This is a genomic window from Kocuria sp. ICS0012, from assembly GCF_001665945.1.
Taxonomy (GTDB): domain Bacteria; phylum Actinomycetota; class Actinomycetes; order Actinomycetales; family Micrococcaceae; genus Kocuria; species Kocuria marina.
Genome location: NZ_LZMM01000040.1, coordinates 1 through 53636, shown reverse-complemented (window position 1 = coordinate 53636; position 53636 = coordinate 1). Strand labels below are relative to the sequence as shown.

65 protein-coding genes and 3 pseudogenes (1 of these 68 running past the window's edge) are annotated in these 53636 nt (G+C 67.5%); 19 read left to right on the top strand and 49 right to left on the bottom strand.

Going from position 1 to position 53636, the window contains the following annotated elements:
* A protein-coding gene (locus tag A5728_RS06450) for an IS6-like element IS6100 family transposase (RefSeq protein WP_001389365.1) crosses the window boundary here: on the bottom strand, window positions 1-34 show its 5' portion. 731 nt of this gene lie to the left of the window's left edge; only the first 34 of its 765 coding nucleotides appear in the window; it begins with the start codon at window positions 32-34; its stop codon lies off the left edge, out of view.
* A 168-nt stretch (window positions 35-202) separates the two neighbouring features.
* Complete coding sequence (locus A5728_RS06445) at window positions 203-703, bottom strand: GNAT family N-acetyltransferase (protein WP_000376623.1); 501 nt, start codon at window positions 701-703, stop codon at window positions 203-205.
* 381 nt (window positions 704-1084) lie between these two features.
* On the opposite strand from A5728_RS06445, the gene A5728_RS06440 reads away from it, so the two are divergent.
* Window positions 1085-2266: a Cmx/CmrA family chloramphenicol efflux MFS transporter gene (locus tag A5728_RS06440; protein ID WP_064846254.1), complete on the top strand. Its 1182-nt coding sequence runs from the start codon at window positions 1085-1087 to the stop codon at window positions 2264-2266.
* The gene (locus tag A5728_RS06435; protein ID WP_064846253.1) at window positions 2263-3264 is read left to right on the top strand and encodes an IS481 family transposase; all 1002 of its coding nucleotides are present in this window, start codon (window positions 2263-2265) and stop codon (window positions 3262-3264) included. The genes A5728_RS06440 and A5728_RS06435 overlap by 4 nt, the downstream gene beginning before the upstream one ends.
* Here the strand turns inward: A5728_RS06435 and sul1 are convergent.
* Window positions 3261-4112 (bottom strand): sulfonamide-resistant dihydropteroate synthase Sul1, encoded by an 852-nt coding sequence (gene sul1, locus A5728_RS06430; RefSeq protein ID WP_000946487.1) that lies wholly within the window; start codon window positions 4110-4112, stop codon window positions 3261-3263. The two genes, A5728_RS06435 and sul1, sit on opposite strands and share 4 nt — an antisense overlap.
* 101 nt (window positions 4113-4213) lie before the next feature.
* Between sul1 and intI1 the strand changes: the two are divergent.
* Window positions 4214-4969, top strand: a pseudogene (gene intI1, locus A5728_RS06425) (class 1 integron integrase IntI1); the annotation flags it as partial.
* A 54-nt stretch (window positions 4970-5023) separates the two neighbouring features.
* Here intI1 and A5728_RS06420 read toward each other — a convergent pair.
* The 18 genes from A5728_RS06420 to A5728_RS06335 form a co-directional block, all read right to left on the bottom strand.
* Entirely contained in the window at window positions 5024-5788 is a 765-nt protein-coding gene (locus A5728_RS06420; RefSeq protein ID WP_001389365.1) for an IS6-like element IS6100 family transposase, read from the bottom strand.
* Between the two features lie 32 nt (window positions 5789-5820).
* Entirely contained in the window at window positions 5821-6069 is a 249-nt protein-coding gene (locus tag A5728_RS06415; protein ID WP_064846251.1) for a hypothetical protein, read from the bottom strand.
* Window positions 6066-7004 (bottom strand): hypothetical protein, encoded by a 939-nt coding sequence (locus A5728_RS06410; RefSeq protein ID WP_064846249.1) that lies wholly within the window; start codon window positions 7002-7004, stop codon window positions 6066-6068. Before A5728_RS06410 ends, A5728_RS06415 begins: the two co-directional genes overlap by 4 nt.
* The gene (locus A5728_RS06405) at window positions 7001-7444 is read right to left on the bottom strand and encodes a DUF192 domain-containing protein (RefSeq protein WP_064846247.1); all 444 of its coding nucleotides are present in this window, start codon (window positions 7442-7444) and stop codon (window positions 7001-7003) included. Before A5728_RS06405 ends, A5728_RS06410 begins: the two co-directional genes overlap by 4 nt.
* A gap of 4 nt (window positions 7445-7448) precedes the next feature.
* Window positions 7449-7877 (bottom strand): hypothetical protein, encoded by a 429-nt coding sequence (locus A5728_RS06400; protein ID WP_064846245.1) that lies wholly within the window; start codon window positions 7875-7877, stop codon window positions 7449-7451.
* Window positions 7874-8671: a ParA family protein gene (locus A5728_RS06395; protein ID WP_064846243.1), complete on the bottom strand. Its 798-nt coding sequence runs from the start codon at window positions 8669-8671 to the stop codon at window positions 7874-7876. Before A5728_RS06395 ends, A5728_RS06400 begins: the two co-directional genes overlap by 4 nt.
* A gap of 80 nt (window positions 8672-8751) precedes the next feature.
* On the bottom strand, window positions 8752-9135 hold the full coding sequence (locus A5728_RS06390) for a single-stranded DNA-binding protein (RefSeq protein WP_064846242.1): 384 nt from the start codon (window positions 9133-9135) through the stop codon (window positions 8752-8754).
* Window positions 9136-9198: 63 nt separating this feature from the next.
* Window positions 9199-9471: a hypothetical protein gene (locus A5728_RS06385; protein WP_064846240.1), complete on the bottom strand. Its 273-nt coding sequence runs from the start codon at window positions 9469-9471 to the stop codon at window positions 9199-9201.
* Window positions 9472-9527: 56 nt separating this feature from the next.
* Window positions 9528-9782, bottom strand: coding sequence for a glutaredoxin family protein (locus A5728_RS06380; RefSeq protein ID WP_156523399.1), 255 nt, complete (start codon window positions 9780-9782; stop codon window positions 9528-9530).
* Window positions 9783-10234: 452 nt separating this feature from the next.
* On the bottom strand, window positions 10235-11122 hold the full coding sequence (locus A5728_RS06375; RefSeq protein ID WP_064846238.1) for an ArdC-like ssDNA-binding domain-containing protein: 888 nt from the start codon (window positions 11120-11122) through the stop codon (window positions 10235-10237).
* 43 nt (window positions 11123-11165) lie between these two features.
* Window positions 11166-11480, bottom strand: coding sequence for a hypothetical protein (locus tag A5728_RS06370; RefSeq protein WP_064846236.1), 315 nt, complete (start codon window positions 11478-11480; stop codon window positions 11166-11168).
* Window positions 11481-11916: 436 nt separating this feature from the next.
* On the bottom strand, window positions 11917-13848 hold the full coding sequence (locus tag A5728_RS06365) for a hypothetical protein (RefSeq protein ID WP_231885544.1): 1932 nt from the start codon (window positions 13846-13848) through the stop codon (window positions 11917-11919).
* A 195-nt stretch (window positions 13849-14043) separates the two neighbouring features.
* Window positions 14044-14298: a hypothetical protein gene (locus A5728_RS06360; RefSeq protein WP_064846234.1), complete on the bottom strand. Its 255-nt coding sequence runs from the start codon at window positions 14296-14298 to the stop codon at window positions 14044-14046.
* 54 nt (window positions 14299-14352) lie between these two features.
* Window positions 14353-15180: an FHA domain-containing protein gene (locus A5728_RS06355; protein ID WP_064846233.1), complete on the bottom strand. Its 828-nt coding sequence runs from the start codon at window positions 15178-15180 to the stop codon at window positions 14353-14355.
* Window positions 15177-16604: an AAA family ATPase gene (locus tag A5728_RS06350; protein WP_064846232.1), complete on the bottom strand. Its 1428-nt coding sequence runs from the start codon at window positions 16602-16604 to the stop codon at window positions 15177-15179. Before A5728_RS06350 ends, A5728_RS06355 begins: the two co-directional genes overlap by 4 nt.
* Before the next feature lie 12 nt (window positions 16605-16616).
* Window positions 16617-16985, bottom strand: coding sequence for a M23 family metallopeptidase (locus A5728_RS15105; protein WP_255359883.1), 369 nt, complete (start codon window positions 16983-16985; stop codon window positions 16617-16619).
* 1073 nt (window positions 16986-18058) lie between these two features.
* Entirely contained in the window at window positions 18059-18481 is a 423-nt protein-coding gene (locus tag A5728_RS06340; protein WP_064846230.1) for a hypothetical protein, read from the bottom strand.
* 121 nt (window positions 18482-18602) lie between these two features.
* Entirely contained in the window at window positions 18603-18878 is a 276-nt protein-coding gene (locus A5728_RS06335; protein WP_231885543.1) for a helix-turn-helix domain-containing protein, read from the bottom strand.
* Between the two features lie 262 nt (window positions 18879-19140).
* Here A5728_RS06335 and A5728_RS06330 point away from each other — a divergent pair, with 262 nt between their 5' ends.
* From A5728_RS06330 to A5728_RS06295, 8 genes are all read left to right on the top strand, one after another.
* The gene (locus A5728_RS06330) at window positions 19141-19656 is read left to right on the top strand and encodes a DUF6668 family protein (protein ID WP_197493115.1); all 516 of its coding nucleotides are present in this window, start codon (window positions 19141-19143) and stop codon (window positions 19654-19656) included.
* On the top strand, window positions 19653-19967 hold the full coding sequence (locus A5728_RS06325) for a hypothetical protein (protein ID WP_064846228.1): 315 nt from the start codon (window positions 19653-19655) through the stop codon (window positions 19965-19967). Before A5728_RS06330 ends, A5728_RS06325 begins: the two co-directional genes overlap by 4 nt.
* A 14-nt stretch (window positions 19968-19981) precedes the next feature.
* Entirely contained in the window at window positions 19982-20731 is a 750-nt protein-coding gene (locus A5728_RS06320) for a hypothetical protein (protein ID WP_064846227.1), read from the top strand.
* Between the two features lie 4 nt (window positions 20732-20735).
* The gene (locus tag A5728_RS06315) at window positions 20736-22451 is read left to right on the top strand and encodes a hypothetical protein (protein WP_082943287.1); all 1716 of its coding nucleotides are present in this window, start codon (window positions 20736-20738) and stop codon (window positions 22449-22451) included.
* Complete coding sequence (locus tag A5728_RS06310; protein ID WP_197493112.1) at window positions 22438-23946, top strand: SCO6880 family protein; 1509 nt, start codon at window positions 22438-22440, stop codon at window positions 23944-23946. The genes A5728_RS06315 and A5728_RS06310 overlap by 14 nt, the downstream gene beginning before the upstream one ends.
* A gap of 77 nt (window positions 23947-24023) precedes the next feature.
* Complete coding sequence (locus A5728_RS06305; RefSeq protein ID WP_197493111.1) at window positions 24024-25499, top strand: ATP/GTP-binding protein; 1476 nt, start codon at window positions 24024-24026, stop codon at window positions 25497-25499.
* The gene (locus tag A5728_RS06300; RefSeq protein WP_064846225.1) at window positions 25496-27295 is read left to right on the top strand and encodes a type IV secretory system conjugative DNA transfer family protein; all 1800 of its coding nucleotides are present in this window, start codon (window positions 25496-25498) and stop codon (window positions 27293-27295) included. The genes A5728_RS06305 and A5728_RS06300 overlap by 4 nt, the downstream gene beginning before the upstream one ends.
* Window positions 27292-27966 carry a DUF4913 domain-containing protein gene (locus tag A5728_RS06295; RefSeq protein ID WP_082943286.1) on the top strand — a complete coding sequence of 225 codons (675 nt, stop codon included), beginning with the start codon at window positions 27292-27294 and terminating at the stop codon, window positions 27964-27966. Before A5728_RS06300 ends, A5728_RS06295 begins: the two co-directional genes overlap by 4 nt.
* 70 nt (window positions 27967-28036) lie before the next feature.
* Here A5728_RS06295 and A5728_RS06290 read toward each other — a convergent pair whose 3' ends face one another.
* The 3 genes from A5728_RS06290 to mobC are packed head-to-tail and all read right to left on the bottom strand — an operon-like array spanning window position 28037 to window position 31014.
* On the bottom strand, window positions 28037-28897 hold the full coding sequence (locus A5728_RS06290) for a hypothetical protein (protein WP_064846224.1): 861 nt from the start codon (window positions 28895-28897) through the stop codon (window positions 28037-28039).
* Window positions 28898-28912: 15 nt separating this feature from the next.
* A complete protein-coding gene (locus A5728_RS06285; protein WP_064846223.1) occupies window positions 28913-30619 on the bottom strand; it encodes a relaxase/mobilization nuclease domain-containing protein in 1707 nt (568 codons plus the stop codon).
* Window positions 30616-31014 (bottom strand): plasmid mobilization relaxosome protein MobC, encoded by a 399-nt coding sequence (mobC, locus tag A5728_RS06280; RefSeq protein ID WP_064846222.1) that lies wholly within the window; start codon window positions 31012-31014, stop codon window positions 30616-30618. The genes A5728_RS06285 and mobC overlap by 4 nt, the downstream gene beginning before the upstream one ends.
* A 255-nt stretch (window positions 31015-31269) precedes the next feature.
* On the opposite strand from mobC, the gene A5728_RS06275 reads away from it, so the two are divergent.
* Window positions 31270-31668, top strand: a complete 399-nt coding sequence (locus A5728_RS06275) for a hypothetical protein (RefSeq protein WP_064846221.1) — start codon at window positions 31270-31272, stop codon at window positions 31666-31668.
* A 329-nt stretch (window positions 31669-31997) separates the two neighbouring features.
* Here the strand turns inward: A5728_RS06275 and A5728_RS06270 are convergent, their stop codons facing one another.
* The 5 genes from A5728_RS06270 to A5728_RS06250 all read right to left on the bottom strand — a co-directional run bounded on the left by A5728_RS06270 (window position 31998) and on the right by A5728_RS06250 (window position 34927).
* Complete coding sequence (locus tag A5728_RS06270) at window positions 31998-32585, bottom strand: recombinase family protein (protein WP_064846220.1); 588 nt, start codon at window positions 32583-32585, stop codon at window positions 31998-32000.
* Window positions 32586-32592: 7 nt separating this feature from the next.
* On the bottom strand, window positions 32593-33399 hold the full coding sequence (locus tag A5728_RS06265; protein ID WP_064846219.1) for a Fic family protein: 807 nt from the start codon (window positions 33397-33399) through the stop codon (window positions 32593-32595).
* Window positions 33399-33635, bottom strand: coding sequence for an antitoxin VbhA family protein (locus tag A5728_RS06260; RefSeq protein ID WP_064846218.1), 237 nt, complete (start codon window positions 33633-33635; stop codon window positions 33399-33401). Before A5728_RS06260 ends, A5728_RS06265 begins: the two co-directional genes overlap by 1 nt.
* Before the next feature lie 333 nt (window positions 33636-33968).
* On the bottom strand, window positions 33969-34571 hold the full coding sequence (locus tag A5728_RS06255) for a cadmium resistance transporter (RefSeq protein WP_053547801.1): 603 nt from the start codon (window positions 34569-34571) through the stop codon (window positions 33969-33971).
* Window positions 34568-34927: a helix-turn-helix transcriptional regulator gene (locus A5728_RS06250; RefSeq protein ID WP_064846217.1), complete on the bottom strand. Its 360-nt coding sequence runs from the start codon at window positions 34925-34927 to the stop codon at window positions 34568-34570. The genes A5728_RS06255 and A5728_RS06250 overlap by 4 nt, the downstream gene beginning before the upstream one ends.
* 313 nt (window positions 34928-35240) lie before the next feature.
* Between A5728_RS06250 and A5728_RS13520 the strand changes: the two genes are divergently transcribed.
* The 3 genes and pseudogenes from A5728_RS13520 to A5728_RS13515 all read left to right on the top strand — a co-directional run.
* Window positions 35241-35549 carry an ArsR family transcriptional regulator gene (locus A5728_RS13520; protein WP_082943285.1) on the top strand — a complete coding sequence of 103 codons (309 nt, stop codon included), beginning with the start codon at window positions 35241-35243 and terminating at the stop codon, window positions 35547-35549.
* Window positions 35546-35767 (top strand): hypothetical protein, encoded by a 222-nt coding sequence (locus A5728_RS06245; RefSeq protein ID WP_064846216.1) that lies wholly within the window; start codon window positions 35546-35548, stop codon window positions 35765-35767. The genes A5728_RS13520 and A5728_RS06245 overlap by 4 nt, the downstream gene beginning before the upstream one ends.
* Before the next feature lie 237 nt (window positions 35768-36004).
* A pseudogene (locus A5728_RS13515) lies at window positions 36005-36409 on the top strand (transposase family protein); the annotation flags it as partial.
* Between the two features lie 153 nt (window positions 36410-36562).
* On the opposite strand, the gene A5728_RS13510 reads toward A5728_RS13515, so the two are convergent.
* Complete coding sequence (locus tag A5728_RS13510) at window positions 36563-36811, bottom strand: DUF1272 domain-containing protein (protein WP_082943284.1); 249 nt, start codon at window positions 36809-36811, stop codon at window positions 36563-36565.
* A 290-nt stretch (window positions 36812-37101) separates the two neighbouring features.
* On the opposite strand from A5728_RS13510, the gene A5728_RS06240 reads away from it, so the two are divergent.
* Genes A5728_RS06240 through A5728_RS06230 form a run of 3 tightly spaced genes read left to right on the top strand, consistent with a single transcriptional unit; the run spans window position 37102 to window position 39924 of the window.
* On the top strand, window positions 37102-37704 hold the full coding sequence (locus tag A5728_RS06240) for a recombinase family protein (RefSeq protein ID WP_053547803.1): 603 nt from the start codon (window positions 37102-37104) through the stop codon (window positions 37702-37704).
* Window position 37705: 1 nt separating this feature from the next.
* Window positions 37706-39106, top strand: a complete 1401-nt coding sequence (locus A5728_RS06235) for a Mu transposase C-terminal domain-containing protein (RefSeq protein ID WP_156523398.1) — start codon at window positions 37706-37708, stop codon at window positions 39104-39106.
* Window positions 39103-39924, top strand: a complete 822-nt coding sequence (locus tag A5728_RS06230) for an AAA family ATPase (protein ID WP_053547804.1) — start codon at window positions 39103-39105, stop codon at window positions 39922-39924. Before A5728_RS06235 ends, A5728_RS06230 begins: the two co-directional genes overlap by 4 nt.
* A 54-nt stretch (window positions 39925-39978) precedes the next feature.
* Here A5728_RS06230 and A5728_RS14760 read toward each other — a convergent pair.
* The 4 genes and pseudogenes from A5728_RS14760 to A5728_RS06215 all read right to left on the bottom strand — a co-directional run.
* Window positions 39979-40095: pseudogene (locus A5728_RS14760) on the bottom strand (recombinase family protein); the annotation flags it as partial.
* 102 nt (window positions 40096-40197) lie between these two features.
* Window positions 40198-41451: a TniQ family protein gene (locus tag A5728_RS06225; RefSeq protein ID WP_064846215.1), complete on the bottom strand. Its 1254-nt coding sequence runs from the start codon at window positions 41449-41451 to the stop codon at window positions 40198-40200.
* Window positions 41448-42365 carry a TniB family NTP-binding protein gene (locus tag A5728_RS06220; protein WP_064846262.1) on the bottom strand — a complete coding sequence of 306 codons (918 nt, stop codon included), beginning with the start codon at window positions 42363-42365 and terminating at the stop codon, window positions 41448-41450. Before A5728_RS06220 ends, A5728_RS06225 begins: the two co-directional genes overlap by 4 nt.
* Complete coding sequence (locus A5728_RS06215; RefSeq protein ID WP_231885542.1) at window positions 42365-44059, bottom strand: Mu transposase C-terminal domain-containing protein; 1695 nt, start codon at window positions 44057-44059, stop codon at window positions 42365-42367. Before A5728_RS06215 ends, A5728_RS06220 begins: the two co-directional genes overlap by 1 nt.
* A gap of 243 nt (window positions 44060-44302) precedes the next feature.
* On the opposite strand from A5728_RS06215, the gene A5728_RS06210 reads away from it, so the two are divergent.
* Window positions 44303-45034, top strand: a complete 732-nt coding sequence (locus A5728_RS06210) for an SUMF1/EgtB/PvdO family nonheme iron enzyme (RefSeq protein WP_229730639.1) — start codon at window positions 44303-44305, stop codon at window positions 45032-45034.
* A gap of 240 nt (window positions 45035-45274) precedes the next feature.
* On the opposite strand, the gene A5728_RS13500 is transcribed toward A5728_RS06210, so the two are convergent.
* From A5728_RS13500 to A5728_RS06145, 15 genes are all read right to left on the bottom strand, one after another.
* A complete protein-coding gene (locus A5728_RS13500) occupies window positions 45275-45802 on the bottom strand; it encodes a dihydrofolate reductase (RefSeq protein ID WP_082943283.1) in 528 nt (175 codons plus the stop codon).
* 239 nt (window positions 45803-46041) lie between these two features.
* Window positions 46042-47178, bottom strand: a complete 1137-nt coding sequence (locus tag A5728_RS06205) for an IS30 family transposase (protein ID WP_064846213.1) — start codon at window positions 47176-47178, stop codon at window positions 46042-46044.
* Between the two features lie 73 nt (window positions 47179-47251).
* Window positions 47252-47434 carry a hypothetical protein gene (locus A5728_RS06200; protein WP_064846212.1) on the bottom strand — a complete coding sequence of 61 codons (183 nt, stop codon included), beginning with the start codon at window positions 47432-47434 and terminating at the stop codon, window positions 47252-47254.
* Between the two features lie 11 nt (window positions 47435-47445).
* On the bottom strand, window positions 47446-47631 hold the full coding sequence (locus tag A5728_RS06195) for a hypothetical protein (RefSeq protein WP_064846211.1): 186 nt from the start codon (window positions 47629-47631) through the stop codon (window positions 47446-47448).
* On the bottom strand, window positions 47631-47996 hold the full coding sequence (locus A5728_RS06190) for a hypothetical protein (RefSeq protein ID WP_064846210.1): 366 nt from the start codon (window positions 47994-47996) through the stop codon (window positions 47631-47633). Before A5728_RS06190 ends, A5728_RS06195 begins: the two co-directional genes overlap by 1 nt.
* Window positions 47997-48009: 13 nt before the next feature.
* Window positions 48010-48420, bottom strand: coding sequence for a hypothetical protein (locus A5728_RS14070; protein WP_156523397.1), 411 nt, complete (start codon window positions 48418-48420; stop codon window positions 48010-48012).
* On the bottom strand, window positions 48413-49204 hold the full coding sequence (locus A5728_RS06185) for a ParA family protein (protein WP_064846209.1): 792 nt from the start codon (window positions 49202-49204) through the stop codon (window positions 48413-48415). The genes A5728_RS14070 and A5728_RS06185 overlap by 8 nt, the downstream gene beginning before the upstream one ends.
* An 88-nt stretch (window positions 49205-49292) precedes the next feature.
* The gene (locus A5728_RS06180) at window positions 49293-49652 is read right to left on the bottom strand and encodes a single-stranded DNA-binding protein (protein WP_064846208.1); all 360 of its coding nucleotides are present in this window, start codon (window positions 49650-49652) and stop codon (window positions 49293-49295) included.
* Between the two features lie 89 nt (window positions 49653-49741).
* Window positions 49742-50227: a thermonuclease family protein gene (locus A5728_RS06175; RefSeq protein WP_197493109.1), complete on the bottom strand. Its 486-nt coding sequence runs from the start codon at window positions 50225-50227 to the stop codon at window positions 49742-49744.
* Window positions 50228-50259: 32 nt separating this feature from the next.
* Window positions 50260-50451: a hypothetical protein gene (locus tag A5728_RS06170; protein ID WP_047523862.1), complete on the bottom strand. Its 192-nt coding sequence runs from the start codon at window positions 50449-50451 to the stop codon at window positions 50260-50262.
* A 29-nt stretch (window positions 50452-50480) separates the two neighbouring features.
* On the bottom strand, window positions 50481-50732 hold the full coding sequence (nrdH, locus tag A5728_RS06165; protein ID WP_064846206.1) for a glutaredoxin-like protein NrdH: 252 nt from the start codon (window positions 50730-50732) through the stop codon (window positions 50481-50483).
* 363 nt (window positions 50733-51095) lie between these two features.
* Window positions 51096-51299: a hypothetical protein gene (locus A5728_RS06160; RefSeq protein WP_064846205.1), complete on the bottom strand. Its 204-nt coding sequence runs from the start codon at window positions 51297-51299 to the stop codon at window positions 51096-51098.
* A 74-nt stretch (window positions 51300-51373) separates the two neighbouring features.
* On the bottom strand, window positions 51374-51634 hold the full coding sequence (locus tag A5728_RS06155; RefSeq protein WP_064846204.1) for a hypothetical protein: 261 nt from the start codon (window positions 51632-51634) through the stop codon (window positions 51374-51376).
* 32 nt (window positions 51635-51666) lie between these two features.
* Complete coding sequence (locus A5728_RS06150; RefSeq protein ID WP_064846203.1) at window positions 51667-51873, bottom strand: hypothetical protein; 207 nt, start codon at window positions 51871-51873, stop codon at window positions 51667-51669.
* 309 nt (window positions 51874-52182) lie between these two features.
* Complete coding sequence (locus tag A5728_RS06145; RefSeq protein WP_064846202.1) at window positions 52183-53088, bottom strand: ArdC-like ssDNA-binding domain-containing protein; 906 nt, start codon at window positions 53086-53088, stop codon at window positions 52183-52185.
* Window positions 53089-53636: the final 548 nt, after the last annotated feature.

Here is a 53636-nt window from a genome sequence, read left to right as displayed (position 1 = left end):
CACCCTGGAAATGGCGCCACTTGAAATCCGTCATCGTTCCGTCCGTCCAATCTCCGCCAAGCATGCTCAAGCTTCACGATTTTTGCAACAGAGCCATATCGACAACCTCTCGCGCAACCAAGACATCGCGGTCGGACTGCAAGTGATCTTGAAGCCACGGGCCCGTCCCACCCCGACATGGACCTCGATGCCCGAACGGACGTTAGATTTCGAGTTCTAGGCGTTCTGCGATGAAGGTTGGATCCCAGCCGGGATTGAAAGTGTCGACGTGGGTGAATCCGAGCCGCTCGTATAGGCCACGCAGGTTCGGGTGGCAGTCGAGCCGCAGCTTGGCGCACCCCTGCGTTCGCGCGGCATGGCGGCAAGCCTCGATCAGCGCGGAGCTGACACCCCGGCCCGCATGTGTCCGTCGCACCGCGAGCTTGTGCAGATATGCGGCCTCCCCCTTGAGGGCGTCGGGCCAGAACTCGGGATCCTCGGCCGACAAGGTGCAACAGCCGACGATGCCGTCGCTGCAACTCGCGACTAGGAGCTCGGATCTCAGGACGAAGGTCTCCGCGAATGTCCGGTCGATCCGCGCGACGTCCCAGGCGGGCGTTCCCTTGGCGGACATCCACGCCGCAGCGTCGTGCATCAGCCGCACAACCTCGTCGATATCACCCGAGCAGGCGACCCGAACGTTCGGAGGCTCCTCGCTGTCCATTCGCTCCCCTGGCGCGGTATGAACCGCCGCCTCATAGTGCAGTTTGATCCTGACGAGCCCAGCATGTCTGCGCCCACCTTCGCGGAACCTGACCAGGGTCCGCTAGCGGGCGGCCGGAAGGTGAATGCTAGGTGTTGCTGGCCATGAGGTTGTTGACGTGTCTTGGGGGTGGCGACGCAGATGTGTACAATGAGCCGTATGTCGAGCCCTGAATCGGACACTCAGGGGCTTTCGGTCACGCCGTCAGCCCCTCACCTCCGCTGAGCCCCTAGCTCTCCGCTGCTCAGTGCTGCGCGCAGCACGACATTCGGGTGTCCTTTGGGTGCTGACCGTGGTGACGAGACGTTCTCTTGTTCGTACTCTCGCTTCGGAGCTATCTCAATGCCTTTCGCTCTCTATCTTCTTGCCCTGGTGGTATTCGCCATGGGTACTTCCGAGTTCATGCTCGCCGGCCTCGTGCCCGATATCGCCACATACTTCGGCGTTTCCACGGGGACTGCTGGTCTCCTGACATCGGCGTTCGCCGTGGGGATGGTGATCGGCGCACCTGCGATGGCCGCGCTCACTCGTCGCCTCCCCGTGAAAGCGACACTCTTGGGTTGCGTGATTGTATTCGCGGCGGCACATGTCGTCGGGGCACTCACGCCGGATTTTACTGTTCTGTTCATCACGCGCGTGATCGCCGCGATTGTCAATGCAGGCTTCTTGGCAGTCGCGCTGGGTGCGGCGACGAAACTCGTGGAACCCGACGCCAAAGGTCGGGCCGTGGCGATTCTGATGGCGGGTACCACCGTCGCAACCGTCGCCGGCGTCCCAGCGGGTGCTCTACTTGGTGCGGCACTCGGTTGGCAGTCGACGTTCTGGGCGATCGCTCTACTCTGCGTCCCCGCTGCGATCGGCATCGCCACGGGCTTCACCAATCAAGCTCACGGCTCGGCAAGGGAAAAGTCGTCCTCGACCTCGCTGCGGGTGGAGCTGGCGCAGCTTGCCTCTCCGCGGCTCGTTCTGACGATGATGCTGGCTGCCCTGGTGAATGCCGGCACCTTCGCGACGCTGACCTTCCTTGCGCCGATCGTTACGGATACCGCCGGCCTGAGCCAGTGGTGGGTGTCGGTGGCGCTTGTGCTCTTCGGCGTCGGTTCCTTCATCGGTGTCACTGTTGCGGGACGGCTCTCGGATTCCCGACCTCGAATCGTCATCGTGGGCGGTGGAAGCGTTCTTGTGCTCGGGTGGGTCGCGTTTGCCCTCTTCGCGACGAACCCCGTTGCCCTGCTCGGGCTCGTTTTCGCTCAGGGTGCGTTGGGGTTCGCTGTCGGGAGCACGCTAATTACGCGAGTGCTCTATGCGGCGGCGGGTGCGCCCACCATGTCGGGCTCGTACGCGACCGCGGCACTCAACGTGGGCGCAGCAGTCGGTCCCGTGCTTGCCGCTGCCGCACTCAGCGTGATGCCCGGCGCGCTCGGACCCGTTTGGGTGGCCGTCATCGCGACCGCAGCGGCATTGCTACTCGCCGTTCCCCTTCTTCGGCTGATCGCACCCGCCGAGAGCGAAGTGGTCGAGTGACCCACGCAAACGCGCCTTTGACGGTCGAAGGTCGTCGCCGACTCGTCGAGCGTTGCCGGACTCGACCCCTCGCGCATGTCGCCGCCGAGATGGGCATCTCTCGAGCCACCGCGTCCAAATGGGTCGGACGCTATCGCCGATTCGGTGAACTTGGCTTGCACGATCGAGCCTCTACTCCAAACCGCCAGCCAACGGCAACGCGGACCGATGTCGTGGTGATGATCGAAACCATGCGACGTCACCACAAATGGTCTGCTTCGCGAATCGCTTTCGAGTTGGAACAGGGTGGTAGGAGTATCAGCCGCCGTACGGTCACGCGCCTACTCGCACACCTCGGGCTGAATCGCCGGATGATGATCGACCCGACCGGCGCAACGAACCGGGAACCACGGAAGATAGTGGCTGAGCGCCCCGGCCACATGGTGCACGTCGACGTCAAGAAGACCGGGCGCATTCCGGACGGCGGCGGCTGGCGCGTGCATGGCAAGGGCAGCATCGAAGCAAAGAAGGTGGCGCGGACGAAGAAGCGAGGCGGGAAAACGGGCTACGTGTCTCTCCACTCCGCGATCGACGGATACTCCCGGCTCGCCTATACGGAAGCGTTGCCTGACGAGAAAGCGGCGACCGCAGTTGAGTTCCTCGAACGCGCGAGAGCATGGTTCGCCGCGCATGGCATCACACAGATTGAGCGCATCGTGACCGACAACGGCTCCTGCTACCGAGCATACGCATTTGCCGCGGCGATGGGCGAGAGCCGGCACCAACGCATCACGCCCTACACGCCGAAGCATAACGGCAAAGTCGAGCGCTACAACCGCATCCTCGCCGAAGAGTTCCTCTACGCACGCACCTGGCGCTCAGAACAGGAACGCGCCGCGGCACTCGAAGTCTGGAACCGGCACTACAACTACCACCGACCGCACGGCGCACACGACGGACAACCACCCGCAGTGGCGACGCCGACACTCGTCAACAACGTGCTGGCCTCATACAGCTAGGCATGATCTAACCCTCGGTCTCTGGCGTCGCGACTGCGAAATTTCGCGAGGGTTTCCGAGAAGGTGATTGCGCTTCGCAGATCTCCAGGCGCGTGGGTGCGGACGTAGTCAGCGCCATTGCCGATCGCGTGAAGTTCCGCCGCAAGGCTCGCTGGACCCAGATCCTTTACAGGAAGGCCAACGGTGGCGCCCAAGAAGGATTTCCGCGACACCGAGACCAATAGCGGAAGCCCCAACGCCGACTTCAGCTTTTGAAGGTTCGACAGCACGTGCAGCGATGTTTCCGGTGCGGGGCTCAAGAAAAATCCCATCCCCGGATCGAGGATGAGCCGGTCGGCAGCGACCCCGCTCCGTCGCAAGGCGGAAACCCGCGCCTCGAAGAACCGCACAATCTCGTCGAGCGCGTCTTCGGGTCGAAGGTGACCGGTGCGGGTGGCGATGCCATCCCGCTGCGCTGAGTGCATAACCACCAGCCTGCAGTCCGCCTCAGCAATATCGGGATAGAGCGCAGGGTCAGGAAATCCTTGGATATCGTTCAGGTAGCCCACGCCGCGCTTGAGCGCATAGCGCTGGGTTTCCGGTTGGAAGCTGTCGATTGAAACACGGTGCATCTGATCGGACAGGGCGTCTAAGAGCGGCGCAATACGTCTGATCTCATCGGCCGGCGATACAGGCCTCGCGTCCGGATGGCTGGCGGCCGGTCCGACATCCACGACGTCTGATCCGACTCGCAGCATTTCGATCGCCGCGGTGACAGCGCCGGCGGGGTCTAGCCGCCGGCTCTCATCGAAGAAGGAGTCCTCGGTGAGATTCAGAATGCCGAACACCGTCACCCTGCTGCGTAACATCGTTGCTGCTCCATAACATCAAACATCGACCCACGGCGTAACGCGCTTGCTGCTTGGATGCCCGAGGCATAGACTGTACAAAAAAACAGTCATAACAAGCCATGAAAACCGCCACTGCGCCGTTACCACCGCTGCGTTCGGTCAAGGTTCTGGACCAGTTGCGTGAGCGCATACGCTACTTGCATTATAGCTTACGAACCGAACAGGCTTATGTCCACTGGGTTCGTGCCTTCATCCGTTTCCACGGTGTGCGTCACCCGGCAACCTTGGGCAGCAGCGAAGTCGAGGCATTTCTGTCCTGGCTGGCGAACGAGCGCAAGGTTTCGGTCTCCACGCATCGTCAGGCATTGGCGGCCTTGCTGTTCTTCTACGGCAAGGTGCTGTGCACGGATCTGCCCTGGCTTCAGGAGATCGGAAGACCTCGGCCGTCGCGGCGCTTGCCGGTGGTGCTGACCCCGGATGAAGTGGTTCGCATCCTCGGTTTTCTGGAAGGCGAGCATCGTTTGTTCGCCCAGCTTCTGTATGGAACGGGCATGCGGATCAGTGAGGGTTTGCAACTGCGGGTCAAGGATCTGGATTTCGATCACGGCACGATCATCGTGCGGGAGGGCAAGGGCTCCAAGGATCGGGCCTTGATGTTACCCGAGAGCTTGGCACCCAGCCTGCGCGAGCAGCTGTCGCGTGCACGGGCATGGTGGCTGAAGGACCAGGCCGAGGGCCGCAGCGGCGTTGCGCTTCCCGACGCCCTTGAGCGGAAGTATCCGCGCGCCGGGCATTCCTGGCCGTGGTTCTGGGTTTTTGCGCAGCACACGCATTCGACCGATCCACGGAGCGGTGTCGTGCGTCGCCATCACATGGGCTCTGTTGCAAAGATTGGCGGCAGTCAGAGGTAGGCTGTCGCTCTGCGCCGATCAGGCGGCTGCTGCGAAATGGTGGTTGAGCATGCCCATGGCCTCCGTCAGCGCCGAGGGCCCAATGCCAAAAGCTCTCTCCACAAGGCGCACCTCGCCCCTGATGCCGGGCTGCAGGCACCAGGGGCGAGCCTGTCCTTTGCGCAGGGCTCGCATGACTTCGAATCCCTTGATCGTGGCATAGGCCGTGGGGATCGATTTGAAACCGCGCACCGGCTTGATCAGTATCTTGAGCTTTCCGTGATCGGCCTCGATCACGTTATTGAGATACTTCACCTGCCGGTGGGCCGTCTCCCGGTCCAGCTTTCCTTCGCGCTTCAATTCGGTGATCGCTGCACCATAGCTCGGCGCTTTGTCGGTATTGAGCGTGGCAGGCTTTTCCCAGTGCTTCAGGCCTCGCAGGGCCTTGCCCAGGAACCGCTTCGCTGCCTTGGCGCTGCGGGTCGGCGACAGGTAGAAATCGATCGTGTCGCCCCGCTTGTCGACTGCCCGGTACAGGTAGGTCCACTTGCCCCGCACCTTGACGTAGGTTTCATCCAGGCGCCAGCTCGGATCAAAGCCACGCCGCCAGAACCAGCGCAGCCGCTTCTCCATCTCCGGGGCGTAGCACTGGACCCAGCGATAGATCGTCGTATGGTCGACCGAAATGCCGCGTTCCGCCAGCATTTCCTCAAGGTCGCGATAGCTGATCGGATAGCGACAATACCAGCGCACCGCCCACAGGATCACATCACCCTGGAAATGGCGCCACTTGAAATCCGTCATCGTTCCGTCCGTCCAATCTCCGCCAAGCATGCTCAAGCTTCACGATTTTTGCAACAGAGCCGGTAGTGCAGCTCACCGTTGGGGAACTCGTCTTCGAGCTGCGCGTCGGCCTCGTCGACGCGCACGTGCACGACGGCTGCTCCGTAGCCGGCGGCCTCGCCGTCAATGTGGGTCGAGACGTACGCCTCCGGCGTGTTCTCGCGGGTGAGGAAGCGGCCGGTGGCCACGATCGCGCGAGCGGCTTCCTCGCTGGTGCGGTGGTACAGGTCGAGGGTGGTCATCGCGCCACTGCCTGGGCTCGCGTAACGTAGGTCAGGCCGGCGCGGTGCAGCGCGTCGGCGGGGGTGCCGTTGGTCCAGTCGGGAGCGGCCCCGGTCATGGGCAGCGGAGCGTTCTTGCGCGCGTGCTCGTGCAGCTCGTCGACGAGCGGGTCCCACTCGCCCAGTTCGGCGCCGCCGCTGGGCTCGACGACCTCGACCTCGACCGTGAGGCCGCGGTCGGTGAGGGCCTGGCGGATCGCGGCCGCGTACGCCTCGCGGTAGGCGGCCTGGTCCTGCTCCCACAGCTCGCGTGCCGTCTCCTCGGCGGTCTCGGCGGCCGTCAGCGCGGCCGCCAGCGGATCGTCGGCCGCCACGGCGCGCTGAGCGATCGCCTCGACGATCGCTTGCGCCTCCTCCATGAGCGGCTTCGAGCGCTCGAACAGCGCCTCGTCGTCGGTTCCGATCACGTTCGTCGTCGCAGCGCGAATCTCCTCGATCCGGGCTCGCTCCTCGGCCGTCACGTACGCCTCGAACAGGGCATCGTCGGCCGCCGCCGAGCGGCTGGCCAGCTCGTCGACGTCGCGCTCGTACAGGTCGGTCAGGCCGAAGTCGTAGAACACGTCCTCGACGTCGACCTCGATGCGCACCGGCTCGGTGCGGTAGCGCAGCAGCTCGGTGTCGTCGTCGCCGGCAGTGCTCTGGACGATTTGTCGCACGTAGTCGGCTTCCCACGATCCGGGGCGGCCCGACAGCAGGACCTCGACGCCTCCAACGTTCGCCGCCACGGCGGTGATGACGTGGCAGGCAATCTCTCCGAAGTCGACGGGCTCGGTGTGCTCGTTCGGTGTGCCGGCGCCGATGGTCCGCTCTCGGCGCGCGGCGGCGGTCAGGGCGGCGATCGCCTCAGCGATCGGATCGGGCTCGGGTACGGCCGTCTCGATCAGGGTTGTGGTCATGGTTGGTCCTCTCGGATGGTGACGTGGGTGCCGGGCTCGATGCCGTCGAGCGCACCGGCTGGGACTTCGAGCAGCGCGTCGACGGGCGCTGGTGAGGTCCACCGTGGGCATTGGCTCTGGTCGGTGAGGGTGCACGGGTCGAGCGTGTCGGTGGCGAGCACCTGGTCGTCGACGATCCAGGCGACGTCGATCGAGATCTCCATTCCGGCCATCCACACCTGGTGCTCCTGGCGCTCCTCGAACGGGAACAGCATCCCGGTGCCCTCCGACAGCGAGCTGCGGCCGCTGAGGCCGTCTCGTTGGGTCTGTTCGGTGTCGGCCACCTCGACGCTGAACGTCAGCGCGTCACCGACCTGCACGGTGGCGGTGGTGGGCGATGTGGTCGAGCACGCCGCCAGGGCGGCCGTGAGGGCCGCTGCGGCGATCGCTCGGGCTTTCATGGGTCTACTCCCCCATCGGGCGGCCCTGGGGCAGCTCGCGGGCTCCTACGGCCGGGAACGGCTGCCCGCCGTTGTACTTGCGCTCTAGTCGCTCGACCTCGGCCATGACGGCCTGGTTGATGAACTGCGACAGCGAGCGTGAGCCCTCGGTGGCCATCGTGTGCAGGATCGCCCCGCGGATGCGGTCGGTGTCGGCGCGCTCCTGGTAGAACGACACCTTGGCCGGGTACTTCCTCTTGGGCTGCGGCCGCTGGGCGGCCTGCTCGGCCTCGGCCTCGGCTGCGCGCATCTCGCGCATCTGCTCGGCCTGGTCCGCCTCCTCGTGCTGCTCCCTCGTCCAGCCCGTGGCGTCGACGGCCGCTGGCTCCGCTGGCGGTGAGGTGATGGGGCTCGACCCGGCCAGGCTCGACTTGCGCGGTGTGGGACGGGTCATGATGCAGCTCCTTCGATCGCGGTCAGGTGGTCGGCGTAGATGGCGCCGAGCGCGGTCGCCTCGGCACTCCCCCACTCGTCGAGGCCGTTCGCCGCTTCAAGGGCGTCGCTGATGACGACACGCTTGGGGATCGGCGGGCTCAGGACCGTCAGGCCGCGGTTCTCGGCCGCGGTGTGCAGCTCGTCGAGCCAGGTGCGGCCGCTGACGGTCTGATCCTCGTGCTGGTTCACGATCACGCCGGCCACGGTCAGCGTGGGGTTGTAGTGCTGCCTCACGCTGTCGATCGTGTCGAGGAGCTGCGCCAGGCCGTTGGCGCTGAACAGCTTCGAGTGCGTCACGACGACGATCGACCCCGCGGCCGTCAGGCCGTTGATCGTGAGCTGGTCCAGGCTCGGCGCGCAGTCGATGAGGATCAGGTCGTAGTCGTCTGCGACGGTCGCCAGTGCCTCGCGCAGGCGGCCCTCTCGGCCCGCTCCGGCGATCACGAGCTCGTCGCGCACGTAGCCGAGCGTGACGCCGGACGTGGGCACCACGTCGAGGCCGGGCCACACGCCTCGCACGATCACGTCGCGGATCGTCTCGGGTGCTCGTGAGCTGAGAGCGTCCGCAAGTCCTGCCTGGTCCTCCTCGACGGTCTCGGCGGCCGCCACGGCCGTGAGGTTGCCTTGCGGGTCGTTGTCGACCACGAGCACGCGCTGTCCCCGCAGCACGGCGGAACGGGCCAGGTGGAACGTCGTCGTCGACTTACCGACGCCGCCCTTCTGGTTGCAGAGGGCGATGATTCGAGCTGTCACGGTAATACCTCCAATAGGGCTAATAGTACTGTTAGGGGTGCGGCGCCGCGCTCGCGCAGGCGCCCCACCCCTGGTCGCGGTCAGTAGGTGTCGGTCTCGCGCTCGTCGCTGCGACCGGTGCGCTCGACGGTGACGCTCTGGCCGCGCAGGCTGACGCTCACCTCGTCGGCGCGCACCTCGTGCTGGATGCGCGTGCCCTGCTCGCCGCGGAACTCCGTGACCCGGTACCGGCCGGAGAACGTGATGCGGATGTTGCCGCTTCGCTCGGCCGCCTCGACGAGGTTGGTCGCCTGGCTGCCGCCCACGGCGACGTCGTAGAACACCGTCGGGCCGTCGTCGTAGGAGCCGTCCTCCTGGCGGATGCGGTCGCTCACGGCGACTCGGGCGTAGGTGTAGGGGCCGTTCTCGCCGGTCCGCAGCGTGGGGGTCTCGGTCAGGTTGCCGGTGCGGGTGATGTAGCTCATGGTTCCTCCTGGTTGGTGTTGTAACTCTAATAGTACTGTTGGGGGGAATAGGGTTGCTAGGGTCTACTTGCGCACCACCTCCGTTGCCTCGTCGCGGTCGACCTCGATGCGCAGCGGGTCGCTCAGGTTCTCCACGTGCAGCGTGTAGCCCTCGGTCGTGCGCTCGACGTACAGCGTGAGGACCGTCCGGCCCTCCTCGTCGTCGAAGTCCACCCGGCCGTAGTCGCCCTCCTCCGTGCGCCTCGGTAGGCCGCCAGGGGTGGCCACGTCGCCTCGGACCCACACGTGGGGCTCCAGCCGGGTGCCGTCGTCGTACGGCGTCAGCCTCGTGTTCATGCCCTCATCCTCTCTAACCCTGTTACCCCTAATAGTACTATTACCGTTGCAGTAGGTCAAGCGGAGGCGCCTGCCACGCGCTTGATGTTGTCGGGGCGGAAGCCGGACCAGTGGTCCTCGCCGGTGCCGTCCTCGACGATGCACACCGGGGCCTCGCTGTAGCCCAGGTCCTCGGTGATGTAGGCGCGCGCGTCGTCGTTCTCCCGCACGTCGACCTCGACGAACGGCACTCCCTCCTTCGCCAGGGCCTTCTTGGTCAGCGTGCAGCGCATGCAGCTCGGCCCGGTGCTGTAGACGGTCACGGTCAGCATCTCGGCATCCTCCCATCGCTCATTTTTTGGGTTCGTTCCTGATAGCGGAGCATGGGCCGCCGTGAGCGGCCGGAGTGCAACCCGCAGGGCGGTGGGGGAGAGAAGTTCGGCGCGAAATAAGGGAGCGCAGCGACCGCGTGCCGAAGTTCTCGGCGGAGCCGGCGGCGCAGCCGCTTGCGCGCAGGGCGCGGCGGCCATGATGGAGCGCCAGGAACGAACACAAAACAGCTCGTGCAGCCGGCGGCCGTAGGCCGTCGTCCGTTGGTGCTCGCGGGCGCTCCGTCGCGCGCGAGCCTCGGGGTGCGCGAGGGGTGGGACCCCCCCCCGCCGCCCGCCGGGGCGCCACGGCGTCGCCAGACACTCGCTCGGGCCACTGTCGACACCTCCCAACTCTATTAGCCCCAATAGTACTATTACCGTCACCGTGCGGTAACGGTAATAGTACTATTGTATTAGGCGGCGTCGCTCTCCTCGGCGGGCTCGGTGATCGCGTCGGCCAGTGCGTGGGCGGCCCGCAGCACGTTCGCCGCGGTGGCCTTGATGGTCTCGGCCTCGCCGTTGCTCCATCCGGCGACGTAGCCGACGCTGTAGGCGCTGGTGTCCAGGCCCAGGATGCCCGCGACGACGTACGCCACCGATTCGGCCTCGGTCTCCTTGACGCCGCGGTGCTCGACGTACTCGGCCGGGTCCTGCTCGGCGTGCAGGATGACGTGGGCAGCCTCGTGCAGGGCGGTCTTGGCGGCTTGGGCGGGGGAGAGGTCGGCGTCGACGACGACGCGCCGGGTCCCGTCGGTGGTGGTGTAGCCGTTGGTCTCGCCGGGGATCGCTTCGCGCTCGACGGTCCAGCCCTGGCCGGTGAGGTAGTCCGTGACGGCGGCGAGGATGCCGAGCGGGTCGTCTCCGCGCAGGCGGTGGGCGAGCGTGCTCGGGTCGTCGGCCTCGGGGTCGATGGGGTCGGTCTGGGCCATGTCGAACACGGACACGGGGAAGAACCTCACCCGTCGCTGTTCCTTCTCCTCGCCGGTCTGCTCGTCCTCGACGGTCTCGCGCACGTCGCGGCCGCCGAAGATGCGGATTCCGCGCTCTCCCTTGCGCACCTGGCGGCCGAGCTTCTGCCACGTGCGGTAGCCGGCGACGTGGGTCGCCTCGGGCTTCTGCGCGAGGATCAGCAACAGGTTGTTGATGCTGTAGCGGTGGAACGCCTGGGCGAACGTCAGGAACCGGGTCCAGGCTTCCGAGCTGCGCAGCTCCTCGACCTGCTCCGCGATCGTGGCGTGCAGGCCCTCGGCCTCGGCGCGACGCTCCTCGGGGCTCTTCGTGGTCTTGATCTTGCGGGCCATCTCTCTACCTCCGGTAACGGTAATAGTACTATTAGGGTTGTTGTCAGTGCTCGATGCCGGGGTGCGTGCACTCGCAGCACGCGCGCTCGGTCTTGGCGGCGGGGCACGTCTCGTCGGTCGCGTCGCAGTAGGGGCACACCTGGTAGGGCGTCAGCGTGGCCGGGCTCGGCTCGACGAGGGCCGCGCCGGGGTGGTCCTGACCGTGGTGCTGGCGCCACTGGTCGAGCATCCGGGCGGTGTCCTCCTGGGTGCTGCGCTCGGGGTGGCTCCATCCGCACGAGCACTCGACCCACCACACGGGCTCGCCGTCGGTGCTGCTGGTGCAGATGAGGACGGCTGGCGCGGTCGTGGTGCTCATGGTGACGGGCTCCTCGGGGTCCGGGTGGCTGTTGCTTCCCCCTCCACGTTTTCTTGCCGTGAAGGCACGAATGTGCCGCTAGGGAGAGCCGGCCGGAGTGCAAGAGACCGTGGAATACCGGACTGAGCGCAGCGAGGGAGGATATGCCGCGAAAGCTCTTGCGCGGAGGTCGGCCGACCGTATGCTGCCGAAGGCTTCACGGCGAGAAAACGAGCGCCGTAGGCGCGATGCTGTCGGCCGCGCAGCGGCCGTCGGTCACGGCCCGCAGGGCCGCTCGCGGAGCGCGAGGGCGCAGCTCTCGCCCCTGTCGAGCGCCAGGCTCGATCTGCGTCCGGCTCTGCCGTCCCCACTGTGTGCAGGCCGGCCCCGGCGATCGCCGGGCTGTGCCCATTGGGGGCGGGGGAGTCCTTGTGGTGCAGCTCGACGCCGTGGCGGGCTATGCGATGCGCTCGGCCGACCAGGGGTCGGGCTCGTCGACGCGGCGACGGTGCGCCTGGCCCTGGCGCTCCTGCTCGACGATGCGTCGGGCCTCGTGCCAGTCGAGACGGCCGTCGGCTCGACGTGGGTGCGGGCCGTAGGCGTGGGTGCCAGCATCGGGCAGCAGGGCGAGCTGCCCGCGGCCGGGTCGGTGCTTGGCGCCGGGTCGCCGGGGTGCTCGCATCCACGCCTCCTCAGCCTGCCACCAGGCCCACAGCTCGCGCTCGATCCGGTAGCGCCGGGCTCGCTCGTCGAGGCGGCCGTCGACGTCGAGACGGCGCGCGGCCGCGGTGCGGTGGTCGGTGCGGTGTCGACGCCAGCCCTGGCGCGATCGCACGAGCACGCCGGCCGATACGAGCCGGTCGAGGGTCCGGGCGGTGCTTTCGGGGGAGTCTCCCGTCAGAGCTGCCAGTTCGTCGAGGTCCTGGGGTTCGGTGGTGGTCCGGGCGTAGGTGTTCCCAGCGTGGTGTCCGAGCCCCGGTCCCAGCGTAAACAGGTCGTGCGTGGCGTCACCCGCGCGCGTGGTGAGCGTGGCGAGGAGGGCGGAGCGTTCGGCGGCCCCGGCCCCTGCGGGGCGCGGGTCCGCTTGTGACCGACCTGTATCGGCAGGAGTGTGGATAACCGGGTCGGGGCTGATCGTCCAGTGCGCGCCGTGCGGGCCGGCAGCCTCCTGGGCCTGGGCGATCCATCCGTCCGCTGAGAGGCGTAGGAGGGCCGTGCGGGCCGTTTCACGGCCGACCCCTGCCAGGAGTGCCAGACGGCGGGTATCGGCCTCCACAGCGCCGCTGAGGGCCTGTAGCGCGAGGATGCACAGGACGTCGAGCACCCGGCGGTCGGCTGGGCCGCCTCCGGTGGTCCAGCGGCCGGCGCTGGCGTCGGCGCGGGCCTGCACGCCGCGCACGTGCGCGGCGATCGCGTCGGCCCGTGCGTCGAACGTCGGATCGTCCCCGATCTGGCGGGGCGCGCTGGCTACATGCTTGACGGCCTTGTCCCACTGCCTGCGCAGCACGCGCGCCGCGTCAACGCGGCTGCGCGGCCGGCGGTCGCCGCGGTCGCGGTAGGTGCGCACGTGCTCTAGGCCGGGGGAGTCCTCGACGAGCGCGGCGACGTCGGCGTGATGCCACCGTGCGGCGGCTGCGCCGATCAGGACGCGCCACAGCACGGCTGAGGCGTCGCCGGAGGCGGCGTCCTCGCGCAGGGCGGCGGCCGAGACGGCCGGCAGCTCACGGCGCGGGCCGGGCAGGTAGAGCCGTGCGTGCTCGTCGAGGGGGAGCGGACGGTGTGGGTCGAGGTCATGGGCGGGCTCGGCGTCGTCGACGAGCTGCGCCAGGGCCTCGACGAGCCTGCGCACCTGCTCGGCGGTGCCGGTGGGGTTCGTGAGCGCGTCCAGCGCGCCTGAGAGCACGGTGGAGCGGCCGCCGGCGCGGTGTGGGGCACCTGGTGGCCGCACACAGCCGGTGACAGCGTTGCTGAGCGGGGAGAGGTCGAGGGAGGGGCACACGTGGCGCGCTAGGCGCGCGAGCGTGGCCACGGTCTCCGCGTCGACGCTCTCCGCGAGGGCGGTCCAGACGTGGCGGCCGCCCGTGGGGCCGGACTCACACACCACGGCGTCGAGGCCGACGTCGTGCAGGAGGCCGCACAGCACGTCGGCGTCACGCGCCGCGGCCGCGGCGCGGCCGGCGGTCTTGGCGTCGAGGTCGAAGCACAGCAGGCGGAACCGCCGATCGGCGCCGGCGAGGTAGACCGCCCACGGCTGGCCGGGCTCCTCGCCATCGACGCGGCGGTGGCCGCTGTAGGCGTTCAGGGCGTGCCCGTAGGCGTCCACGCCCGCGACGCGCACGACGGGGCGCGGGCTCAGCGCCGCGGTGAGCCGCCACGGCGCGCCGGGCACGCTAGGGGTGCCTCTGTCTGCGGGTCTTGCTATGATGAACTCACCTCCCGGTGCCACCTGGTAGGTACAACAAGGTCCCGGCCTAGCCAGCCGGTTCCACACATCGCCTCTCGATCTGGACGCCCGTCGCCAAACGAGTCAGATCAAGGGCGCAAGCTTCGGACCCCCGCCCGGCCAAGGGCGGGGGTCACGCTTTTATCCGGCGCGCCGCACGGGCTCACCTCCTGCGCTCGGGTCCAGGTCGAGGCGCGGCTGCGTCGGCAGGTCCCAGCCTTCGGGAATCCCGTCGGGGCCGGGCTTGCCGGCCCGGATCGCCGCCTCGATGATCGCCCACTGCGGCACGTCCGCGGCTCGCATGTAGCGGTCGATCAGCGCCTTCACGTCCGGGGCAATGTCAACCTGCACCCCAACAGTGGGGGTGCCGCGCTTGCGCCGAATCGAGCTGGACATGACACCTACCCTACGCGGAATGTCCTAGGTCTAGGACAGCGACACGCGGGGAGTTCATACCAGGTCGATGCGGCAGATGACGTCTCCAAGACGGAGCGTGGTGCCGGGCGCGAGGACGTAGGGCACGTGTGCCTCGAACAGGCGCGGCGGGTTGGTCTGAGACTCGGTGCCGTTGCCGCTGCCGTGGTCGGTGACGAGGATGCGCCCGTGCTCGTCGACGTCGACGAGCACATGGGTGCGCGAGAGCATCCGCTGTGGGCTGCGGACCTGGATAGGCCGGCGGCCGCCGACGGCCTCGGGGTTTCGGCCGACCGCGACGTTCTCTGCGACGTCGACCGCGCCCTGCGAGCTGAACGTCAGTCGCAGCGTGGCGCGCGGCTGGGGCGTCATCGGCGCCGGCCGGGCGCGGGTCAGGTCCAGCTCGTCGACGGCGGAGGCGTCGGGCACGATGGCCTCGGCGGCGATCGGGTCTGCCTCGACGCGGTGCGGCTCCTCGATGCCGCACTGAGGGCATGTGGTCGACGTGACGGCCTGTAGCCGCCGGCAGCGCCGGCAGCGGCCCTCGTGGACGCTGAGCCCGTCTGCCGGCGGGATGAGCCCGGCGTCGGTGACTGCCTGGACGATCCCCTCGGGGCGGACGGCGAGCGTCCACGTCTGAGCGACCTCGGTCACCGTGACGCGCACGGGTCGGTGCAGTCGGTTGGCGATCGCCACGCACCGGGCGATCATGCCCGTGCGCAGCTCGTTGACGCCGCTGGCCGCACAGGTGCGCTCGGTGCCGTTGATCGTGAGGCTGCCCGTGCCGTCGGCTCGTACGGTGGCGCTGATCCGCGGCCAGTCCGCGACGCGCTCGGCGTTGCGGAAGGCCTGCGTGGCGTTCATAGGCCGCGGGCGACCGCCGCGGCGGCGGCCAGCCAGGCGCGCTGTGTCCCTGGACGCAGCGAGCCGTACCGCAGGAGGCCGTCGACCATCGCGGGGTCGAAGGGCACCGTGACGGCCTCACGCGCGATCACCCGGTAGCCGTCGGCCACACGGGCGACGTCGGCCGGCGGGGCCTTGGAGTCGGCCTGCGTGACCACGACGACGGCCTGCTCGGCCAGGTGCGCCGAGCGCTCGTCGCGGTCCGAGAGCGCTTCGAGCAGGAGCGCGCCGGCCTCGGCGTGGTCGTCGCGGGTGGTGGTGGCCACCACGAGCTGGTCGGTGCGGTCGATCATCCGCAGCCACATGGGGTCGGACTCGTCGTTGCCGCTGTCGATGAACACCAGGCGGTAGTACTTGCTGGCGACGGCGTGGATGGCGTCGACGTCCTCGGGCTCGACGCGCTGCTCGTGAGCCAGCGCGGTCGGCTTGCTGCGCAGCACGTCGAACCGGTCGCGGGTCTGGTGGTGAACGAACCGGGCCAGGTCGGCGGCCTGGGCGCTCGGGCTCAGCAGCCGCTCGACCTGGGGCAGCAACTCGAGGAGGGTCGCGTCGTGCGGCCCCTGCTCGGTCCGCCAGCCCAGGGTCCCGCGCGTCTGGTTGTTGTCCCAGGTCAGGACGCCGGCTCCGCCGTAGCGCGCGAACACGGCGGCGAGCAGGACCGTGCTGGGCGTCTTGCCGGCGCCGCCCTTGGAGTTGACGATCGCGATCGTGCGAGGGCCGGGCCAGTGCTGGGAGACGGCCGCAATGTCGGCCCGCTCGGCGCGCTCGGCCGGGCTCGGGCTAAGCCGGAGACCGGCGCGAGTCAGGATGCCGCGCCATCCCTGGGCGGCAGGCTCCTCGGCCTGCTCCTGGGTGAGGAACGACTGACGCCGCTCCCGGCGCGTGGGGTACGGGGTGCTGAGGTGTGACAGCTCCTCGGCCTGCTCGGCGGCCGAGCGGACCCATCCGCGGCTATGACCGCTCGTCTCCGCCGCGGGCTCCGTGGCCACGGGCTGGCTTACGGGCTCCGGAGCCAGAGGCTCGATCGGAGCAACGGTCAGCTCGTGCGCGGGTGCCGGGGGAGGGCTCGGCTCCGTCCGTGCGATCGCTGGGGGCTCGGCGGGCGCCGGCGGCCGCGCGGCGGCGCCGGCGTCCTCGGCCACGGTGCCGTCACCGTGGATGATGATGGGCCACTCACCCTCGGGGTCGCGGGTGAGAGCGCGCAGCGGCCGGCCGAGCTGGGCGGCGCGCTGGGCGATGAGGGCGACGACCTGGGGCCGCGCCTCGTCGACGTTCTGCGCGTTGATGGTCTGCACGCTGCCGCCGATCGACACCTCTGCGGTGCCGTCCTCGTGCAGCGTGGCTTCGACGCGCGGCCAGGTGGCCGCTTCGGTGGTGGTGCTCATGGTTTCTCCTGCCTATCCGAGCGTGATTCCGACCTCGGACATGAACTGTTCGGGGTCTACGGGGGAGCCGTTGACGTGCACCTCGAAGTGGAGGTGAGGGCCGGTCGACCAGCCGGACGAGCCGACTCGGCCGATCTGCTGGCCAGCCGTGACGCGATCGCCGGCGCTGACGAGCACGCCGCTGGCCCACATGTGCTTGTAGCGGGTCATGACGCCGCCGCCGTGGTCGACGTCGATCGTCCAGCCGCCGTTGGAGTCGGTGTAGACGTCGATCACAACGCCGTCCTGCGCGGCCCAGATGGGGCCGCCGTCGCCGCCACCACCGAAGTCGACGCCGGCGTGGAGCCGGGTGAACGATCCGGTCACGGGATCGGTGCGCATGCCGAACCGAGAGGTGATCGGCCCGGCTGCCGGCTGTGCCCAACCTTCGGCGCTGACCTGGCCGGGCGTCGTCGACTCGCAGCCAGGCGTGACCACGCCGCCGGCGTCGGGCTTGATGTTCAGGTGAACGTGATCGAAGTGGTTCTCGGTGTCGGAGCCGCGGTCCTCCATCGCGCGCCAGCCCTCGTCGGCGCGGTCGGCGGACCAGATTTGCTGCCACCAGATGATGTAGTCGACGCCGAGCTGGTCGGCGTTGTCGATGAGGTACTGCGCCAGGCGGTCGCCGGTGGCCTGGCCGTCGGCAATGTCGTTGGTCATGAAGTCGAGCGCGAGGCCGCTCGGGTGCCCGCCGGGGTCGCGGGCGGACTCGCGGTAACCGCCGACGGTGACGATGCCGAACATGGGGCCGACGGTGTTGGCGACGATCGCGGTTTGCGGCCGGACGTCTCCGAGCGAGTACTGCGAGGACGTGACCGGCTGCTCGCCGGTCGCGATGCCCTGGACGCCGCTGAGCCCTTCGACGACCTGGACGGCCGCGGGCCAGTAGCGCGTGTAGTGGTAGGGGTCGGCGTTCCGCTGGACCCTGTGCGCGACGATCGTCGGCTCCAACGTGTCCCGATCAGGGACGTTGGCGATCATCGCGTTGAAGAAGTTGGTGCTGCTGATGAACGGGTCCATCCGGTCGGCGTACGAGCCCCAGGCGCCGTTGTCGCGCTGCTGGAACAGCCCGCGGGAGTCAGGTCCCACCGCGTCGCCGTAGTCGATGACGCGCAGGCTGGACTCGCCCATGGCGGTCATGACGCCGATCGTCTGGTCACGTGCGGACAGGCCGAGCGCGTTCGCGGCCTGCATGATCCAGGCGGCGTTGACGAGCTGCTCGTGGTCGTAGCCGGCGATCGGCGTGTCAGGAACGGAGTCAGGGTCGATCGTGATGCCCGGCTGCTGCGAGCCGGGCAGGCACAGGTCGTCGCTGTCGTCGCCGCCCAGCAGGATCAGGCTGAGCACGAGGCCCAGGACCAGGGCGGGCACGAGCGCGGCGACGACGAGGACGCCTGACTTCCGATCGGGCATGACTAGTTGACCTCCTCCACGGGGGTGATGCGGCTGACCAGCCACGGGGCGTCAGCGTGCTTGCGGTTGAGCACGAGCTGATAGCGCCCGGCGTCGGTCGGGACCTCGACGGTGGCCACGTACGCGCTGGCGTCGTTGACGATGAAGCCCTCTCCGGTGACTTCGCGGACCGGGATGTTCGCGGGGTCGACGTAGGCGTAGTCCTCGGCCGCCTTGGGTGTGAGGAGCGGTTCGACGCCGGCCCACCAGGTGTCGTAGTCGAGGTCCGGGCGGGCGAAGGCCGTCATGGCTGCCTCGGCCGCGTCGACGACGGCGACCCGCGATGCCTCGTCCCATTCAGGCACGGGCTGGGGTTCGATCGTCTCGCCGGTGTCCTCGTCGACGAGCCCGCTCGGCGGTGGTGTGAACTGGTCGAGGTCGGGCATCGTGGGACTAGGGCTGCTCGTGGTGGTCGGTGTTGGGGTAGGCCCCTCGTCCTGACCGGTGCAACCGACCAGGACGAGGGCGGCCGCCAGGGCGACGCCCCCGATCGCCGCACGTCGCATCTCAGCCCTTCCCCTCGTGTCCTCGACGCGAGGGGACGTTCGCTCCCTGGCGCATGGTCTCTTTCAGCTCGTCGCGGATGACCCGCCACGTCGAGCCGAGCTTGTAGCCGGGGATCACCCCGTCACGCAGCCAGGCGTACGTGTTCTGCCGACTGATGTTCAGCACCTCGGCCACCTCCTCGACGCTCAGCGTCTCCGGGCGGTCAGCGAACAGTGCATCGAGGGCTTCGGTGCTCCGGGCCTCGTTCACTGCGCGCATCCACGCCGCTGGTCGCATGCCCCCATGATAGACGATTCCGCCATGATCCGACAGGATCGACTACGATCCGTAAAATCCCGCATGATGTTGCTTCCTTCCGCTACCGGTGCCATGATGTGATAGAGGGACACTCGTACAACCATTATCGGGAAGGGATCGCGTCGTGTCAGATGGCAGCAACCCGTGGCTCTCACGGCCGACGGAGCCGGAGCACGCCGCACCGGTCGTGACAGAGAGCGCGGCTCGGCAACCGACGGGGCCGGTTGCTCCGCAGCGGGGTGTGCCGGTCCCGGATCGCGCCGACCAGCTCGCGACGTATGACCAGGCGCAGCGCGCTGATCTGTGGTGGCTCGGCGTGCACGGCGGAGCGGGCGAGTCGAGTCTCGCGGCCCTCGTGCCCGAGTGGCGCGGCGCCGAGCACGGATGGCCTCGGCAGCCCGGCGCGGGACCCGCGCGTGTCGTCCTGACGGCGAGGTCGAACATGCGCGGCCTCCGGGCGGCGCAGAGCGCCGCGACACAGTGGGCCTCGGGCATCGTGCCGCACGTCGAGGTTCTGGGCCTGGTGATCGTCTCCGATGCTCCTGGCCGCCTTCCTCGCCCGCTCCGCGAGTTCGCGCAGCTCGTCAGCGGCGGGCTCCCGCGCACCTGGACGGTGCCGTGGATCGACTCTTGGCGGCTGGGCGAAACTCCCACGCTTGCCGACTCACCGCGTGCCGTTCGCCGTCTCGTCGACGAGCTGCACGTAATCCTCGAACCAGGTGCCGCCGGCACCGTCAACCGAAAGGAATCTCCATGAGCACGCTCCTCACCATCGCCGGATCGGTGGGCGACTTCCTCGCCACCGTCCCGCAGCAGGTCATCGCCCAGGTGCCTGACCCCGACCCGATCCAGCCGCCCGGCACGGAGGGCTTCAACTCGATCATGGGCTGGGCCAAGTGGGTAGCCCTGGCGGTCTGCATCCTCGGCCTGTTCGCCGCCGGCGCTCTCATGGCGATCCAGTCGCGCCGCGGCGAGGGCGGCGAGCACGTCGGCAAGATCGGCATGGCGCTCGGTGGCGTCATCATCATCTCCGCTGCCGCCGCCCTCGTCGGCTTCCTCACCACGTAATCAGGAGGGCCAACATGGCTGAGGACAACGAACAGCAAAGTCCGTTCACCCGACCCGGTTTCGTGGCCGCCACGGTGGTCATCGCGCTGATCGTCGTGCTCGGGCTCGTCATCGCCATCGTGAACATGACGCGAGACGATCCCGACCCCGCGCCGACCCCCTCGACGTCGGCCGAGCCCACCAGCGCCGCCCCGACCTCCGAGCCACCGGAGACCGCGGGCGGCGCCAGTGTGTGCGGCCTTCCGGGCGAAGTCCTGGAAGGCACGCTCACGACAGCGCCGGCCGCTGAGTGGGAGTTTCAGGACACCACGGCCTACCCGACCTCGGCAGAGTTCGGGCCGGGAGAGACCAACGGCGACGGCGTGCGGTACTGCTTCCAGCACTCTCCCGAAGGAGCGGTGTTCGCAGCCGCCAACGCGGTCGTCCAGGGGAGCGATTCCGAGCTGGTGGGGGCGTGGCTCGACTACTTCGTAGCCGACGGCCCGCACCGCGATGCGGTCCTGTCTCAGGGCGCCGGCGCCGGCGGCGGCCAGGGCGTCCGCGTCGAGGTGGCAGGTTTCCGCCTCCTTGCCTATGACGGGCAGACGGCCCGCGTCGACGTGGCCGTGCGCGGCGCGACAGGTGGGCAGACCGTCAACCTCTCGATGGTCTACCTCCTCGTGTGGGAGGGCGGTGATTGGAAGCTCACCGTGACCGATCCCAACGCCCCGATCAACGTCGCGAACATCCCCGATCTGGCCGGATACATCTCCTGGGGAGCGTGAGGTCATGAACGACGAAGGGTGCACCGGCTGGTCGTTCTTCAACCCCTTCTGCCACGTCAACGAAGGCGTTGAGGCGGTCGTCGGCAACGCCATCGAGAACATGGCGAACGCCGTCATGGAGGCGTTCGGCAAGGCGATCGCCTCGCTGGGCACGGTGTGGGTGCACATCGGCACGCCGAACCTCACGGGCTCGGGCGGCAGTTCCGCGATCGACGCCGGCTCGTCCGCGCCCGACTCGGCCAACGTGACGTCGGTGATGGGCTACGTGATGTGGATCAGCCTGGCGATCGCAGTGCTGGCGCTGTTCATCCTCGGCGCCCTCATCGCTACGCGCATGAGGGCGGGCGAGGGCATCGCTGCCGTCGGTCGCGTGGGCCTGGTGCTCTCGGCCGTCGTGCTCATCGCGGGTGCCGGCGCGATCGTGGCGGGTCTGATGCCGTCCGGCCCGCGCAATGCCGGCGGAGCCGTGCTCTTCTTGCAGTCCGGCCTCTGGTGGTACATGGGTGCAGCCGCGGTCGTATCCGTCATCATCGGCGGCGCACGGATGGCCTGGGAGCAGCGAGCTGAGCCGGGTCGCGAGACCGTCAAGAGCCTGCTCACGCTCGTGGTCGTCGCGGGCGCTGGCGTGACGATCGTCGGTCTGCTCGTCGCGGCTGCCGACTCGTTCTCGGTGTGGATCATCAACGGCTCGCTGAGCTGTGACGTGACGTCCGACTCGGCGTGCTTCGGCGAGAACATGCTGACGTTGCTGGCGCTCACCACCAACCCAGCCACGGGCGGCCTCGGTGCTCTGCTCATCATCATCCTGGGCCTGATCGCGATCCTCGCGGCCGCGTTCCAGATCGTGCTCATGGTCGCGCGTGGGGGAATGCTCGTGATCCTCGCCGGCATCCTGCCGCTGTCGGCCTCGTTCACCAACACCGAGATGGGCAAGAGCTGGTTCAAGAAGTGCATCGCGTGGCTGGTGGCCTTCATCCTCTACAAGCCCGCAGCGGCGATCGTGTACGCGGCCGCGTTCCAGCTCGTCGGGACCGACGTGTTCTCCGACGACGGGACCGGCCTTCTCGCGGTCCTCACGGGCCTGATGCTGATGGTCATCGCGTTGTTCGCGATGCCGGCGTTGATGCGGTTCGTCACGCCGATGGTCGGTGCGATGGCGGGTGGCGCCGGCGGTGCCCTGGCTGTCGGTGCGCTGGCGGCTCTGCCGAGCGGCGCGGCCGCGGTCGGACGCCTCGCGTCCGGCAGCGGCTCGGGGTCCTCCAACTCGGCGGCGCCGTCCGCCCCGTCCGGCTCGGACGGCGAGGGCGGTTCTCAGGGCTCGCCCGGTCCCTCGGGCGGCGGTGAGACCGGCGGCGGTAACGCACCGCAGCAGGCGCAGTCCTCCGGTGCGCAGCAGGCCGGGGAGGCCGGCGGGGGCACCGGAGCTGGTAGCGCGAGCGGTGGTGCCACACCGAGCACGGGCGCCGCCGCGGCCTCGGCCGGCGGAGGCGGCGGTGGAGCGGCCGCCGCAGGAGCCGGAGCGGGTGGTGGCGCCGCAGCGGGCGGCGCGGCCGCCGGCGGTGGCGCAGCCGCAGCAGGAGCGGCGGCTGGTCCGGTTGGTATCGCAGCCGGGGCGGCACTCGAAGCAGGCAAGAAGGCCGGGCAGGCGGCCGCGGGAGCGGCCCAAAGTCTCGGTGAGCAATCGACAGGTGAAGGGGGCGGTCCTGATGGCAGCCGTTGAGACGAACAGGGGTCCTCGGACCTACGGCAACTGGCGGCGGCCGACGTCACCGGGCATCCTCGGCCTGGGCTCCATCGGCACGGCACTGCTCCTGGCCGGGCTGATCGCCGTCGTGATGACGGTGATGATCGCCGGTCTGCTCGAAGCCGTCATCGTCGCGGCCGTGCTCGGCGCGGTGATGCTGGCGGTCCTGACCAAGGACTCGCACGGCAAGAACGTCATCAGCCGCGGCGGCGCGCGGATCGCGTGGTGGTCCGCACGCTCGCGTGGGTCGAATGTCTATCGCTCGGGACCGCTGGGCCGCGCGCTGTGGGGCACGTATCAGCTCCCTGGCCTCGCAGCTCCGACCCGCCTCAGTGAATGGCAGGACTCCTACGGCCGCCCGTTCGCGCTGCTGTACACGCCCGCGACGGGCTCCTACAGCGTTGTGGTCGGCACGGAGCCCGATGGGGCGGCGCTGGTCGACCAGGAGCAGATCGACGTGTGGGTGGCCGATTGGGGCCACTGGCTCGCGAACCTGGGCGACGAGCCGGGCGTCGAGGCCGCCTCGGTGACGATCGAGACCGCGCCGGACTCGGGCACGCGGCTGCGCCGTGAGGTCGAGCACAACGTCGACGAGGACGCGCCGCCGTTCTCGAAGGCGATGCTGGCCGACGTCGTGGGCTCGTACCCGGCCGGCTCGTCGACCGTGAAGGCGTTCGTGGCGATCACGTTCTCCGCCGCGCAGCGGTCGGGCGGCAAGAAGCGCAAGCCCGACGAAATGGGCCGCGAGCTCGCGGCCCGGCTGCCCGGCCTGACCGCTGGCCTGCAAGCCACCGGTGCCGGCGCCGCGCACCCGTTGTCGGCTCAGGAGCTGTGCGAGGTGGTGCGGGTTGCCTACGACCCGGCCGCCGCGGTGCTCATCGACGAGGCGCACGCCGCGGGTGAGACACCGGAGGTGTTCTGGACCGACGTCGGCCCGTCCGCAGCTCAGGCGTCTTGGGACCGTTACCGCCACGACTCGGGGTCCTCGTGCACCTGGTCGATGACGCAGGCGCCGCGCGGCAACGTGCAGAGCGGCGTGCTGGCGCGGCTCCTGGCTCCGCACCGCGATATCGCCCGTAAGCGCGTGACGCTGCTGTATCGGCCGATCGACGCCGCCAAGGCGGCCGCGATCGTCGAGGCGGACCTGCGGGCCGCTGAGTTCCGGGTCACCTCGACGAGCAAGCCAGCCGCCCGCGACAGCCTGGCCGTGCGCGCCGCGTCGGCCACGGCGCAGGAGGAGGCGTCCGGGGCGGGCCTAGTGCAGTTCGGGATGCTCGTGACCGCCACGGTGATGGACCTGTCCAAGCAGGCCGACGCTCGCGCGGCGATCGACAACCTGGCAGCGACAGCCCGACTGCGCCTGCGTCCCGTGTACGGGTCGCAGGACTCGGCGTTCGCGGCGGCGCTGCCGCTCGGCCTGGTGCTGCCCAAGCACATCAAGGTCCCGGCCGAGCTGAGGGAGAAGCTGTGAGCGGGAAGCGATCGCGTCAGAAGCGTGGGAGCGCAAAGGTCGAGCAGCCGCGCGAGCTGCGCCCGCAGCGGCCACCGATGCGGGGGTGGCTCGGCCGCGGCCGCGGCACGTCGAGCTACGTGCAGCAGGCCGATGAGTGGCGCGGCACGACCGTGCAGGTGTGCGGCATGTGGCCGTTCGCGATCGGCACGGGCACTCCGATGGTCGGCGTGCCCCTCGGCCGTCACATTCACACCGGGGCGACGCTCTGCTGCGATCCCATCTCCTGGTTCCAGCGCGCGAAGCTCATCTCGAACCCGTCGGCGTTCGTGCTCGGCAAGCCGGGCCTGGGCAAGTCGACGATCGTGCGCCGCATGGCCACAGGGCTCGCCGGCTACGGCGTAATGCCGCTGGTGCTGGGCGATCTGAAGCCCGATTACGTCGACCTCATCGAGGCGCTGGGCGGCCAGGTCATCACGCTCGGCCGGGGCCGGGGCTACCTGAACATCCTCGACCCCGGCGAGGCGACGGAAGCCGCGACGCGGCTGCGCGAGGCCGGCTTCGAGAAGGAGGCCTCCCAGGTCCTCGCGGACGCTCACGGGCGCCGGCACACGATGGTGTCGGCGCTGCTGACGATCCTCCGGTCGGCGCCGCCGACCGATCGTGAGGAGACGATCATCGACCGCGCGTTGAAGCACCTCGACGAGCACCACCACGGCGTGCCCGTCCTGGGCGATCTGCTGCGCGTGATCCAGGACGGTCCGCCGGAGGTGCGTGCCGTCGCGCTCGATCGCGGCGACGACGCTCGCTACAAGGCGATCACGGAGGACCTGGAAGCCTCCCTCATCGGCCTGGTGGGCGGTGGCCGGCTCGGAGAAACCTTCGCCCGCCAGACCACCAACCCGATGCGCCGTGACGCTCCGGTGGTCTACGACGTGAGCGCGATCGACGACTCCGAGATGGACCTACAGGCAGCGACTCTGCTCGCGTGCTGGTCGGCGGGCTTCGGCACGGTGAACGTCGCGAACGCCCTCGCGGACGCGGGCCTGGAACCGCGCCGGCACTACTTCGTGATCCTCGACGAGCTGTGGAGGGCGCTGCGCGCCGGGCGCGGCATGGTCGATCGCGTCGACGCGCTGACGCGCCTGAACCGGCAGCGAGGCGTCGGCATGGCGATGATCTCGCACACGATGAGCGACCTGCTCGCGCTGGCCAGCGAGGAGGACCGCATGAAGGCCCGCGGCTTCGTCGAGCGGTCCGGCATGGTCATCTGCGGCGGACTGCCCTCGGCCGAGATGCCTCAGTTGAGCGCCGCGGTGCCCTTCTCCCAGGCCGAGCAAGAGCTGCTGATCGGCTGGCAGGACCCGCCGGCGTGGGACCCCTCGACCGGCCGCGAGGCCGAGCCGCCGGGACGGGGCAAGTTCCTCGTCAAGGTCGGCGGCCGCCCCGGCATCCCCGTCAACGTGCAGCTCACCGCCACGGAGCTGTCGATCAACGACACCAACAAGCTGTGGCACGAGCAGTCTCGCGTGGGCCGGCGCGCGCTGCGCGCCGTGGAAGGAGCGAGCACATGAGCACCCCGAACAACCGCCGCCGCGATCCCGGCGGCCTCTCCGCTGAGGCGGTGTTGGTCTGGATCGGCGTCCTGCTCGTGGTGGTCGTCGTCGGCTCGGTCTACGCCGCGATGCACCTCGGGCACCGCTTCGCCGGGACGGGCACTGAGGTGCCCGCCGATCCGTTCACGGTCCTGTTCGGCCTGCTCGGTGGCGACCTCGCGTGGCCCGGTGCCGCTGGCTGGTGGGTGCTCGGCGTCATGGGAGGGCTGCTCCTGGCGCTCGGCGTGCTGATCGGCCTCACGCTGCGCCGGATGCGCCGGCGCCGCTCCCGCGTCGACCGCGCCGCCTCCTACATGGGTCGCGGTCGCGACGTCGAGGACCTGAGCCGCAAGAGCGTGACCGCGAAGGCGGAACGACTCGGCGTCACCGGGGCGCCGGGCGTGCCGATCGGCCGCACGGTCGCCGCTGGCCAGCAGCTCTACGGCTCATGGGAGGACATGCACATCGACATCTGGGGTCCGCGCACCGGCAAGACCACCTCTCGCGCCGTGCCGGCCATCCTCGATGCGCCGGGCTCGGTGTTGGTGACGTCGAACAAGCGCGACGTCGTGGACGCGACCAGAGACGTCCGCAGCGAGGCCGGCCCGGTGTGGGTGTTCGACCCGCAGTCGATCGCGCTGGAAGAGCCCACCTGGTGGTGGAACCCGCTCTCCTACGTCACCGACGAGGTGCGCGCGGCGAAGCTGGCTGAGCACTTCGCGTCGGGCAGCCGTGATCCGGGCGCCAAGACCGATGCGTACTTCGACCCGGCCGGCCAGGACCTCCTGGCCGGGCTCCTGCTCGCCGCGGCGCTCGATCACCGGCCGATCACCGACGTCTACACGTGGCTGACGCGCCCGACCGACGAGACCGCCGTCGACATTCTGCGTGAGCACGACTTCGCGCTCACGGCCGATCAGGTCGCCGGCGTCGTGTCGGCGCCGGAGAAGCAGCGCGGGGGCATCTTCGGCACGGCCATGCAGATGGCGTCGTGCCTGACGAATCGACAGGTGGCGCGCTGGGTGACGCCCCAGGGCGCCGCCGACCCTCGTAAGCAGTTCAGCCCCGACGACTTCGTGCGCGCCGACGGCGGCACGCTGTACTCGCTGTCCAAGGAGGGGCGCGGCACTGCCGGCCCGCTCGTGACGGCGCTGACCGTCGCCGTCGTCGAGGCCGCGGAGGAGCTGGCCTCCCGCTCTGCCGGCGGACGGCTGAGGACCCCGCTGCTCGGGGTCCTCGACGAGGCGGCGAACGTGTGCCGGTGGCGCGCGCTTCCCGACCTCTACAGCCACTACGGCAGCCGCGGCATCGTGCTCATGACGATCTTGCAGTCCTGGTCCCAGGGCGTCGAGGTGTGGGGCGAGTCCGGGATGCGCAAGCTCTGGTCCGCGTCGAACGTCAAGGTCTACGGTGGCGGCGTCGACGAGGACGCCTTCTTGGAGCACCTGTCGAAGGTCATCGGTGACTACGATCGGCTGTCCTCCTCGACCTCTTACGGCCGTGGCCACCGCACGGTCTCCCAGCAGCTCCACCGTGAACGCATCCTCGACGTCGCGGACCTCGCGGCGATGCCGAAGGGCCGCGCCGTCGTCCTCTCGTCGGGTTCTCGGCCGACGCTCATCCGCACGGTGCCGTGGATGACCGGCCCGCACGCTGAGGCCGTGACGGCCTCGATCGCCGCGCACGACCCGAAGGCCGAGCGCACGATCCGCGAGGCTCAGACGGAGCTTGCGGCCGTCGAGGCGGCCCTGTCGCCGGAAGGGGCACCCTCGTGAGCGATTGGGGAGACGACGAGCTGGAAGGCATCGAGGCGCAGCCGGTCGACGTCGACGAGCCCGACGCGCCGACGTTCGGTGTCGACGTGCGATCGCTGGCCGGGCAGCTCGTCGACGTCGCGGTTCAGTCCGCGGTCGGCGGAGAGGTCTCGAAGGCGGCCCAGGCGGCCGTCAAGGAGCTGATGACCCCGGAGGTGCGCGAGGCGATCCGGCGGCGCGCCGACGAAGCGGCGGCCGCGGCGATCGCGGAGCAGGTCGAGGGGCCACAGGACGCCGAGCCGGCCCCGGAGCTGTACTACGGCAGCGTCGACGAGTTCGTGCGCGAGTATCTGCGCAACGTCTACCGCCGGCGTATCGACGGCCGGCATCGGTGCTGGGCTGGCCGCTGGTGGGAGCACGACGAGGCGGTGATTCGCCTCGAAGCCCTGTGGCGATCGTGGGAGCACCTGCGCCAGGACGCGGCCACCGGGATGAGCGTGTGGTGGCGCGATCACGCCGACCACCACATGGCGGTGCTGATGGACCCGGACGGCCCGTTCGCCACGGCGACGGAGGGCGAGGAGAACACCTCGAAGCGGGGCGAGCCGCTGCCCTACGTCGAGCCGCCGGAGGGCATGTTCCCCGATGTGCGCGAGGAGCCGGCGGACCCGCCTGGCGACGACGCGCACTGAGCTGCACGCGAGAGAGGGACCGCACCCCGTGGGGTTGCGGTCCCTCTCTGCTGTGTGTGACTGCCGGCGGTCACCGATCGAGTCCGGTGCGCTGAACCTGCGCGGCGCGTCCTCGAGTTTTCCGGGCCTTCGGTGCGCGAGCTGCGGCCCCGGCCTTCACGGCCTCGGTCGCCGGCTTGGCCTGGCTGACGTCGGCTCGCATCCTGGTGGCCACGACCTCTCGGTTGATGCCCTTGGCTTCGAGGTCGCGGGCAGTGCCCTCACGGCGTTCTGCGCTGTCGTACAGGGTGCGGCCGTCCTCGCGTGCCCGGTCCGCCGTCGCTGCGCGCTGCTCGGCCTCGGCGGCCGCTCGTGCCCGCTCCTCGGGGTCCGGCTCGTGCTCGGCCGCGGCCCTGGCCTCGTCGGCGCGCTGGTCCTCCTGGTTGGCCTGAGCGAGCAGGCGTTGCGCCTCGGCGTGCTCGGCCGCCGAGCGCCCTCGTTCTGCGTCACCGCCGGCACGATCGCGCTCGGCGCGATCCAGTTCGAGGCGGATACGCTGGCGCACCGCCTCCGGGTCGGCGCCGGCGTCGTTGACGTCGATGCCGTAGCGCGCGCGCACCTCGTCACGCACGCGCTGCTCGGTGCGCACGGCCTCGGGGTCCTCCTGCGACCATGCGCGTGCGAGTTGGTAGGTGCGCCCGATCTGCTCGGGGGTAGCGCGGTCCCACCAGTCCGAGCGGTGCACGTTGGCCATCTCGACGCGGGCCGCTCGGCGCTCGGCCTCGATCCGCGATTGCAGCTCGCGGTGCTCCTGCTCGCTGCGCGCCTGTGCGTTGCGCAGTGCTTCCTCGCGGGCGCGTGCGAGTCGTTCGCCCACTTGCCCGGCAGCGGTGACCAGCACTCGTAGCTGGCCCTCGAATGCCTCCTCGATGCCGTCGGTTTCCTCGGCCATGACCGGCGCTCCTTCCTATCGTTCCGGTCCGCGATCTGCGCCCGGTCGTATCGGGTCTGCGCGCTTGGCTGGCTCGATCTTCGAGGGCAGCGGCGACGCCGCGCGCGTGGCGTCGTGTGCCTGCCCGGCGCGCAGCCGGTCGAGCACTGCCTGTGCCTCCGGGTCGAGCTTCGTGCTCGTCGTCGTGCCGGCCGGCGTCGTCGTGGCCACGGCCGCCGGTGCCGGCAGGGCCTCGCGGAGTCGCACGAGGCGGGCGCGGGTGTCCTCTGCCAGTAGCCGCGCGTGGCGGGCCTGTCCAGCGGCCACTGAGGCGTCGTAGACGGCCTGGGTGAGCCGGAGGAGCTGTCGGACCATGACGGCCTGCGCGACGGTCCCCTGACCGCCTCGTGCGGCGCTGGCGAGCAACATCGCCGCACCGGAGATGGCGACCGTGCCGGCCTTGTGCGGGCGGATGGTGCGCTGGTGGGTCTGCGCCGATCGTGACAGTGCTTCGGCCGCCGCCGCCAGGTCGCCGGGGGTCTCCTCGGTCGCATTCGACCAGGCGGCCAGGGCGCCGGCGGTCTGTCGCGCCACGGTCGCCCAGGTGTCGCGGTCGTCGACGTCGACGCCCCGCAGGCGGTCGACGAGCGCGCTCAGCTCCTCGTTGCGACGGTCCCACAGCTCGGGGTCGGGCTCGGCGGTCTCGCGTCCAGGTGCGACGACGCGCCGGCCTCGCTTCGCGGCGTTCCACTCGGCGGCGGCCTCGCTCGCTCCGGTGGGCGTGTCCGGCCATCCGTCGCGCAGTCGAGGCAGCGCCAGGTCGCGGCCGAGCTGGCCGCCGCCGTACCAGATCGGACGCTCCCCGGCCTCGGGTCGCTGCGCGACCGAGTAGCCGGTGATGACGTCCGTGCGACCGTCGGCGTACCGCGGTCGAACGATGAGCCCTTCGCGCCGCAGCCGGCGCACGAACTCGCCCTCGTCGGCTGCTGCCGTGGCGCAGCCGCGGACCTTCAACGCGAGTAGGTAGCGCGGCTGATCGGTGCGCAGCTCCGACGCGATCCGCGCGTGCCGGTCCGCTCCGTCCAGGTGTTCCCACGCCGGCGTGTCGGTGCCCAGCTTCGTGCGCGTGCGCTCGTACTTCGCGCGGGCTCGTGCTCGTGCCTGCGCCTCGCGCTCGGCGGGGTTGTACCCGCGGGTCGAGCGCTCCGCACGTACCGATTCCAACTCCTCCAAGCCGTACTTCGCTTCGAGGGCGCGGGCCGCCGTCTGCGCGCGTCGGAAGTCGTGGTGCGTCGATGCCTTGGTGCCGTCCTCACGCACCAGGTTGACGGCGATGTGGATGTGGTCGTTGCCGTTCTTCGACACACCATGTCGCACTGCAACCCATCGGCACGGGGCCTTCGTGCCCTCGTTGTCGTCGAACTCCATCGCGGTGATGAAGTCGCGCGCGATCGCTCCCCACTGCTCGTCGGTCAGCGCGCCCTCGTCGGCGCGCAGCGACAGCGAGCAGTGCCACACGTGGCCGCCCTTCACTTCGACGTCGTACGCGGTGCGAGGGCGGTCGAGGTGACGCGCGATCGCCAGCGCGGAGTCGCGTCCCAGCTCGTCGTCGTCGTGCCACGCCATCATCGCCTCGTCGCCCGCGACGAGGTGCGGTTCGGTGTGCTCGTTCGCGCGCCCCGGTCCCGCCAGGTAGGTCAGTAGTCCGGCCATCCTGTCGCCGCGGACAACGTTCGGCATCATGGCAGGCTCAGCCCGTCGATCGCGTCGTCGATGCGCTGCGCGGTCCGCCGTACGGCGTCGAGGGTCGCGCTCATCTCGGCCTGTACCTCACCGGTCGCGTTCGTCGCCCGGGCCATCTGGTTGACGTTGTTCGACACCGCAGCGAGCAGCCGGTGCAGAGCGAACAGCTCGGCCATCGCGTTGCGTCGCTCGGTCGGCGTCTCCGACGTCGCGGAGGCGAGCGCACACTCGACGAGCAGCCGCGGGATCGTAACGTGCTGGGCCTCTGCGAGGCGCAGCAGCATGCCCTCCTCCTCGGGCGACACCTTCACCTCGTGACGGTGCTGCCGGCCGCCGTCGACGTTCGCCCTGCGACGGCGCGCGAACAGACGACCTCCGGGAGTCTCGTCGCCCATCAGATCACCTGCCTTCCAGCCCAGCGCAGCGACCCCGCCTCGTGCGGGGACCACACTCCTAGTGTGCCCGATCCGCGACGGCAAGTCGAGGATTCAAGCCACTTAGCACGGCTAAGTGTTTAGCTTGCTCCGTCTGGGACGCGATTCGGGGTTGCTCACGTCGGCAGACGGGAGCGGTGGCGGCTGCGCCGCGACGGTGCTTTTCGGTCGACGCGAGGCGTCGACGTACACTGCTCGACTCCGTACGATGGAGTCATGGCTACGACACCGACACCAGAGGAAGCGATCGACCGCGCCAAGCGCGTGCTGGACGATCGGATCGACACCATTCGGCAAGCCGTCGAGGCTCGTCAGCACGTCGCGGACGTGCGCGAGGAGACCGACCGTCAGCGAGCCGAGCTGGAAGCGCAGATCGCGCAGCGGGTGGGCGACGCAGAGCGCGCCGACGTCAAGGCGTACAACGCCGCGGTGAGCGCCGGGTGGTCCGCCGATGAGTTGCGCAAGATCGGTCTACCAGAGCCCGATAAGAAGGCTCGCACGCGGCGTCGCTCCACGCGCAAGCCGGCGGCCTCGCGGCCCGCTCCCCCGGCTCCTGAGCCGACTCCGCCGAGCGACGACCGCGCAGCGGTCGAGGGCGAGCAGGACGCTGCGTGACGTTGCCCCCTGTCCACCTGTGGACGGCTCCGGCTAACGCCGGGGCCGGACCCGCCCACAGGTGGACAGCGGGACCCATCTGACCGCCCGCACACAGGCCGCACCGTTGCGTTCCCGCTGCTCGGTTACGTCGAGGTAGTGCGGCCTGTGCACGGCCTCCTTGGGTGCACGGTCCCCCTCCCCCCGACGCCGGAGGATCACACACCACAGACCCCCGTCAAGGGCGCTTCGCGTCACTGCGTGATGCGGCTACGCCGCACCCTTGACGGGGGTCTGTGGTGTGCAGGGCGGCATCTATCGGGGGGATGGGGAGGAACGGTCAGGACGGCCTACGGCGTGGTGACGGATGCCTGCTCGTCATGCTTGGCGAGAGCGCGCGAGACGCTGGAAGCGCCGACGCCGAACGTGCGCGCAATCTCCGCGATGGTCATGTCCTGCTCGCGCATCTTGACAGCGGCCTTGACCCGCTCGGGTGTCATGACCGATGGCCGGCCGCCGACGCGGCCCTGAGCGCGGGCGTGCGCCAGGCCGCGCCGGGTGTTGTCACGGATGGTGTCGACGCGGAGCTGCGCGAACACGGCGACGATGCCGAACAGTGCGCGCCCCATCGGCGTGGTGGTGTCGATATCGGGCTCGGTCAGGCTCTTGATGTTCACGCCTGCCTCGTGCAGCTCGTTGATGGTTTGGATCGCCATCGTCTCGCTGCCGGCGATGCGGTCGAGGCGACGCACCATGAGCGTGTCGCCGGGGCGCAGGTAGTCCAGGCATGCGAGCCACTGCGGGCGGTCCTTGACCCGGCTGGACTCGCCGTGGTCGACGAACACGCGCGAGGCGCCGGCGGCGCGCAGCTCGGCCTCCTGGGCTTCGGGGTTCTGCTCGCGCTTCGAGACTCGCGCGTAGCCCACGAGGTTGCTCATGACGGCCTCACTTCCCCGGTCCGGTCCCGCCGCCGCGGCCTGGCATGTACGGGCCGCTGTGGCGCGCCTGGGGGCCTCGCTGTGGTCCCGTCTGCGGTGGCTGGGTGGTCGCCTGAGTCGCGGCCTGCGGGTAGGACGCGCGAGCGGCTGACCGTCCCGTGCTCGGCGCCGGCGGTGTCGCCGGACCGGTCGTGCGTGGCTGAGCGATCGCACGGAACACGGGCACGAGCGACGCGGGCTCGGGGTCGTAGGAGAACATGTCGGGCCGGCTGAGCTGGGATGCCTGGTTCCACACGTCGGGGGTGACCTGGCCGAAGTCGAGAGTGAAGCGCGATCGCTCCGCGACGTGCTCCATGAACACCTTCCCGGTGCGGCCGTTGCCCTCACGGAACGGGTGCGCCTGGTTCAGGTAGGCGAACACGGTCGCCGCTCGCTCTGCGAAGGTGTCGCGGTCCAGCCGGCCCCAATCGGTGCCGGCGACCCGCTTGCGCACGTCGTCGATGAGTTGGTCGACCTCGCCCGTCTTGACGTCCCCGAAACCGCGGCCGGCGCCCTTGGAGATGTTCACGCTGCGCAGCTCCCCCGCCCACTCGTAGACGTCCTGGAACAGGTGCCGGTGGATCGCCCGCACGTGGTCGGCGTCGTACGTCCTGGGGATGGTGACCTGGCCGGCAAGCAGCTCGCGCTGCCGGCGTGCGGTCTCGACGTACTCCAACCTGGTGAGCACCACCGGATCGCGCTCGTCGAACAGGTTGCGCAGGGTGCCCTCGTCAGGCGGCGGATAGAAGTACGACTCCCAAGTGTCGAACGCCATCAGCGCGCGACAGCGACCGTCCGTCGCCGTGCGGCGGCGTGGGCGCGGCGACGGTACTCCGCGGCGTCGATCGCGCCGCGGGCCTCGTCGGTCAGGTTCTCCACGTCCTCGCGGTTCGGGGTCCACCCCTCGTGCCACGCGCTGGCGAGCGACTGCACCACGGCACGGCGCTGGGTCTCGTCGAGCTGCACGAACAGCTCGGGCCAGCGCTCCTCGATGTTGAACTTCGTAGCCACGGTGGGGCTCCCCTCTCCTGGGTCTGTGTCCATTCTACCGGAGCAACCGAAAACGGTCTAGCGGTAGTTTCGGTGCGCCTGGGTTTCGGTGGTGAGTTTCGGTTGGCGAGCCCTCGGCGTGTCGGCCCTCTGGTTGTGACTTTTGCAGGTATGTGGCGGCATTCTTGCTGAGATAAATGGCGGCACAGGGTGTCCGATCAGAAGTGACGCTGTCCGCAACTTGGGGCCGGCGCCGATCACCAGGACGTCGGCATCGGCCATGGTCGGAGACCTCCTTGTGGTCGAGGCTGCCGATCTGCGTCACCGGCGCCGCGTGCGGGGCCGGTGACGCAGTTAGAAGCCGAAGGCCCCGCCGCTGACCAGAATGAAGGCACCCAGACCGATCAGCACGATGGGGAACAGGATGTGTTCCCAGCGCTCCAGGACCTCGGCGATCGGCCGGCGGGTGGCGACGAACTTGGCCAGGGCGACCAGCACCGCCACCAGCGCCAGGAAGACGATGCAGTAAGCCACCACGGCGCCCGGGCCCACGCTGAGGAAGACCGGGACGTAGACCCCGATGTTGTCCCCGCCGTTGGCGAAGGTCACCCCGGCCACGGTCCACACCGCCACGTTCTTGCCTTCGACCTTGGCCTCGTCGTCATCGTCGTCGCCGTCCCCACGCCAGGCCTGCCAGGCGGCCCACAGGCCCAGGCCCAGGGGGATGAGTCCGAAGTACGGGATGACCTCCGGGGGCAGGAACGCCCCGGCCCCCAGGGAGACCAGCACGGCCGCGCCCAGGATGCCCACGAAGCCCAGATACTGGCCGACCAGGATGCGGGCGGTGGTCTCGCGCTGGCCCGCGCCGCGGGCGAAGAACAGCGAGAGCACGATGATGTCGTCGATATTCGTGGCGATGAACAGGCCGATTGCCTGCAAGATCGAGGACAGGATCATGCCTCCACCCCCGTGCTGCGGCATCCCGGCGCCGAGCAGGCCGGGTCCAGGCACGGCGCGTTCTCGTTGACCGCGAGGGTCACGTCGACCAGGGCGGTCAGCGCCCGGCGCAGATGCGGATCCGCGATCTCATACCGGGTCTGGCGGCCCTGGGGCACGGCGACCGCGAGCCCACAGTCCCGCAGGCACGCCAGGTGGTTCGACACGTTCGGCCGCGTCAGCTCCAGGTCTCGGGCCAGCTCGGCCGGGTAGGCCGGGCGCTGAAGCAGGGTCAGCAGTATCCGCGACCGGGTCGGGTCGGCCATCGCCCGCCCCAGCCGGTTCATCACATCCAAACGAGAATCTATAGTCAGCATCCGCTGAACTATACAGCAATGACTGAACTGATCTGGAAGTCCACCGCAGTTGACCTGCGCGACGCCGTGCAAGTGAACGGAAATCCTTGATCCTGTGGATCTGATCAGAAGATGGCGGATCCCTGTTGTTGCTTAGTGGCGATCGCCGTGTCCGCCCGGCCTTACCGGGGGTGCCGGCCGGTCCGCAGACCGACCCGTCACGCCGCGTATGCGGCCAGCCTCTCCACCAGAATCGACAGGTGCTTGCACACCGCTGGCTGTTAGCGCATGCTTACACATGTTGTAGTTCACTGACGGTCCGGGGGTGTGATGGATGGATGCTGCACGGCTTGCACGGATTCTCAGTGCCCTCGGAAGTGAGCCCCGCCTACGGATCATCGCTTCCCTGCAGGTGGAGTCAACCCATGTCAGCGAACTGGCCCGCCGACTCGGGATGTCTCGACCGCTGCTCTACCAGCACCTCAATCGCTTAGAAGCTGCCCGACTCATCGAGAGTGGGGTAGAGCAGCTCGGAGAAAGTCGATTAAGGAAGCACTACTGGGTTTCTTCGTTTCATCTCGAAGTAGCTCCCGCTCTCATTGCGGCTCTTATTGATCAAGAACAGGAAAGGAATTCGTCATGACTCTTACCGCTGCTGTATTTCCAGTCGCCCTTGCCGCCACCCTACCCCTCGCGATCTTCGTTATTCTTACCGTCTGGGTGGTGCGCACCGTCACCAGTGCGCGACGCGAGACGGCAACGGCAATCGATGGTTCGAACCAACTCATCGTGGAGCACCTGCGCAATATATCGGAGAGGCTGGATCGGATCGAGGCTCAACTCAACGATGTCCCCGAGTGATTAGGCGCTTCTGAAAGCCGATGACCCGCCGCCCCGCTCCATGGCACTGGAGGGCGCGCGAACAATCGCTATCGGCCGTTCCCATTTCCACGCAATGGTCTGCTCCGGTGACCTATCTGGCTCTTCGCAGATGAGGGTGTAGCGGCCGGTGGTGGGGTGGGCGCGTCGGTGCCGGGATAGACGTCGAGGTCTCCCGATGGTGGAAGTTCTGACGCTCGCCATCTGGAAGACCTCGACATGTCTATCGCTACCTTCTCGACCCCTGATCTCGACGCGTTCTGCGGCCTGGACGGGCTCGGGCTCACAGCCACCGGGCAGCGAGTCGAACTCGACCACGCGGTCCTGGAAGCCGACTCGTGGTGTCATCGTTGCGGTCAGGCCGGGGTTTCTCGCGGCACGGTGACCAGGACGATTGTGCACGTCCCTGTTGGCTGGCGACCAACGATGCTGCAGGTCAGAGTCCGCCGCTACCGTTGCGCGGACTGCTGCACGGTATGGCGGCAAGACACCACGACCGCTGCCGCCGCCCGCACGAAACTGCCCCGGGACGCGGTCTACTGGGCGCTCAATGCACGCACCTACCGTGTGAGTCTTGCCGAAAGATGGCGGGGGACTTCCGTTGCTCTGTGGAGGACGCCGAACTAACGTCCCTACACGCCGCCATCGGTGACCTCGTCTTCAAGGGGAGTAGTCCGCCTCCCCGCGGCCCCGGTGCGTGCAAGTTGAACTTGCGGGAGTGTGACCCGCTGAGGGTGCCCGCTATGGGCACACGTTTCCAATCGGCCGCTCCGGGGCTCATTCCGCTCTGTGTTTCCAGCAGGTCTCAGAGACCACCCGCAGAGTGCTGGCCGGGTACTTAGCCAACATGGCCGCTGGTCGAACCGGCCGGCATTCCACCACCCCGTCACAGTTGGGGCATCGTCTTTCGGGGAAGGTCGCGACACACTCCGGGCACCACGTGCACTCGATGGTGCAGATGTATGCCTCTGCTTCCGGTGGGAGATCGGTGTCGCAACACTCGCACCCGGGCTTGATTGTCAGCATGTCCGCTCCCTAACCCTCTGTCGTGTCTTTGCTTTTGAGTCATACTCGCGCAGGCGACCCGCTCCGATCGAAACCAGCGTTGCCTGCGGCACGGGCCCGCGTTCAACTTGGAGTTCACCCCACGGAGCAGGTGCATCGGGATACTACAGTTTGATGAGACACGCCTCGGGCACTCGGCCTCGGACTCGCTCCCTGCGCGCACAGGCTTTCGGAGGTGTCTTGCGAAGTCGTCTTGACGGAAAGTGCCTCAAGGGGGTGCGTTCCAGGGGTTTCTGCATCATGCTTGGGGTATGAGGCATCTGGGGTACACGCGGGTGAGTACGGCTGCGCAGGACGCGCAGCTGCAAGTCGATGCGCTGGTGGGCGCCGGGGTGCAGAAGCGGGACGTGTTCTCCGATGTGACCTCGGGCAGCCGAACCGCTATCGAGCGCCCGGGGATGAAGCGCCTGCTCGACTACGCCGAGGCCGGTGACACCGTCGTGGTCTGGCGCATCGACCGGCTCGGCCGCTCCCTGCTCGATGTCCTGAGCACCGTCAACCTGCTACGCGGCCAGGGGGTGAAGATCCAATCGGTCTCGGACGGGATCGACCCAGAGACGACCTCGGGCCGGATGATGCTGGGCATGCTGGCCACGCTGGCAGAGTACGAGCGCGAGCTGATCACCGAACGTGTCAATGCCGGGATCGCCGCGGCGAAGGCGAACGGCACCCGTTTCGGTCGGCCCCCGGTTGACCCGGCGGTGATCGCGGAGAAGCTGACCATCGCCCAGGATGCTCGTGCCAAGGGCCGGACCGCCGAAGATGCCGCCCGTCTGGTCGGGTGGTCGCGTGCGACGCTGTATCGCCACCAGCAGGCCGCCCGTGCCCGTGACGCTGTGTCCGAGCAGGTGTGAGGTGGACGGGGCGGCGCGGTGGCGCATCTTGCGGCTGCATGTCGAGGACGGCATCGCGCTGACGACCCTGGCCCGTCAGACTGGGATCGGTCTGCGCACCCTGGAGCGCTGGCACGCCCGCTACCGCGCCGACGGGTACGCGGGCCTGGATGCGAGGCCGCGTGCGGATGCGGGCACCCGCCATCTGCCTGCCGAGCTCGTCCGGCTGATCGAGGGTTTGGCGCTGAGCAAGCCCGGACCCGCGATCGCCACGATCCACCGCAAGGCGACTGAGATCTGCGCTCAGGAGGGCTGGCCGGTGCCCTCCTATGGGGTGGTCCGGTCGATCGTGGGCGGCATGGATCCGGGCATGGTCACCCTCGCCCTGGAGGGTGCGGCGTCCTACCGGGACAAGCACGAACTGGTGCTGCGGCGGCAGGCCGAGCGGCCCAATGCGATGTGGCAGGCCGACCACACCCTGCTCGACATCCTCGTCGTGGGCACCGAGGGGAAGCCCGCCCGGCCGTGGCTGACGTCCATCATCGATGACTGCTCCCGGGCGATCTGCGGCTACACGGTCTTCCTCGGTGCTCCTTCGGCGATGAACACCGCGCTGGCGCTGCGGCAGGCGATCTGGCACAAGGCCGACCCGGCCTGGCCGATGTGCGGCATCCCCGACGTGCTCTACGTTGACCACGGCAGCGACTTCATCAGCCACCATCTCACCGGCACCGCCGTCGACCTGCACATCCGGCTGATCCACTCCATCGTTGCCCGGCCCCAGGGCCGCGGCAAGATCGAGAGGTTCTTCGGCACCGTCAACACCGAGCTTCTCGCCGGCCTGCCCGGATACATCGCCGAGGGCCACCCCGCCCCGACACCGACGCTGTCCCTGGCCGAGCTGGACAGCGCACTGGAGGGGTTCGTGGCCACCTACAACGACCGGACCCACAGCGAGCTCGGCGTCTCGCCGCGCAGCGCGTGGATCGCCGAGGGTTGGCTGCCGCGCATGCCCGAGAGCCTGGAAGACCTCGACGGGCTACTGCTGACGGTCGCCCAGTCACGGGTGGTGCGCCGTGATGGCATCCGCTTCCAGGGGCTGCGCTACGTCTCTCCGACGCTGGCTGGCTATGTCGGACGATCCGTCGTGGTCCGCTACGACCCGCGCGACATCACCGAAATCCGCGTGTTCGACCACGACGAGTTCCTCTGCAAGGCCGTCAACCAGGAGCATCACGACCAGAAGATCGGTCTCAAGGAAATCCAGGCCGCTCGCAACGCCCGCCGCCGGTCCTTGCGGCAGGGCATCAACGAACGCATCGCCGTCGTCGCCGCACACACCATCGAATCGCCACCGGCGACCGAGGAGCCGGCACCGGCGCCGCGGCGGAAGTTGAAGGTCTACAAGGAGGACCTGAGGTGAGCCAGCGCTTCATCGTCACCAAAGAGCACCGCCGATTCACCGAGTTCGCCGACGCCGTCCGGCGGGGCCACACCATCGGCCTCTGCTTCGGCCCGGCCGGGGTGGGCAAGACGCTCTCCGCGCGCCGCTACGCCCACTGGGAGAAGGCCTACGACCTGCTGACCTACTGGGGACCACGCGCCGACAGCGACGCCAAAATCTACGCCGCCCTCGCTCGCAGCCGCACCGTGCTCTACACCCCCAGCGTGCTGACCACGCCCCGGGCGCTGAAGGACGAACTCGACCAGGCCATCACCCGCACCAACATCTGCATCGAGCAGCACCTCGAACCAGTCGGACAGGACACCACGCCGACCTGGGCACGGCGGCACGGCAGGAACTACGTGCAGTTGATCATCGTCGATGAGTCCGAACGGCTCCGCCCCACCTCTCTGGAACTGCTGCGCGACCGGTACGACCGCGACAACATCGCCCTGATCCTGATCGGCATGCCAGGCCTGGAAAAGCAGTTCAGCCACTACCCCCAGTTCTACAGCCGAGTCGGCTTCGCCCACCAATACCGTCCCCTGGGCACCGACGAGCTGCTCTTCGTCCTCCAGCGCCACTGGCGCTCCCTCGGCAAGACCCTCGACCCCGAGGACTTCACCGACGCCCAGGCCATCGCCAGCATCACCCGCATCACCCGCGGCAACTTCCGGCTGCTCGAACGCCTCTTCCCTCAGATCGAGCGCGTCATGAAGATCAACGAACTCGACACCATCACCAACGACGTCATCGAAGCCGCCCAGAGCACCCTCGTCATCGGCACCACCAACTGAGACGACCGCCACGAAGCGCCCGCAGAACACCGCCACTTATCGCCGAAAGTCACAGGCATGGTCCTCATACAAGGCATCGGGGTCGATCCCGGCCGCGACGAGAGCATCGCGTTGCAGATCAGTGTTCTGTGATCCATCGGCCTTCGAGACACGCATGTAACCCACCAGCATCTTCGCCTCCTCCTTGCCCCGTCACTTATACGACCGTTTGGGTGACAATGTCGTTTGAATCGGATCAAACCGGCTCTATCGTCACAATACCCGTCATTTATTCTATGTCTCGTGAACTATGGCGGCCGGTCTGTTATTTGACAAACCTGGTTCGGTCCTCCATGAACGCATGGCAGCGAGCGTCGGCGGCAGGAAAGCTTCGGGAATATCGAGGGCGATCAAGTCGCCGCGGATGCTCTGAAACGTCATCTCGGTGCGCGTGAGGCTCGTCAAGATCGCGAGCATGTGTTCTGCGGCAAGCGGATCATGCTGGGCGGCAGAGAGTGCTTCCTCTATCGCTTCTCTCGCCTCATCCCAGGCATCGCGCGGTGGCGAGCCGTCGTCAGCTGGGCGATCTGGTTCGGGCGTCAAGAGGTGGCCAAGTGTGCCTTGTGCTTCAATCTCTCCGGCTTCGACCAAGTGAAGGGCTGTCGCGGCTGCTTCGAGATACATCTCTTGTTGCGGCCAGGGTAGGTTCTCGTAGGTTCGTGCGGGTCCGATGATGCCGGCACGAGCAGGGTGCCCGGCTTTACGCCAGATGAGTTCGATGGATCGGCGTGAGCGGATTCGAAGTTTTGAGAGCGGAATCGATAGTTCCTCGATGAGGGTGCGCAGCAGGCGGAACCACACCCCAACATGGACTGTCCGGCGCGGTAAGACGACCGTGCCGATCCGCAGGCCTTGCTCAGTGCGTGCGTCTTGAATGATGACCTGTCGCGGTGCGGGCCTGTCATTCTTCTTGCTACGTTCCCAGCCGAAGAACGCATACGGCCCGAACGCAGCGTCAAGCCGGCAACCGTGACGCGGGCAGGTGAGCGTGATCGGAATTTGCATGATCAGCGGAAATGCGAGCGTCCCGTCGGTCGCGCTCTCGACGCAGACCGGGCACACGCGGCTGACCGGCCTGTTCTTGGAATTGACTGGCAGCCATGCCTGCCAATTCGGCACTTCTCGGTAGGGATGGTCCGTGGAGGTGATGAGCACGGAGTCTTGGCGCACATACGTGTGGAACGCGACTCCGGGCGTCGGCTCAGGCTCGAGCGAATCGAGAAGCCATGGCACCCAGCCAGCGATTGTCATCCGATGCACTTGCTCAGTCGGCACGCCGGTACGCACCGCCAGAGCCGTGATGAGCGCCGCAGGCGCATACAAGTTCAGCGAATCGGTCGACTTCGGCGCGGGAGCGCCTGGTGGAGTGAGGTCGTGGCGAACAAGCTGGTCGAGATCCATCCCGTACACAGTGGCGAGCCTGTGCAGCCACGAGGTCAGCGCTTCGCCGTGGCCGGGAGTCGGATGAAGTGGCCACTGCCGCGTCATAGCAGTTCGCGCTCGAACAAACGTCGCCGCTCCGTGGGACCGACGTACGAAGCGACGAGGAGGGTGCGCTGATTTATCGCTTCCTCGCCCGTCTCGATCGCTGCAACAGCAGCGTCCGTGAGCAGACGCGTGAGCTCGCCTATGGTTCCCTCGCTGCGGGTGACGAGGTAGCGCGCCATCTCTTCAGAGTCGATCATCGACCGCTCGCGAAGAGGAAATGATGCCGCAAAACTGGCCAACAGTGCGCGCGCCTCATCGTTCGGCTCCCAGCGCGGTAAGGCGAACGGCTCGAACCGGTTTTCAAGCTGATCATCCGATCGGATCGCCATATACGCCTCTCGAGTACCGACTCCGACCAACGGGATGCGCAGCTCGTTGCCCAGAAACCTCAGCACGTTCAGGAACTCGCGCCGGGTGTCACCCCTACCGGCCAGCACGTTGTGCAGCTCATCAATTACCAGCACCCGCACCCCGACCGCCCGCAACAAGGACAGAGCCCCCTGTTCCATTTCTGGTACGCGTTGTCGCGGTCGAAGCGGTGCTCCCAGCGCGGCCTGCAACGCGACGTAGAACCGCGACACCGACGGTTCGGACGGCATCTGAACGGCCAGCACTGGCACCTGTTCATGCTCGGTATGAGATATCGGTGGATGGAGACGGCGGAACTTCTCGACGATCATCGACTTGCCGTTGTTGGTCGGACCTAACAGCAGCAGGTTCGGCATACGCTGCTTCTTCGGCCACTCGTACAGAGCTTCCAACCGCTCCAGTGCCTCCGAGGCGCGGGAGTATCCGATCCATCGGTCAGCGCGCACATGCCGAAGCCGCTCGCCCGCGGGGAGGCGTGCGATTGGTTGCGCAATCGGATGCAGATGAGTGAGGTCCACGTCCGCGATCCCGACTTCCGTGTCCATCACCACTGTTCGATCTCTTCGAAGGGCATCACGCGCTCCTCAGTAGTCGGTCCGCTATTCCCCTCCGGCGGTAGAACATCGGCGGGAGGGCGAGTCACAGAGATCTTGGTTTCGTCGACGGTTCCGCCGCGTTTGCGACGTTCTGCGTTACGACGCGCCTTGCGGGTGGTCGAGCTTGCAGTTTCGGTGATCATCCGCATGTGCTCGACCGTGCGGAACAGGGCATCCTCGTCAACCTGCGCTCGACCCTCCGCGCGCAGCCGCTCGAGAGCGGCGCGGTGCTCCCACACACTGACAGCCGGATACGAAAGCGTCCGGTACGGCACCGGCAAATACGATCCATCGTCGGGATCGAGCACCCAAATACGGCTGATGTCCCGCGGATCTCGGCGGATCAAGAATCGTTCCATCTGGCTACGGCGCGCGATCCACGGTTTCAGCCCGTTCCGAAAATAGTGCACGTGATCGATCACGAACCCAGTTCGTGTCAGCTTCCGACGCACCACGGGTAAAAAGTCCACCAGGAAGGCGGATGCATCCGCGACCATCGACGGCGCTGCCTCCTGGACCCCTGCCGTCCACAGCGCCAGTGGTGTCTGCCGCGTCGTGCCGTGGACCTGGCCGTGATAGCTGGAGACCGCCAAGGTCAGCCATTTCTCCAGCTCGGTGATCGTCAAGACGGCTCGGGCATCCGAATCGTAGCTTCCACGATGGGCAGGATTGGAGAACGTCGTGCCCGGTAACTCGTGCACCATTTCCATCAACGTCCCAATAACGCGCTCGATGATTCCGCCATAGTGCGGACGCCCTGGAGGCCGATAGTTCAACGCGATCCCGTGCTCCTGACACCCGCGCCGCAGGGCCTCACCCTTGAACTCCGACGCGTTGTCCAGATACAGCTCGCGCGGCTTCCCCGACATCGGCCACGCAACCTCGACCCCCAGCCGCTCCAACGAGGCGCGTTTGTCCGTCACCATGTGCGAGAGACACAAACCGACCGAAAGCGCGGACGGCGCTTCCAACGTAATCACCAGCCCCACGATGCTCCGTGTACGCACGTCGATCGCCACGGTCACATACGGACGCCCGATCGGCAGACGGTGCTGCTCGTCCACCACAATCAGATCCACCACAGTGTGATCGATCTGCACCTGCTCCAACACCTCAACGATGGCGGGGACATCCCCGCCGGCTGATCGCAATGGGCGTGCTGCGTCTCTTCCCTCCCGGCCGACAGCCTCCGTCCGGGGATCGAGCATCGTGATACGACGCCGAACCGCATTGCGCGAAGGCACGGAAAGCCCGCGCAACCGACACATCCGAGTGATCTCGCGGTGGACGGCGGCGATCGTCTTGCGTTGACGTGTCAGATAGTGCTTGCGAATCACTTCCCGGACAATCGTCTCCACCTCAACGGGAAGACGTACGCCACCTCGGCCACCGCTGGAGCTGCCAGGAACAAGATCAGAAACCGCCCCCTGGCCATCACGCCACAACCGAATCAAAAAGTAGACGCGGCCCCGTGAGATACCCAGCTTCTCGGCCGCCGCGTCCACCGCGGATCCAACCGTGCTGGAGTCAGCGAGCGGCCCAATGACCGCAGCTCGCTCGACGGCCAGCTCCCACGCCTCATCAGGGACGGTCAGCAGACCGCGCCCGGAAACTCGGTCATCCTTGACCGGCTCTTTTTCCACGCCTCTATAGGACAACATCTCGAGTCGTACGCACAAGTAGTGACGCGAAAGCGACCCATAGCCCTCAGCACAACGCCCTGAACGACGCCATCATCTGTGCTGACGACTTCGGACATTGACACTCGGCGGGCCGTCCGGCACGGCTGCCCGAAAACGACGGCAGTCTCAACCGGTCAACGCATCACCAGACCTCGATGCGGAGACCATACCTTGTCCACTCGCGACCTTCGATACGCTCACCTTGTGCAGAGCCTTCCCGATGATCTGATCGCCCTCCCAGCCGGAAAGGTAACGCTTCACGATGCGCGACGCTCCGAGCATCGCACCGTGGCGCTGGAGGCGTTCTCTCTCGGCCGTACTCCCGTCACGGTCGACACCTGCGATCTGCCGCTCAGCGGGATCACGTGGAAGCAAGCCGTGAGTATCTGCAACGAGCTTTCCGAGGCGCATGGACTGTCGACGGCATATCGCATCTCAGGCGATGAGGTGCAGTGGAAGCTCGAGTCTGACGGCTTCCGCCTGCCCACAGAGGCCGAGTGGGAGTACGGGTGCCGCGCGGGCACGAAGGGTCCACACTACGGCCCGCTTTCCGGCGTCGCCTGGACCACTCTGGACGCGGGGGAGGGACCGCACCGCGTCGCCCTGAAGGAGCCCAACGCCTTCGGCCTGTACGACACTCTCGGCAACGTCTGGGAGTGGTGCTGGGACTACCTCGATCCCGCGCGCTATGGGAACTACCGGGTCTTTCGTGGCGGAAGCTGGGCTGACAAACCGTGGAGTGTCCGCGCGTCGGTCAGGCGAGGCAGCGCCCCGGATGCACTGCTGGAAGGCAGCGGGTTGCGACTCGCCCGAGGCGCCCTTCGCTCCGGTCGGGAAGTCCAGGGGTGGTCCGAAGCGAGAGATCGCGAACGAGCGGCAGTGTCTGGTCCTTTACCGCTCGGCTGGACGCCCTTGTCCCTGCCTGGTTCGCGCTAGGAAGATTTGGAATCCTGATACCGCCGTCGTTAACGACGCTCCGGGCCGTGCTGCTGAGGTATATCCAGTGCGACAGATGTGTCGCAAAAGTGCGCACTCGGGTCCTATTGGGAACCGTAAACGACGGTCCGGTAACTGTCCTGCTGTGGTGCCCCAGATTGGTACCTACCTCGCGACGGCGCGAGTGACTCCTTCCCGCGCATCAGTCCCTACTGCCACAACTAGAGCTACGGGATTAGCTCATTCTTTTCCAAAATCCCTGACATAGGTTTCGTGCCGAACCATCACGGTACCGTGCTTATGGTTGGAAGTGCGCTCTAGTCGATAGGTGGACGGAATGGGGTCGAGGAATGTGTCGCACCCATAGTGTCCTGGAATATTGCTTATTAGCAATGTATCCGGGAGGGCGGCAGCGAGTGCCTGGGAATAGATTTCCGCACCACCAAACACGAAGATCGACTCGACGTCTGACATCTCTCCGCACACCCTCAGTGCTTCATCGACGGAGGTGGCAACACCAACTGGCTCCCCAATGCTCCGAGAAGTAATTACGAGGCTGTGGCGGCCTGGGAGGGGGCGCCGGTGAGGGGGTAGGGACTCATATGTCTTTCGCCCCATAATGAGCGCATTGATCATGTCCGGAGAAGATGTTCTAAGCGTGCGCTGCGCTGTGTATTTAGCCTCCCCTGGGATCTTCCAGGGCATTGAACCTCTTAGGCCGATGCCACGATCGTTATCGATCGCGGCGATCAGGATTACTGGCTTCATGTGACGAGCATACCGTCTGGTTCCCGTTCGTCTCCTTCAAATCCATCCTACTCGGGACCAGACGCTTCCAGAAGTGTGCGGTGCATGGGCGCTGGGAGCTTGCTCGCATGGTGTCGGAGGAGGAGTGGACGCCCGAGGTGATCGCGCAAGCAGAAGCGCATCGCGATTCCAACGTCATCTGATTCGGCAGCTGCAAGTTCACGCCGCTGAGAGGTCGATCGTCGACCGAGTCTCGGGTGTCAGGCGATGAGGACATCGCGGAGTCGGTCCTGGCTGGTGTCCCATCCGAGAACGTAGCGCGGGCGTGTGTTGATCTTCTCTGCGATCCGGTCGAGGTCGACCTGGGTGTACCGAGACAAGTCTGCTTGTTTTGGAAGGTACTGGCGCAGGAGCCGGTTAGTGTTCTCGTTCGAGCCCCGTTGCCAGGGTGAGCGGGGGTCGCAGAAGTAAACCTGGATGCCGAGCTCATGGGCGATTCGCTCGTGCTCGGACATCTCTCTTCCGCGGTCCCAGGTGAGCGACCGCAAGAGCCACGGCGGAAGATTCTGAAGGTTCCGGATCAGAGCGTCGCGTACGTCCGGGCCTTTGATCCCCGGTAGCTTCACTAAGCGAACTGCACGGGTGGAGCGCTCGACAAGCGTCGCTACGGCGCTGGGCCGGCGGCCCATCACGAGGTCACCTTCCCAGTGTCCGACCTCGTCACGTGTCTCAATGCGTGTCGGGCGATCATGGATCGAGACCATGTTCCGCAAGCGACCGCGTCCGTGTCCGGTGCGGCGCGACTGGCGCGACGTGCGGAGTCGACGGCCGGAGCGCAGGTGGACGCTCATCTCGGAGGGTAGGGCCGGGCAGGTGGCGGTGTAGAGGGTCCGATAGATCGCCTCGTGAGAGATCTGCATCGTCGGGTCGTCAGAGAAGTCCCGTCGTAGCCAGGCCGCGATTTGTTCCGGCGACCAGTCCTCATGCAGTTTCTGCTTCACGGCGGTGCGCAGCTCATCGTTCGCATCGAGCTTGCTGAGTTTGGGGCGTTGCGCGAGCTGCCAAGCGCGCTCATCTGCCTTGGCAGCCCTGTACTGGTCACGGCCGCCGTTCCGGGAGATCTCCCGCGAGATCGAGGAGTCTGACCGTCCGAGTCGAGCAGCGATCGTTCGAGCGGAATCACCGGCCGCGATTCCCCGGGAAATCTCCTCCCTCTGCGCCAGTGACAACCGCAGAGCAGCGCGACGGCGCGGTGCTGGGCGGATCCCACCAGAGTTTGCCAGGCGTCTCCGTACCGCTTCGCGGCTGCAGCGCACCGTTCTGGCAATCACGCGCATCGGCTCGCCCGCTCGCCATCTCTCCCACACGGCATCTTGCTCTTCCATGCTCAATGCCATCCCAACCGTCTCCTTCCGTCCAAGCGCATACTGCCATCACGGGTGATGCCTTGATCGGTTGAGACTGCCACCGTTATTGGGCGCAGCCTCCACCTTGTGCGACGTGGCCGCGCGTCATCATCTCGAAGCGCACTTCGCTCAACAGCGCATTGCAGCGCTGCCGCTCTTCGTCACTCGCAGCGGCGGCTATCGCCGCCTCAAGTCGGCTCATCTCACGCGCCAGCTCCGCGTCGCTCATCTGATCGCTCTGAGTCATAGCTGCCCCTCTCATATCGTGGCGAAGCCGAGCAGCGCGAAGGCTAACGTGACGGCCGCTCCCCCGAGCATCAACGGTTTCTCAGCTCGGGCCAGCGGGCCTTCGGTGATCTGCTTACGGCGGATCAGCCATGATGCAACGAACATGGCGATGCCTACGACGATCCCGACGTAGTAGATGATCTGTAGCGCGCTCATCAGCTCTCCTGCGGCTCCTGATACCAACGCACGACGCCGTTATGGCTGTGTGCCCGGCCAACGTGGCTCGATGCGAGCCTGAGCATGTTTGCTGCGGTTGTCAGCTCGTCAGCGGCCGCATGGGCGCTGCCGGTGCCGTCGCCGTCTTCGCCGTTGTAGTGCGTGCCGTCCTCGGTGCGGCTGTGCCACTTGCCGAGCTGGTCGATCACCTGCGCCAAATGGTCGATGGTTGCGCCCAGCTCACCGAGCAGTCGGTATGAGTCGATCGGGTGCGGTACAGCTCGAGTTGAGTGCGCGAGCGTGCGCGCCAGCTCTTCGACCTCGGCGGCGATTTCGAGCTGCCGCTGTTCCTCGTTGATTGCCATTGTGGTTACTCCCCTACTCCATCGGGCGGCCGGGTGACAGGCTGTGCGCGGGTGCGCCCTCGAACGGTCGGCCGCCGTTCAGTTCGGCTTCGAGCCGCACTACCTGGTCAAGGATCGCTTCGAGCTGGAAGTCAGAGAGTGACCGATACGGCCGCCCTGCGTTCCTCGCTGCGATGAACGCTGCGCGGATGCGTTCGCTGTCCTCTGGTGCGGCGTAATAGCCCATCTTCGTGCGGGTGCCAGGCTTCGAGCTGGCGGCCGCCACGGTGCGCTTTGGCGCAGCGGGCGCGGCCGCAGCGGGCGCGGCCGCTGCGGGTGCTGCACTCTCAGGGGCCGGCTTCTCTGGCTCGACGCGGCCGCTCGTCGGCGCTACGGGCGACAGGCCGCTGAGCTGCGAGCGTCGGCGTTCGGGTTTCTTAGACATGAGCAGTTCCCTTCTTGAGCTGGTCAATGTGTGCGGCGTAGATCGCGGCAAGCTCGCGCGCCTGCGCGTCGCCCTCGTCTAGGCCTCGGGCCGTTTCGGTGGCATCTGCGATTGCCTGCCGCTTCGGTACGGGTGGGGTGAGAATCGGGAGCTGCGCAGCTTCGGCGGCTGCCGTCAGCTCGTCGGCCCAGTGGCCTCCGGCGAGTGTGTGCGCTTCGTGGGCGTTGAGCACGAGTCCGGCGACTGTGAGCCGCGGGTTGTAGTGCTCGCGCACCAGGCTCACGGTGTTCATCAGCTTCGCCAGGCCGTTGACGCTCCACAGCTTCGACTGTGAGACGATCACGACGGCGTCGGCTGCCGTGAGTGCGCTGATCGTCAACGGGTCGATAGCGGGGCCACAGTCGATGAGCACCAGGTCATATTCGGTCTGGATCGCGGCGAGCTGCGCGCGCAGCCGCGATTCGCGGCCTGGCTCCGATGAGATAACGAGTTCGTTGCGCACGTCGGCCAGGTTGTCGCCCACGGTCGGCGCGACCGTGAGGCCTTCCCAGATACCGGGCACGAGCACGTCGGCCAGGGTGTCGCTGCTGCGGCTGCTGAGTGCGTCGGCCACTCCAACGTCGCCCTCTTGCATGTCTTCGGTGAGAACGCTGGTGATGTTGCCCTGCGGGTCGGCGTCGATCACGAGCACGCGCTGTCCGTCGAGGATCGCGGCGCGGGCGTGGTGGTAGACGGTGGTGGACTTCCCCACTCCGCCTTTCTGGTTGCAGTACGCGAGAATCATGGTGCCCTTCTTTCAGGTCTAATGGTACTAATACCCCTATTGGGGGCAGATAGTGGGCTGCGCCTTGGCAGCCCACTATCTCGGCGGTCTAGTTCCGGCGCTCGACGGTGACGGTCTGGCAGCGAAGACTCACGGTCACCTCTGCATCGAGCACCTTGCGAACGGTGCGGGTGTTGCCCTCATCGTTCGTGTAGGTGTCCAGCAGCTCTTCGCCCGCGACGTTCACGCGCACGTTCCCGCAACGCTCAGCGAGGTCGCACAGCGCCTCGGCGTCGGCTCCCCAGACTGCAACGTCGTAGCCTTCGGTGCCGCCGTCCTCGAACTCGCCTCCCTTGTTCACGCGATCCGTGCGGATGACGCGAGCGAAGGTGTAGGGGCGGCCGTTCTTGTCGGTGCGCAGCTCGGGTGCCTTGGCCAGGTTCCCGGTGAAGCTGATGAAGGTGGTCATGATCTTTCCTCTCGGTTCGATTTCGGGGTTATGGGGTTTATAGGTCTATTGTACCTAATAGGTCTAGTCGTGTCTATGGTTTCGGCAGATTATCCGGTGCAGCTCCCCCACATTCCCAGCGCGTCGGCCTGCGCTGCGCGCTCTGCGTCGCGGTGCTCGGCCTGGCCGATGTAGGGCGCATCGTAGGTGTACTCGTGCGCGGCTCCTGCTTCGAGCAGCACGACGGCTGCGCTCTGCCCGTCGATGTAGACATGGCGCAGCAGTCGCCCATAGCGGTCGGTGTCATCCTGAGTGGGATCGGCGCGCAGCTCGACCGCCTGCCCGTAGACCATTGCGTTCAGCTCGTCGCGCGCCTCTTGCGCGTAGCAGTCATCCTGCCCGCCGTCACGGTTGATTTCGGGTGTATCGAGGCCGATGAGGCGCACCCGCGCCTCTCCCCCGGCCGTCTGCACGTCGATGGTGTCGCCGTCCACTACGGCGATCACTTGTGCGCTCTCAGCGGGCAGCAGCTCGGCGTCGGCTGCGCTCGTCTCGGTGCAGCTCTGTAGGCCGGTGGCGCTTGCGAGTGCGAGCACGCCTGCAAGGATCGTGCGCAGCGCGGCCGCCCTCACTTGCTCTTCCCTTCGAGCCGGTCGATAGAGCGGATCATGCGGTCTTCCCACATATCTTTCTCACTCGATCCCATTTCATCCCAGCCCAGCGGGTACTTGATCCCGGCTGCACGGATGCGGTCTTTGATCTTCTGGTGCTCGGCCTCGCGCTTCGCGATCCACGCGGCGCGCTCTTCTTTGGTCAGCATGATATTTCCCCCTTATGGGTCTTATGGGTCTATTCCGCGGTGTCAGTGAGTCGCTGCGAGAGCGCTTCGATCTTGTCGGGTCGAAAGCCTGACCAGTGCTCGTCATCGGTGACGACGACCGGGGCCTGCATGTAGCCCAGCCCCTTGACGTACTCGGCGGCCTCGGCGTCGGCGCTCACGTCGATCACCTGGTAGTTGATGCCCTTGTTATCGAGCGCCCGATAGGTCGCGTTGCACTGCACGCAGCTCGGCTTGCTGTAGACGGTGACTGTAAAGCTCATGATCGGTTCCTTTCCTGCCCAGTGCCTCGGTTCCCTCTGACACTCCCCTCACGTTTTTTGCCGTGAAGGCACCATGTGCCTTCGTAGCGAGCGCAGCCGGAGGGCAAATGACCGTGGAATACCGGAGCGGCCGAGCGCCAGCGAGAGACGCGAGGATATGCCGCGAAAGCACTTGCGTGTAGGTGGAGCGAACGTAGAATGCCGCAGGCTTCACGGCAAAATACGATTTGAAAGACGGGCGGCCGCGCAGCGGCCGACGCATGGCCGCCCTCTGTCGGCGGCCCCGGTCGCGGATGCGGCCGGTGCAGCGCCGTGGCGCTGCCGCCTGGTGCCCGCGGCCCAGGGGCCGCGGGCGGCGGGCACTCATTCGCTGTGCTCCTGCGCTGCCAGGTTGAGCGCGTCGAGCGCAGCGGTGATTTCGATGCTCTGCTTTGCGGCGCTGAGCTGCTGCCACTCGTCGCCATGCTCGGCCTCTGCCCACTTGTGCGCCAGCTCGACGGGGGTTCGGCCGGTCAGCTCGCGGCCGTCTTCGAGAGTGATGGTCAGGTGCTCGGCGGTGATGGTCATGGGTGCAACCTCTCGGTTCGGTTTCGGGGTTATGGGGTTTATAGGTCTATTGTACCTAATAGGTCTAATGGTGTCTAGGCTTCGATCCATTCCATTTCGGACTGGTCGAGCTGGCTTTCTGTCCAGCCCTCACCGATGCCATTGAGTGCCGATTTCTCGGCGCGGCCGTCCGGGTGCACGGTGATGCTCTCCACGGTCAGGTCGTCTTCGATGACGATGATTTCAATGCTGGCGAATGCCTGCCGCTGCGCCGCTGGGCGCGGCTGCTCGTGCAGGCATAGGTCGCGGATCGTCGCCCATTGGGCGACTGTGAGCTGCGAGCGGAACTTGAACATGGCACTACCTCCTGTAGGTCTTATAGGTCTATTTAGTTGTGCTCGGGGTCGCGGGTGAGCGTGTCCACGAACGTGACGAACTCCGGGCCGGTGATCGCCACGGTGCTTGCGAGCCGGTAGCCGCTGCGCGCGTAGCTCATCAGGTCTTCGTCGCGCTCTGCGAGCTTGCGAAGCTGTCGCGGAATCTCGGTGTCGTCCACGATGGGAACGATGGTCGTAATGGTGCTGATGCTCTGCATGGTGTCTCCCTCTCTCGTTTTTTGCCGTGAAGGCGTTTACGCCTTCGTAATGAGCGATGCCGGAGTGCAAGTGACCGTGGAATACCGGAGCGAGCGCAGCGAGCGAGGATATGCCGCGAAAGCACTTGCGCGCAGGTGGAGCGAATGTAGTGTGCCGCCAGGCTTCACGGCAAGAAACGCGAAGCGTTCAAGCTCTGCGGCCGCTTGCGGCCGTCGATGTGGTGGGGGAGCGCGAGGGGGCATCCCCTCGCCCGCCGCCTGGCTGGCGGCGGGCTGCTCGGGCATCCCTTATAGGTCTTATAGGCCTATTTAGGCGGCCTTGGCTTCCTGCTCTTCGTCGGCATCGGTGATCGCGTCTGCGATGGTGTGCGCAGCGCGCAGCACGTTTGCGGCGGTCTGCTTGATGGTGTCGGTGTCGTCTCCGATCCATCCGGCGACGTAGCCGACGCTGTAGGCGCTCGTGTCTAGGCCGATGATCCCGGCGACGATGTAGGCGACGCTTTCGGCCTCGCACTCTTTCAAGCCTCGGTGCGCGACGTACTCGGCGTGATCTTCCGAGCTGTGCAGGATGACGTGTGCGGCCTCGTGCAGGATCGTCTTAGCGGCCTGGGCATCGCTGAGTGCTGCGTCTACGACTACGCGCTTGGTGCCGTCTGTCGTGGTATATCCGTTGGTTTCGCCGGGGATCGTCTCGCGGGTGACTGTCCAGCCCTGGGCGGTGAGGTAGTCGGCGGTGGCGGCGTAGATTCCGGCCTCGTCGTTTCCGTCGAGTCGCTGCGCGGGGTTCGGGTCGATCCATTCCTCGGTGGGGTCGGTCTGGCTCATGTCGAACACGCTGAGCATCGGGAAGTAGCGCACGACGCGCTCGCCTGTGTCGAGCTGGTCGAGTGTGCCGTCTTCGTTCTCTTCGTCGGCCTTGGCCTTACGTTCGCGGAACCCGAAGATTTTCAGGCTGCGCTCGCCCTTGCGCACCTGGCGGCCGAGCTGCTGCCACTTGCGGAACCCGGCTACGCGGGTCGCGGTGGGCATCTGCGAGAGGATCAACAGCACATTGTTCAGGCTGTAGGAGTGAAACGCTCGGGCGAAGTCGAGGAATCGCTGCCAGGCGTCGGAGTCGCGTAGCTGCTCTACCTGTTGAGCGATGGACTCGTGCAGGGCGTCGGCCTCGGCGCGGCGCTGCTCTGCGGTCTTCTGGGTCTTGATCGTGCGTGCCATGATGAACCTCCTGGTGTCTCGGACTACCAACTACCCCTCACGTTTTTTGCCGTGAAGGCACGAATGTGCCGCGCAGAGAGCGCAGCCGGAGTGCAAGTGACCGTGGAATACCGGAGCGAGCGCAGCGAGCGAGGATATGCCGCGAAAGCACTTGCGCGGAGGTGGAGCGAACGTATGCTGCCGAAGGCTTCACGGCAAGAAAATGCGATAGCTGGGATGAGGGCGGCCGCGCAGCGGCCGACGTATTGGCCGCCCTCTGTCGGCGGCCCCGGTCGCGGGTGCGGCCGGCGGGGGGGGCGCGAGGGGGTGACCCCTTAGCCCCCCCCCCCCCCGGGGGGGGGGGGGGCCAGGGCCCAAAAAACCCAATAATGGGAATTTAGGGACGAAAGGGGGGGGGGGGGGGGGGGGGGGGGGGGGGGGGGGCGGGCGGGGCGGGGCGGGGGCGCGGGGGCGCCCCGCCCCCCCCCCCCCCCCCCCCCCCCCCCCCCCGCCGAGCCGCCACGGCGCGCCATCCACTCGCTCGGGCCACTGTCGACACCTCCCAACTC

Excerpts from the sequence above, each read along its gene's own strand:
- A5728_RS06320 (WP_064846227.1), top strand. The coding sequence starts at position 19,982 with ATGGCTGAGGACAACGAACAGCAAAGTCCGTTCACCCGACCCGGTTTC.
- A5728_RS06310 (WP_197493112.1), top strand. The coding sequence starts at position 22,438 with ATGGCAGCCGTTGAGACGAACAGGGGTCCTCGGACCTACGGCAACTGG.
- A5728_RS06370 (WP_064846236.1), bottom strand. The coding sequence starts at position 11,480 with ATGAGCACCACGACCGCGCCAGCCGTCCTCATCTGCACCAGCAGCACC.
- A5728_RS06380 (WP_156523399.1), bottom strand. The coding sequence starts at position 9,782 with ATGCTGACCGTGACCGTCTACAGCACCGGGCCGAGCTGCATGCGCTGC.
- A5728_RS06245 (WP_064846216.1), top strand. The coding sequence starts at position 35,546 with ATGACTCTTACCGCTGCTGTATTTCCAGTCGCCCTTGCCGCCACCCTA.
- A5728_RS15105 (WP_255359883.1), bottom strand. The coding sequence starts at position 16,985 with ATGCGCACCGATCCCGTGACCGGATCGTTCACCCGGCTCCACGCCGGC.
- A5728_RS06335 (WP_231885543.1), bottom strand. The coding sequence starts at position 18,878 with ATGCGACCAGCGGCGTGGATGCGCGCAGTGAACGAGGCCCGGAGCACC.
- A5728_RS06155 (WP_064846204.1), bottom strand. The coding sequence starts at position 51,634 with ATGTTCAAGTTCCGCTCGCAGCTCACAGTCGCCCAATGGGCGACGATC.
- A5728_RS06145 (WP_064846202.1), bottom strand. The coding sequence starts at position 53,088 with ATGGCACGCACGATCAAGACCCAGAAGACCGCAGAGCAGCGCCGCGCC.
- A5728_RS06225 (WP_064846215.1), bottom strand. The coding sequence starts at position 41,451 with ATGACGCGGCAGTGGCCACTTCATCCGACTCCCGGCCACGGCGAAGCG.
- A5728_RS06325 (WP_064846228.1), top strand. The coding sequence starts at position 19,653 with ATGAGCACGCTCCTCACCATCGCCGGATCGGTGGGCGACTTCCTCGCC.
- nrdH (WP_064846206.1), bottom strand. The coding sequence starts at position 50,732 with ATGAGCTTTACAGTCACCGTCTACAGCAAGCCGAGCTGCGTGCAGTGC.
- A5728_RS06390 (WP_064846242.1), bottom strand. The coding sequence starts at position 9,135 with ATGAGCTACATCACCCGCACCGGCAACCTGACCGAGACCCCCACGCTG.
- A5728_RS06275 (WP_064846221.1), top strand. The coding sequence starts at position 31,270 with ATGGCTACGACACCGACACCAGAGGAAGCGATCGACCGCGCCAAGCGC.
- A5728_RS06405 (WP_064846247.1), bottom strand. The coding sequence starts at position 7,444 with ATGAAAGCCCGAGCGATCGCCGCAGCGGCCCTCACGGCCGCCCTGGCG.
- A5728_RS14070 (WP_156523397.1), bottom strand. The coding sequence starts at position 48,420 with ATGTCTAAGAAACCCGAACGCCGACGCTCGCAGCTCAGCGGCCTGTCG.
- A5728_RS06350 (WP_064846232.1), bottom strand. The coding sequence starts at position 16,604 with ATGAGCACCACCACCGAAGCGGCCACCTGGCCGCGCGTCGAAGCCACG.
- A5728_RS06340 (WP_064846230.1), bottom strand. The coding sequence starts at position 18,481 with ATGCCCGACCTCGACCAGTTCACACCACCGCCGAGCGGGCTCGTCGAC.
- A5728_RS06305 (WP_197493111.1), top strand. The coding sequence starts at position 24,024 with ATGCGGGGGTGGCTCGGCCGCGGCCGCGGCACGTCGAGCTACGTGCAG.
- A5728_RS06410 (WP_064846249.1), bottom strand. The coding sequence starts at position 7,004 with ATGACCACAACCCTGATCGAGACGGCCGTACCCGAGCCCGATCCGATC.
- A5728_RS06445 (WP_000376623.1), bottom strand. The coding sequence starts at position 703 with ATGGACAGCGAGGAGCCTCCGAACGTTCGGGTCGCCTGCTCGGGTGAT.
- A5728_RS06220 (WP_064846262.1), bottom strand. The coding sequence starts at position 42,365 with ATGGACACGGAAGTCGGGATCGCGGACGTGGACCTCACTCATCTGCAT.
- A5728_RS06385 (WP_064846240.1), bottom strand. The coding sequence starts at position 9,471 with ATGAACACGAGGCTGACGCCGTACGACGACGGCACCCGGCTGGAGCCC.
- A5728_RS06355 (WP_064846233.1), bottom strand. The coding sequence starts at position 15,180 with ATGAACGCCACGCAGGCCTTCCGCAACGCCGAGCGCGTCGCGGACTGG.
- A5728_RS06150 (WP_064846203.1), bottom strand. The coding sequence starts at position 51,873 with ATGCAGAGCATCAGCACCATTACGACCATCGTTCCCATCGTGGACGAC.
- A5728_RS06265 (WP_064846219.1), bottom strand. The coding sequence starts at position 33,399 with ATGGCGTTCGACACTTGGGAGTCGTACTTCTATCCGCCGCCTGACGAG.
- A5728_RS06170 (WP_047523862.1), bottom strand. The coding sequence starts at position 50,451 with ATGCTGACCAAAGAAGAGCGCGCCGCGTGGATCGCGAAGCGCGAGGCC.
- A5728_RS06200 (WP_064846212.1), bottom strand. The coding sequence starts at position 47,434 with ATGACTCAGAGCGATCAGATGAGCGACGCGGAGCTGGCGCGTGAGATG.
- A5728_RS06420 (WP_001389365.1), bottom strand. The coding sequence starts at position 5,788 with ATGACGGATTTCAAGTGGCGCCATTTCCAGGGTGATGTGATCCTGTGG.
- A5728_RS06290 (WP_064846224.1), bottom strand. The coding sequence starts at position 28,897 with ATGGCCGAGGAAACCGACGGCATCGAGGAGGCATTCGAGGGCCAGCTA.
- A5728_RS06440 (WP_064846254.1), top strand. The coding sequence starts at position 1,085 with ATGCCTTTCGCTCTCTATCTTCTTGCCCTGGTGGTATTCGCCATGGGT.
- A5728_RS06180 (WP_064846208.1), bottom strand. The coding sequence starts at position 49,652 with ATGACCACCTTCATCAGCTTCACCGGGAACCTGGCCAAGGCACCCGAG.
- A5728_RS06270 (WP_064846220.1), bottom strand. The coding sequence starts at position 32,585 with ATGAGCAACCTCGTGGGCTACGCGCGAGTCTCGAAGCGCGAGCAGAAC.
- A5728_RS06400 (WP_064846245.1), bottom strand. The coding sequence starts at position 7,877 with ATGACCCGTCCCACACCGCGCAAGTCGAGCCTGGCCGGGTCGAGCCCC.
- A5728_RS06190 (WP_064846210.1), bottom strand. The coding sequence starts at position 47,996 with ATGGCAATCAACGAGGAACAGCGGCAGCTCGAAATCGCCGCCGAGGTC.
- sul1 (WP_000946487.1), bottom strand. The coding sequence starts at position 4,112 with ATGTTACGCAGCAGGGTGACGGTGTTCGGCATTCTGAATCTCACCGAG.
- A5728_RS13520 (WP_082943285.1), top strand. The coding sequence starts at position 35,241 with ATGGATGCTGCACGGCTTGCACGGATTCTCAGTGCCCTCGGAAGTGAG.
- A5728_RS06300 (WP_064846225.1), top strand. The coding sequence starts at position 25,496 with ATGAGCACCCCGAACAACCGCCGCCGCGATCCCGGCGGCCTCTCCGCT.
- A5728_RS13510 (WP_082943284.1), bottom strand. The coding sequence starts at position 36,811 with ATGCTGACAATCAAGCCCGGGTGCGAGTGTTGCGACACCGATCTCCCA.
- A5728_RS06255 (WP_053547801.1), bottom strand. The coding sequence starts at position 34,571 with ATGATCCTGTCCTCGATCTTGCAGGCAATCGGCCTGTTCATCGCCACG.
- A5728_RS06205 (WP_064846213.1), bottom strand. The coding sequence starts at position 47,178 with ATGGCATTGAGCATGGAAGAGCAAGATGCCGTGTGGGAGAGATGGCGA.
- A5728_RS06250 (WP_064846217.1), bottom strand. The coding sequence starts at position 34,927 with ATGCTGACTATAGATTCTCGTTTGGATGTGATGAACCGGCTGGGGCGG.
- A5728_RS06315 (WP_082943287.1), top strand. The coding sequence starts at position 20,736 with ATGAACGACGAAGGGTGCACCGGCTGGTCGTTCTTCAACCCCTTCTGC.
- mobC (WP_064846222.1), bottom strand. The coding sequence starts at position 31,014 with ATGGGCGACGAGACTCCCGGAGGTCGTCTGTTCGCGCGCCGTCGCAGG.
- A5728_RS06240 (WP_053547803.1), top strand. The coding sequence starts at position 37,102 with ATGAGGCATCTGGGGTACACGCGGGTGAGTACGGCTGCGCAGGACGCG.
- A5728_RS06185 (WP_064846209.1), bottom strand. The coding sequence starts at position 49,204 with ATGATTCTCGCGTACTGCAACCAGAAAGGCGGAGTGGGGAAGTCCACC.
- A5728_RS06375 (WP_064846238.1), bottom strand. The coding sequence starts at position 11,122 with ATGGCCCGCAAGATCAAGACCACGAAGAGCCCCGAGGAGCGTCGCGCC.
- A5728_RS06360 (WP_064846234.1), bottom strand. The coding sequence starts at position 14,298 with ATGTCCAGCTCGATTCGGCGCAAGCGCGGCACCCCCACTGTTGGGGTG.
- A5728_RS06285 (WP_064846223.1), bottom strand. The coding sequence starts at position 30,619 with ATGATGCCGAACGTTGTCCGCGGCGACAGGATGGCCGGACTACTGACC.
- A5728_RS13500 (WP_082943283.1), bottom strand. The coding sequence starts at position 45,802 with ATGAAGCCAGTAATCCTGATCGCCGCGATCGATAACGATCGTGGCATC.
- A5728_RS06415 (WP_064846251.1), bottom strand. The coding sequence starts at position 6,069 with ATGACCACCCTCGACCTGTACCACCGCACCAGCGAGGAAGCCGCTCGC.
- A5728_RS06160 (WP_064846205.1), bottom strand. The coding sequence starts at position 51,299 with ATGACCATCACCGCCGAGCACCTGACCATCACTCTCGAAGACGGCCGC.
- A5728_RS06195 (WP_064846211.1), bottom strand. The coding sequence starts at position 47,631 with ATGAGCGCGCTACAGATCATCTACTACGTCGGGATCGTCGTAGGCATC.